General features: G+C 48.1%; 52 protein-coding genes, 1 tRNA gene and 4 pseudogenes (1 of these 57 only partly in view). 8 read left to right on the top strand and 49 right to left on the bottom strand.

Annotated elements, in window-relative coordinates:
- Positions 1 to 82: 82 nt before the first annotated feature.
- The 4 genes from I8U21_RS12350 to I8U21_RS12335 all read right to left on the bottom strand — a co-directional run bounded on the left by I8U21_RS12350 (position 83) and on the right by I8U21_RS12335 (position 2,462).
- A complete protein-coding gene (locus I8U21_RS12350) occupies positions 83 to 409 on the bottom strand; it encodes an SMI1/KNR4 family protein (RefSeq protein WP_181731830.1) in 327 nt (108 codons plus the stop codon).
- Positions 410 to 575: 166 nt separating this feature from the next.
- The gene (locus I8U21_RS12345; RefSeq protein WP_198054011.1) at positions 576 to 1,094 is read right to left on the bottom strand and encodes an Imm6 family immunity protein; all 519 of its coding nucleotides are present in this window, start codon (positions 1,092 to 1,094) and stop codon (positions 576 to 578) included.
- Between the two features lie 181 nt (positions 1,095 to 1,275).
- Positions 1,276 to 1,776 carry an SMI1/KNR4 family protein gene (locus tag I8U21_RS12340; protein WP_181821644.1) on the bottom strand — a complete coding sequence of 167 codons (501 nt, stop codon included), beginning with the start codon at positions 1,774 to 1,776 and terminating at the stop codon, positions 1,276 to 1,278.
- A gap of 161 nt (positions 1,777 to 1,937) precedes the next feature.
- Positions 1,938 to 2,462, bottom strand: a complete 525-nt coding sequence (locus I8U21_RS12335; protein ID WP_198054010.1) for an Imm6 family immunity protein — start codon at positions 2,460 to 2,462, stop codon at positions 1,938 to 1,940.
- Positions 2,463 to 2,657: 195 nt separating this feature from the next.
- Between I8U21_RS12335 and I8U21_RS12330 the strand changes: the two genes are divergently transcribed.
- A complete protein-coding gene (locus tag I8U21_RS12330) occupies positions 2,658 to 2,852 on the top strand; it encodes a hypothetical protein (protein WP_181731855.1) in 195 nt (64 codons plus the stop codon).
- 84 nt (positions 2,853 to 2,936) lie between these two features.
- Here the strand turns inward: I8U21_RS12330 and I8U21_RS12325 are convergent, their stop codons facing one another.
- The 12 genes and pseudogenes from I8U21_RS12325 to I8U21_RS12270 form a co-directional block, all read right to left on the bottom strand.
- Positions 2,937 to 3,359, bottom strand: a complete 423-nt coding sequence (locus I8U21_RS12325; protein ID WP_181731856.1) for an SMI1/KNR4 family protein — start codon at positions 3,357 to 3,359, stop codon at positions 2,937 to 2,939.
- Positions 3,356 to 3,487 (bottom strand): annotated as a pseudogene (locus tag I8U21_RS12320) (HNH endonuclease); the annotation flags it as partial. The pseudogene I8U21_RS12320 and the gene I8U21_RS12325, both read right to left, overlap by 4 nt.
- A 245-nt stretch (positions 3,488 to 3,732) precedes the next feature.
- Positions 3,733 to 4,290 (bottom strand): P-loop NTPase family protein, encoded by a 558-nt coding sequence (locus I8U21_RS12315; RefSeq protein ID WP_370527088.1) that lies wholly within the window; start codon positions 4,288 to 4,290, stop codon positions 3,733 to 3,735.
- A gap of 168 nt (positions 4,291 to 4,458) precedes the next feature.
- Positions 4,459 to 5,043, bottom strand: a complete 585-nt coding sequence (locus tag I8U21_RS12310) for a hypothetical protein (protein ID WP_198054009.1) — start codon at positions 5,041 to 5,043, stop codon at positions 4,459 to 4,461.
- Between the two features lie 354 nt (positions 5,044 to 5,397).
- Positions 5,398 to 5,880 carry an NUDIX hydrolase gene (locus tag I8U21_RS12305; protein WP_181731859.1) on the bottom strand — a complete coding sequence of 161 codons (483 nt, stop codon included), beginning with the start codon at positions 5,878 to 5,880 and terminating at the stop codon, positions 5,398 to 5,400.
- A gap of 415 nt (positions 5,881 to 6,295) precedes the next feature.
- A tRNA-Arg gene (locus tag I8U21_RS12300) sits at positions 6,296 to 6,372 on the bottom strand.
- A gap of 112 nt (positions 6,373 to 6,484) precedes the next feature.
- Positions 6,485 to 6,988: a metallophosphoesterase family protein gene (locus I8U21_RS12295; protein WP_181731860.1), complete on the bottom strand. Its 504-nt coding sequence runs from the start codon at positions 6,986 to 6,988 to the stop codon at positions 6,485 to 6,487.
- Positions 6,989 to 7,002: 14 nt separating this feature from the next.
- Positions 7,003 to 7,626, bottom strand: coding sequence for an XTP/dITP diphosphatase (locus I8U21_RS12290; RefSeq protein ID WP_181731861.1), 624 nt, complete (start codon positions 7,624 to 7,626; stop codon positions 7,003 to 7,005).
- Positions 7,627 to 7,701: 75 nt separating this feature from the next.
- On the bottom strand, positions 7,702 to 8,472 hold the full coding sequence (rph, locus tag I8U21_RS12285; RefSeq protein WP_181731862.1) for a ribonuclease PH: 771 nt from the start codon (positions 8,470 to 8,472) through the stop codon (positions 7,702 to 7,704).
- A 112-nt stretch (positions 8,473 to 8,584) separates the two neighbouring features.
- Positions 8,585 to 9,631 (bottom strand): GerMN domain-containing protein, encoded by a 1,047-nt coding sequence (locus tag I8U21_RS12280; protein ID WP_181731863.1) that lies wholly within the window; start codon positions 9,629 to 9,631, stop codon positions 8,585 to 8,587.
- A gap of 81 nt (positions 9,632 to 9,712) precedes the next feature.
- Positions 9,713 to 10,534 (bottom strand): glutamate racemase, encoded by an 822-nt coding sequence (gene racE, locus I8U21_RS12275; RefSeq protein ID WP_232335506.1) that lies wholly within the window; start codon positions 10,532 to 10,534, stop codon positions 9,713 to 9,715.
- A gap of 117 nt (positions 10,535 to 10,651) precedes the next feature.
- Entirely contained in the window at positions 10,652 to 11,101 is a 450-nt protein-coding gene (locus tag I8U21_RS12270) for a MarR family winged helix-turn-helix transcriptional regulator (protein ID WP_181731865.1), read from the bottom strand.
- A gap of 143 nt (positions 11,102 to 11,244) precedes the next feature.
- On the opposite strand from I8U21_RS12270, the gene speE reads away from it, so the two are divergent.
- On the top strand, positions 11,245 to 12,111 hold the full coding sequence (gene speE / locus I8U21_RS12265; protein WP_181731866.1) for a polyamine aminopropyltransferase: 867 nt from the start codon (positions 11,245 to 11,247) through the stop codon (positions 12,109 to 12,111).
- A 59-nt stretch (positions 12,112 to 12,170) separates the two neighbouring features.
- On the opposite strand, the gene I8U21_RS12260 is transcribed toward speE, so the two are convergent.
- The 7 genes and pseudogenes from I8U21_RS12260 to I8U21_RS12230 form a co-directional block, all read right to left on the bottom strand.
- Entirely contained in the window at positions 12,171 to 13,172 is a 1,002-nt protein-coding gene (locus tag I8U21_RS12260) for a hypothetical protein (RefSeq protein WP_181731867.1), read from the bottom strand.
- A gap of 171 nt (positions 13,173 to 13,343) precedes the next feature.
- Complete coding sequence (locus I8U21_RS12255) at positions 13,344 to 13,796, bottom strand: MarR family winged helix-turn-helix transcriptional regulator (RefSeq protein WP_181731868.1); 453 nt, start codon at positions 13,794 to 13,796, stop codon at positions 13,344 to 13,346.
- A 113-nt stretch (positions 13,797 to 13,909) separates the two neighbouring features.
- The gene (gene fni, locus I8U21_RS12250) at positions 13,910 to 14,953 is read right to left on the bottom strand and encodes a type 2 isopentenyl-diphosphate Delta-isomerase (RefSeq protein WP_181731869.1); all 1,044 of its coding nucleotides are present in this window, start codon (positions 14,951 to 14,953) and stop codon (positions 13,910 to 13,912) included.
- Between the two features lie 80 nt (positions 14,954 to 15,033).
- Positions 15,034 to 15,864: a YitT family protein gene (locus I8U21_RS12245; RefSeq protein WP_181731870.1), complete on the bottom strand. Its 831-nt coding sequence runs from the start codon at positions 15,862 to 15,864 to the stop codon at positions 15,034 to 15,036.
- 133 nt (positions 15,865 to 15,997) lie between these two features.
- Entirely contained in the window at positions 15,998 to 17,743 is a 1,746-nt protein-coding gene (locus I8U21_RS12240; protein WP_181731871.1) for a B12-binding domain-containing radical SAM protein, read from the bottom strand.
- Positions 17,744 to 18,191: 448 nt separating this feature from the next.
- Positions 18,192 to 18,284: pseudogene (locus I8U21_RS12235) on the bottom strand (zinc ribbon domain-containing protein); the annotation flags it as partial.
- A gap of 116 nt (positions 18,285 to 18,400) precedes the next feature.
- Positions 18,401 to 19,399, bottom strand: a complete 999-nt coding sequence (locus tag I8U21_RS12230) for a protein-L-isoaspartate O-methyltransferase family protein (protein ID WP_198054008.1) — start codon at positions 19,397 to 19,399, stop codon at positions 18,401 to 18,403.
- A gap of 113 nt (positions 19,400 to 19,512) precedes the next feature.
- Between I8U21_RS12230 and I8U21_RS12225 the strand changes: the two genes are divergently transcribed.
- Positions 19,513 to 19,905: a hypothetical protein gene (locus I8U21_RS12225; RefSeq protein WP_037993644.1), complete on the top strand. Its 393-nt coding sequence runs from the start codon at positions 19,513 to 19,515 to the stop codon at positions 19,903 to 19,905.
- A gap of 462 nt (positions 19,906 to 20,367) precedes the next feature.
- Positions 20,368 to 20,583: a hypothetical protein gene (locus I8U21_RS12220; protein WP_181731873.1), complete on the top strand. Its 216-nt coding sequence runs from the start codon at positions 20,368 to 20,370 to the stop codon at positions 20,581 to 20,583.
- A gap of 130 nt (positions 20,584 to 20,713) precedes the next feature.
- Here the strand turns inward: I8U21_RS12220 and I8U21_RS12215 are convergent, their stop codons facing one another.
- Together I8U21_RS12215 and rraA are read right to left on the bottom strand one after the other, a co-directional pair.
- Positions 20,714 to 21,076 (bottom strand): hypothetical protein, encoded by a 363-nt coding sequence (locus tag I8U21_RS12215; RefSeq protein WP_198054007.1) that lies wholly within the window; start codon positions 21,074 to 21,076, stop codon positions 20,714 to 20,716.
- 212 nt (positions 21,077 to 21,288) lie between these two features.
- On the bottom strand, positions 21,289 to 21,765 hold the full coding sequence (gene rraA / locus I8U21_RS12210; protein ID WP_037993650.1) for a ribonuclease E activity regulator RraA: 477 nt from the start codon (positions 21,763 to 21,765) through the stop codon (positions 21,289 to 21,291).
- A 144-nt stretch (positions 21,766 to 21,909) separates the two neighbouring features.
- Between rraA and I8U21_RS12205 the strand changes: the two genes are divergently transcribed.
- Complete coding sequence (locus I8U21_RS12205; RefSeq protein ID WP_181731875.1) at positions 21,910 to 22,500, top strand: superoxide dismutase family protein; 591 nt, start codon at positions 21,910 to 21,912, stop codon at positions 22,498 to 22,500.
- Positions 22,501 to 22,534: 34 nt separating this feature from the next.
- Here I8U21_RS12205 and I8U21_RS12200 read toward each other — a convergent pair whose 3' ends face one another.
- The 3 genes from I8U21_RS12200 to I8U21_RS12190 form a co-directional block, all read right to left on the bottom strand.
- Positions 22,535 to 23,539 (bottom strand): LLM class flavin-dependent oxidoreductase, encoded by a 1,005-nt coding sequence (locus I8U21_RS12200; RefSeq protein WP_181731876.1) that lies wholly within the window; start codon positions 23,537 to 23,539, stop codon positions 22,535 to 22,537.
- Positions 23,540 to 23,602: 63 nt separating this feature from the next.
- Positions 23,603 to 24,424: a hydroxyethylthiazole kinase gene (thiM, locus tag I8U21_RS12195; protein WP_181731877.1), complete on the bottom strand. Its 822-nt coding sequence runs from the start codon at positions 24,422 to 24,424 to the stop codon at positions 23,603 to 23,605.
- A 59-nt stretch (positions 24,425 to 24,483) separates the two neighbouring features.
- A complete protein-coding gene (locus tag I8U21_RS12190; protein ID WP_181731878.1) occupies positions 24,484 to 25,170 on the bottom strand; it encodes a class I SAM-dependent methyltransferase in 687 nt (228 codons plus the stop codon).
- 224 nt (positions 25,171 to 25,394) lie between these two features.
- Between I8U21_RS12190 and I8U21_RS12185 the strand changes: the two genes are divergently transcribed.
- The gene (locus tag I8U21_RS12185; protein ID WP_181731879.1) at positions 25,395 to 26,240 is read left to right on the top strand and encodes a DUF6612 family protein; all 846 of its coding nucleotides are present in this window, start codon (positions 25,395 to 25,397) and stop codon (positions 26,238 to 26,240) included.
- Between the two features lie 125 nt (positions 26,241 to 26,365).
- Positions 26,366 to 27,100 (top strand): arginase family protein, encoded by a 735-nt coding sequence (locus I8U21_RS12180; protein WP_181731880.1) that lies wholly within the window; start codon positions 26,366 to 26,368, stop codon positions 27,098 to 27,100.
- Positions 27,101 to 27,425: 325 nt separating this feature from the next.
- Here I8U21_RS12180 and I8U21_RS12175 read toward each other — a convergent pair whose 3' ends face one another.
- On the bottom strand, positions 27,426 to 28,853 hold the full coding sequence (locus I8U21_RS12175) for a sigma-54 interaction domain-containing protein (protein WP_181731881.1): 1,428 nt from the start codon (positions 28,851 to 28,853) through the stop codon (positions 27,426 to 27,428).
- A 265-nt stretch (positions 28,854 to 29,118) separates the two neighbouring features.
- On the opposite strand from I8U21_RS12175, the gene I8U21_RS12170 reads away from it, so the two are divergent.
- Positions 29,119 to 30,321, top strand: a complete 1,203-nt coding sequence (locus tag I8U21_RS12170; RefSeq protein ID WP_181731882.1) for an ornithine--oxo-acid transaminase — start codon at positions 29,119 to 29,121, stop codon at positions 30,319 to 30,321.
- Positions 30,322 to 30,379: 58 nt separating this feature from the next.
- Here I8U21_RS12170 and I8U21_RS12165 read toward each other — a convergent pair whose 3' ends face one another.
- From I8U21_RS12165 to I8U21_RS12075, 20 genes and pseudogenes are all read right to left on the bottom strand, one after another.
- Positions 30,380 to 32,065, bottom strand: a complete 1,686-nt coding sequence (locus I8U21_RS12165; RefSeq protein ID WP_181731883.1) for a sigma-54 interaction domain-containing protein — start codon at positions 32,063 to 32,065, stop codon at positions 30,380 to 30,382.
- 115 nt (positions 32,066 to 32,180) lie between these two features.
- Entirely contained in the window at positions 32,181 to 33,323 is a 1,143-nt protein-coding gene (locus I8U21_RS12160; RefSeq protein ID WP_181732010.1) for an acyl-CoA dehydrogenase family protein, read from the bottom strand.
- An 18-nt stretch (positions 33,324 to 33,341) separates the two neighbouring features.
- Positions 33,342 to 34,534, bottom strand: a pseudogene (locus tag I8U21_RS12155) (acyl-CoA dehydrogenase family protein).
- Positions 34,534 to 36,159: a long-chain-fatty-acid--CoA ligase gene (locus I8U21_RS12150; RefSeq protein WP_198054006.1), complete on the bottom strand. Its 1,626-nt coding sequence runs from the start codon at positions 36,157 to 36,159 to the stop codon at positions 34,534 to 34,536. Before I8U21_RS12150 ends, I8U21_RS12155 begins: the two are co-directional and overlap by 1 nt.
- A 22-nt stretch (positions 36,160 to 36,181) precedes the next feature.
- Positions 36,182 to 36,661 carry a PaaI family thioesterase gene (locus tag I8U21_RS12145; protein ID WP_138615058.1) on the bottom strand — a complete coding sequence of 160 codons (480 nt, stop codon included), beginning with the start codon at positions 36,659 to 36,661 and terminating at the stop codon, positions 36,182 to 36,184.
- Positions 36,662 to 37,414 (bottom strand): SDR family NAD(P)-dependent oxidoreductase, encoded by a 753-nt coding sequence (locus I8U21_RS12140; protein WP_138615059.1) that lies wholly within the window; start codon positions 37,412 to 37,414, stop codon positions 36,662 to 36,664.
- 26 nt (positions 37,415 to 37,440) lie between these two features.
- Complete coding sequence (locus I8U21_RS12135) at positions 37,441 to 37,860, bottom strand: MaoC family dehydratase (protein WP_198054005.1); 420 nt, start codon at positions 37,858 to 37,860, stop codon at positions 37,441 to 37,443.
- A complete protein-coding gene (locus I8U21_RS12130; RefSeq protein WP_138615061.1) occupies positions 37,857 to 38,303 on the bottom strand; it encodes a MaoC family dehydratase N-terminal domain-containing protein in 447 nt (148 codons plus the stop codon). Before I8U21_RS12130 ends, I8U21_RS12135 begins: the two co-directional genes overlap by 4 nt.
- A 21-nt stretch (positions 38,304 to 38,324) precedes the next feature.
- Entirely contained in the window at positions 38,325 to 39,437 is a 1,113-nt protein-coding gene (locus I8U21_RS12125) for an acyl-CoA dehydrogenase family protein (protein WP_198054004.1), read from the bottom strand.
- 9 nt (positions 39,438 to 39,446) lie between these two features.
- Positions 39,447 to 40,190: an SDR family NAD(P)-dependent oxidoreductase gene (locus tag I8U21_RS12120; protein WP_138615216.1), complete on the bottom strand. Its 744-nt coding sequence runs from the start codon at positions 40,188 to 40,190 to the stop codon at positions 39,447 to 39,449.
- Between the two features lie 247 nt (positions 40,191 to 40,437).
- Positions 40,438 to 40,863: a DUF2935 domain-containing protein gene (locus tag I8U21_RS12115; RefSeq protein ID WP_181731888.1), complete on the bottom strand. Its 426-nt coding sequence runs from the start codon at positions 40,861 to 40,863 to the stop codon at positions 40,438 to 40,440.
- A gap of 145 nt (positions 40,864 to 41,008) precedes the next feature.
- Positions 41,009 to 41,512 (bottom strand): Imm6 family immunity protein, encoded by a 504-nt coding sequence (locus I8U21_RS12110; RefSeq protein WP_138615062.1) that lies wholly within the window; start codon positions 41,510 to 41,512, stop codon positions 41,009 to 41,011.
- 216 nt (positions 41,513 to 41,728) lie between these two features.
- Complete coding sequence (locus I8U21_RS12105; protein ID WP_232333878.1) at positions 41,729 to 42,967, bottom strand: MFS transporter; 1,239 nt, start codon at positions 42,965 to 42,967, stop codon at positions 41,729 to 41,731.
- Between the two features lie 215 nt (positions 42,968 to 43,182).
- A complete protein-coding gene (locus I8U21_RS15345) occupies positions 43,183 to 43,344 on the bottom strand; it encodes an Imm6 family immunity protein (RefSeq protein WP_370527087.1) in 162 nt (53 codons plus the stop codon).
- Positions 43,345 to 43,427: 83 nt separating this feature from the next.
- Positions 43,428 to 43,649, bottom strand: a pseudogene (locus I8U21_RS15340) (Imm6 family immunity protein); the annotation flags it as partial.
- A gap of 147 nt (positions 43,650 to 43,796) precedes the next feature.
- Positions 43,797 to 44,336 (bottom strand): SUKH-4 family immunity protein, encoded by a 540-nt coding sequence (locus I8U21_RS12095; protein WP_198054002.1) that lies wholly within the window; start codon positions 44,334 to 44,336, stop codon positions 43,797 to 43,799.
- Between the two features lie 60 nt (positions 44,337 to 44,396).
- Positions 44,397 to 45,878: a nucleic acid/nucleotide deaminase domain-containing protein gene (locus I8U21_RS12090; protein WP_198054001.1), complete on the bottom strand. Its 1,482-nt coding sequence runs from the start codon at positions 45,876 to 45,878 to the stop codon at positions 44,397 to 44,399.
- A gap of 169 nt (positions 45,879 to 46,047) precedes the next feature.
- Positions 46,048 to 46,830 carry a CoA-transferase subunit beta gene (locus I8U21_RS12085; protein ID WP_049719851.1) on the bottom strand — a complete coding sequence of 261 codons (783 nt, stop codon included), beginning with the start codon at positions 46,828 to 46,830 and terminating at the stop codon, positions 46,048 to 46,050.
- Positions 46,831 to 46,851: 21 nt separating this feature from the next.
- On the bottom strand, positions 46,852 to 47,772 hold the full coding sequence (locus I8U21_RS12080; protein ID WP_198054000.1) for a CoA transferase subunit A: 921 nt from the start codon (positions 47,770 to 47,772) through the stop codon (positions 46,852 to 46,854).
- Between the two features lie 210 nt (positions 47,773 to 47,982).
- Positions 47,983 to 48,235, bottom strand: the 3' end of a protein-coding gene (locus tag I8U21_RS12075; RefSeq protein ID WP_198053999.1) for a class I SAM-dependent methyltransferase. Its footprint extends 401 nt past the window's final position; 253 of the gene's 654 nt are visible here — the last part of the coding sequence; its start codon lies beyond the right edge, outside the window; its stop codon occupies positions 47,983 to 47,985.

Genomic DNA, 48,235 nt, shown 5'->3' with positions numbered 1-48,235 from the left:
CGCAATGATCACCCCTGCATAATCAACCGGATGAATTCCTTCTCTTGTCTCTTGACTCAAATCGAAAAAAATCAAGTCATCATTACCCAAGAAAAAAAACGGGAACAAATGTGGATCCTCTGCGATCTCTTCCACCAGATAGTAATCTTCCCACACCCAAGATCAAATCTGCGATGGAATGGGGACCCATAATCAGGTTATCAAAAGTCCTCTGATGAAAACACATAAAGCCATATCCAATTTGTAAATAAAATTCCCTTAACTCTTTTGGAAACGTTCGATTGAGTCTTTTTTCTGCTTCTTCAACTTCACCTGTATCCAGAGGATAAAATACATGTTTATACTCTGGTGGTGCTTGAACGTTTACGGATGGAAGAACATATTTTTTTAAAAAAGAAAAGTCACTCATTGCTGTGATCACCTCCTAAGATATGATATCGGTCATTCATGATTTCACTTCCACGTCATTAAGTGACAACTCATTGAAACATGGTATGCTGTCATCTTTAACAAAACCAAAGCCCGCTCCTGTTTCACCAGAGCGGGCTTCCAAACAACATCCATGGAACCATTTTTTATGCAATCAAGTTCAACAATTCTTCTCTCTTCATCTTCTTGTCACTTCCTGCCGGATAATGTTTCAGCAGGTATTTCTGTAACCGCTCGGACCATTCTTCTTGGTAGCCGTTTATTTTTTTAATTTCTTCCAAAAATTCATCTGGCGTATTTTCATCATTGACCGGTTCAACAGGTTGCGGAACTTTATTTTGCTCACCAGCAAAGATATATGCTTGTTTTATGGTGTATGATACGGCATCCAGAACACACCAAAAAGCTGACTCTGCTTGAGAATTTCCTGAAAACGGATCTGTTAAAGTCGTGACAACAAACAATCCCTCGTCTTCATCGTCTATCTCCAAATACATGTCGAGTCCACTTAACTTTTTTTCCTCGATCCATTCCCAACACAAATCCATGGACTTTCTTATTGCAGGAAACCAATCAAATTTAGTTAATTTATCTAAAACTTTCTCAGATAAAGCTAAAAAATAAGCCGCTCTCGCATCCATATTTACTTTTTTGTACCACTCCACACTCTATTGCCTCCCAAGTTCGTTACATTGTTCCATAATGGTTTTTAATGTTTGTTGAAGCTGTTATCTCACAATCATTTTCGTAAAATATCAGCCGCAAAATCGGAATCAATTTTTCAGCATTTGATATTCTATCGTTCAATCAGGTGCCACTATATTTTTTATAGTGGGGGAAAATCTTTCAAAAACCCGATTCATCATCAACAACATAGATATAATAATTTTCTTTAGCATCCAGCTTTCGTAAAAAATCTTCGAGGGATTCCGCAATGATCACCCCTGCATAATCAACCGGATGAATTCCTTCTCTTGTCTCTTGACTCAAATCGAAAAAAATCAAGTCATCATTACCCAAGAAAAAAAATGGGAACAAATGTGGGTCCTCTGCAATCTCTTCCACCAGATCGTAATCCTCCCAGATATCTTCACCCAAGATCAAATCTGCGATGGAATGGGGACCCATAATCAGGTTATCAAAAGTCTTCTGATGAAAACACATAAAGCCATATCCAATTTGCAAATAAAATTCCCTTAACTCTTTTGGAAACGTTCGATTGAGCCTTTGTTCCGCTTCTTCCACTTCACGTTTGCCAACCGGATAAAATTTATGCTTAAAATCCGGAGGTGCTTGGATGTGTCTAGATGGAAGAACATATTTTTTCAAAAAAGAAAAGTCACTCATTGCTCTGATCACCTTTCAAGATATGAGATCAATCATGATTTCACCGCATCATTCAGTAATAACCCATGGAAACATGGCACTTTTGCTTTCACCTTTAACAAAACCAAAACCCGCTCCTTTTGACCGGGCGGGCTTTCAACGAACATCCATGGAACCAATTTTTACGAAATCAAGCTCAACAATTCTTCTCTTTGGATCTTCTTGTCACTGCCTGCCAAATGGTTTTTCATCAGGTATTGTTTTAATCGCTCAGCCCATTCTTCTTGGTAATCATGAATCTGGCAAATTTTTCTCATAAATTCACCGTCTGTAAATTCATCATTTACAACTTCAATTGCTTGCGGAACATAGCCTTTCTCTTCATACTTACAGGCTTGCCAAACCGTGTATGCCACTGCATCGATTACACAGAAAAAAGCAAGTTCATCTTCATCGTCATCTAAACCAGCATCGACTTCATTCATGTGAATTGAAAATAACCCTGTTTCTGATTCTTCATCATCAAGCCTTTCATAAAGATCATGTCCACTCCATCCTCTTTCCTCAATCCAATTCCAACACATGTTCATGGTTTCTTTTACATGATGAAACCATTCATAATGACTGATTTTATCCAATACTTTTTCTGTTAAAGATAAATAAAAAGCCGCCTTTGCATCTTCACTAACATGATCATACCATTGCATAACGACCCCTCTATCCAATCCGGATGATATTCAAAGGATTAGGAATATATATACTATCCTCAGGATAATCTATCTTTCGTTGTAAAGAAATATCTCATAGTCATCCTTTGTCTTTCTTTCATTACTGATGATACAATCATCAAAAGATATTTTTATAACGTTTACTGACATCCCACTTTAACGGAGTGAGAAATTTTGAATAAAACAATTCGTGAGGTTCGTTTTTCTGTTTGGTTTGAAGAAGATAATTTTAGTCGTGATAGCACGATCGATTTTTCCTCTGCTTTTGAACAACCAAAGTTTTCAAGGGAAAAACTTCATCAATTACTTGATGAATTTTTAAATGATATTGAAGAAGATGTCAGAGATGAACATCATTCATCTTCTTGAGTTGAAATCAGCGATAAACCAGCCCAAAATGAAAAAACATCAGCCTGTTCACGCTATATCCCGCTGAACAGGCTGTTTGTAACTTTAATCCTGGTCGGGTTCGTATAGCATTTTCTCGATATCTGAGAAATTGTCACATACTTTTGTGACATTTGAAGATTCATGGTACCAATATACAATGATAGGATCTTCACTGTCTCTATAATCAAAACAATACAAGTTGCCAAAAGGATCTTTTGCAAAAGGAAAAACTTTGTCAGGAAGATCGTCTTTTACCCAACGATATACTCTTTCAATATAGATCGGGGAGTTTTTTTCAAATGAAAGTAAACAACCAAATACCATTTGTTTTAGATCTCCAAAGTCAATCGTATCAGGACTTGGTTGGGTTCCATGAGAAGTAATTGCAATCTGTCGGAAATCGGAAGGGAATTGAATCCCAAAATTTTTTTCTACCTGATAAATTGATTGCTTATCAGCAGGTACCTTGCTTTTTCTCCATTTCATAATATCCCCCCACTTATTTGCCGGAATCTAATTTCCCAAATCTTGCGTCCACCAGTATGTTTAGTTGGGCCATGAACTTCAGTTAAAACAAGCTGCCTCTTAGCAGGATTCTGATGATGATGCAAGGTAAGCGTGGAAGATCTTTTGCATCTCTAAGCTTTCAAATTTGGATCAGAGAAGGTTCTACAGAAATCTGGATAGCCAGTTGTTTACCACTGTTTTGTTAAAATAACTGTTTGACCTTTCTTTGGCCCTTTTTTCAGCTCGGGTTTCCCGTGCAATTTTTTCTTACTTATTTCTCTCTTCCTGCCTTTTGATATTTTCCAGAAAACGATGAATCTCTTGTCTGCTCTTTAAGATGACAACCGTTTTGTCAGAGCCGGACTTTTGAAAGTTTTCTAATCGCTCCATCATTTTTCTCTGGCGGGAATCGTAAGTGGTCCGGGCATCCTTCTCCCATATCCGGTCGTGTTTTCCCCATGTTCACCAAAATGCGCTTGATCACACGCAACAGGCACAAATATCGGGGCAGTTCCAAATAGATCATGGTATCCGCATGTTCTGCCCGCATCTCAAACGTACGACTGTAATTCCCTTCCATAATCCATTGGCGTTGGTTCACAATTTCTTGCTGAGCTGTGACGAACTCTTCCGGTGAAGACTCCACCCAGCCCGGTTTCCAATAGAAAGCATCCAAATGGTAAACACGGATCTTTAAGATTTGCCCTAATTTCCGCGCAAACGTCGATTTGCCCCCACCGGATGAAACCCCGATCACCATAATGCGGTTCACCACATGCCAACCCTTTTCCCCGTTTCCGGCCACAGAACCGACCACTTCGTTCCAAGACCAAACTTTGCAAAATACACGATAGCGCCTTTTAATCGGTAAAAAAGCTCTCTCCCCAAAATGATTTGCTCTCTTCGGCATCACATTTCATTTTTTATGCACATAAAAGGTTACAAAACGCACATTTTGTAACGATGAAACAGCAAACAACGCTGTTTTACGCACAGAACATCTAAATCCGGCTGACAGAACCGCAGCCGGGCTTTTGTTCTGCCTCCACAAAAAAATAACAAGCCTGAAAAAGGCTGGTTATACCGGTACCGCACCCCGTCTTTGCCGTATGGATTCGTGAAACTCCGCCAATTGGCGATAGCTTTCGATAGGCACCCTAATTCTCTCTCCGTCCAACCGTATGTACATTCCATCTTCTTTCGCTTCTTCGTACGGATATTTGTCCAGCAACCAGAGTGCATTGATTTCGAGGTCCTCGATATCGGTTGCAAAGCTGCATCCGCAGTAAATCAACCCGATTTTCTGGCCTCTCAACCGGTGATATTCTTCGATGTTTCCTTTTCTCTCTTCTTCCATCATCCGTACGTAAAAATCCACGGCTTTCGGCGGAAAACCCAAAATCGTCCCCAAAATCCGGTCGGCTTCTTTGGCGGATAACGTTCCGCTGCGTTTCACTTCCGCATGGAATAAAGATTGGATGAGCTCGTTTTGAAAGAACAAATAAAAAGGCCGCCCGCTCAGCAAATCATAATCGTTCTGCCCGACATACGGGTAAGTTTCCAGCAAATACTCCATGTGCTCCGTTTTCCATCTTTCAAGGGGAATATCCAAGAAGGCCGGTTTGTACCCTTTTAAGAACGCATCCACCGTACGCAAGTTCATCGCTCCCTCGCTTCAAACTGTGCGGATATTTATTCGTTATAGCCACAATGATTCCTGCATGAAAAAACGCCCGTAACGGGCGCATCCGTTCAACCGTCGTCTTCCCCGCAGCCGTCGTATTCCTCGTATCCGCAGTTGCTGCAGTACACATAGCCGTCCCGGGACTTTCCCAACGTTTGCTCACCACAGCGAAGGCAAAGGGATGCCATCTTCAAGCCTCCTTCCGTTTGTGGCGGGTCTCGGATCGGCATCACAAATAAAATTGATAATTTTCTTTATATTTTTATTATAGACTTTTGACCAAACAATGCCCATACCAGAGCGGTTAATTGACGTTTGCCAAGATTGCCGTTTTTAAATACCCCTGTGCAGTTTAATTTCAAATTCGGGTTTCGTGATATATTCCATATATCGGATATTTCTGTCAAAATCCATATAAGCTTGATAACGGGTACGTATTGCGGGGGCTGTAATCTTATCAAGCACTTTATCCTTTGCAACCCAGCGGCTTTCCAATGTTTCCTCCGAAGTGCATAATGCTCCGCCCACAGGAGTGCACACAAAGTCTAACATGATTTTGGTCGGAATCTCCGTGACACCGTCATACCATTTGTAAATCCCTGTATTTGAATAAACGCCAATCAAATGCGATACAATTACGTCTATCCCGCTTTCCTCTTTGACTTCTCTGATTAATGCATCCATCAGATTTTCCCCGACTTCCACTTGTCCACCGGGAAATACCCATCCGCCATGTTTCGTCTTCACCAAAAGGATATTCCCTTGTTCATCTTCGACGATGCCACCCACTGCCACAATATGTTTTGGCATTTCCATTCTTATGACCTCCAAGCAATCTGAAAAGAAAGAGAAACTTTACCGTCTCTTTTATTTTTAATTCTTTAAATTGAAGATATTTTCCTGTTTCAGCCAACTTGCTGCTGATCGCGCGAATCAGCGGCAAACCGGGCAAAAAATGCGGCTCCTGCAAAGGGACACCAACCGGAACCGCCGGGAATCTCCCACGGCACCTTCAGCTTCGCCACTTAACAGCCTTCTTCCACCCAAAAGCGCGCCCGTTCCTTAATGAGGTTTTTGCCAATACGCTCTCTTACCGGGAGTTTACGTGGAGTCGGGTTTCAGACAAAATAATAAGACGTCCGCCTTTCGCCTGTACAGACGAAAAAGGCGAACGCCTTCACGCGTTCAACCGGTTCACTACCGGTTTCCGATGTCACATTTCAAAACGGCTTGGCGTCCCAGGAGAGATTCGAACTCCCGACCGACGGCTTAGAAGGCCGCTGCTCTATCCAGCTGAGCTACTGGGACATTTTTCTAATTCGCCGTGACGACACAACATATTCTACAACAGATTATTCTTTCCGTCAACCACTTTTTTTATTCCAGCAAAAAAAACGGGCAAAAGGAAAAGGAATTATCATTACGACAATTCCCCTTCAAATCCCCGCTCGGTAATCGGGGTTCCATCGATTTGGTAGAACACCACTTTGATTTTCCCGTCTTTTGTCTCCAAAACGGCATAGGTCGGTACAGTAAAGCCACGGGGTTGCGTGATGCTTCCCGGATTGATCAGCAAAACGCCGTCTTCTTTTTCGCACACCGGAAAATGGGAGTGGCCGAAACAAGCAATTTGCGCTCCCGCTTCCTGCGCCCGGTATTTGATGGGAAGCAAAGACTCTTTCACCCGGTACAGGTGGCCATGCGTGACAAAAAAACAAAGGGAATCCGCTTCAAAGATCTCTTCCTCGGAAACCTCTTCCCAATCGCAATTGCCTCTCACCACAGTCAACGGCACGGAGGGAAGTTCAGACCGGCCGGTGCAAAAATCGCCGCAATGGATCACATGATCGGCTTTCACCCGGTCCACAATTTCATTCAACCGCTTCGCCCGGCCGTGTGAATCGCTGATGATCAACACTTTCATCATCATTCCTCCTCTTATGAAAAATGATACATGTTCTTCATCTCTTCGATCAACAGACGGGTGGCTTTCCCGCGGTGACTGATGGCGAATTTTTCTTGATTGCTCAGCTCCGCCATCGTTTTGTGAAGCGAAGGCACGTAAAAAAGCGGATCATAACCGAAACCCTGATCCCCCCGCGGCTCCCGCGTGATTTCGCCGTGGCACGTTCCTTCCACGGTTTTGGTCGGTTCACCGGGCACAGCCAGCGCCATAACGCAAACATAGTAAGCCTGGCGTTTCTCTTGCGGGACGGATTCCATTTGCTTCAGCAATTTTTGGTTGTTCTCTTCATCCGTGGCATTTTCCCCCGCATAGCGGGCCGAATAAACGCCGGGCTCCCCGTTTAACGCCGGCACCACCAGACCGGAATCATCCGAAACCACCGGCGCATTCAAATGCCGGGCAATCGTTTCCGCTTTTTTGACGGCATTGCCTTCAAACGTGTCCTGATCCTCTACAATGCCGGGCAAATCTTGAAAGTCTTTCAACCCTTTGACATCCAGGTTCAAATGCTCCAAAAACAGTTCCCGGAATTGTTCCAATTTGTTTCGGTTTCCCGTCGCAATGATGATATACGGAAAAGGCCAGTTTCTTTTCATGTTTCTCTTCCTTTCCCTTTCAATGGTTCATGGGAAAGCCCATGAACAATAAAAAAGCTCATGGGCCCGATTGGTTTATTTCGTTGCCGAAGAACTTTCCTCCGAAACGGTTTTCCCCACCAGTTCGGCGTCACTTCCCAAGATTTCTTTTTGCATGAGAATCAATTCAGACGTTCCCTTTTTGGCCAGCTCCAAAAGTTGGAAAAGCTGATCGCCCGAAAAAGGAGATTCTTCGCCCGTTCCTTGGATTTCCACATATTTTCCGAGACCTGTCATGACAATGTTCATATCCACAATGGCGGAGGAGTCTTCTTCATAACAAAGATCCAAGAGCACTTCTTCCCCGACGATCCCCACACTGGTCGCAGCCAAAAAGTCTTTGACCGGCATCTCTTTTAAAACGCCGTTTTTCACCATGGGAGCCAGCGCATCCACCATGGCGACAAATGCTCCGGTAATCGCCGCGGTACGGGTTCCGCCGTCGGCTTGGATCACATCGCAGTCGATCCACAGGGTTCTTTCCCCGATGGCGGATAAATCCACAACGGAACGGAGTGCCCTTCCAATCAGGCGCTGGATCTCCATCGTCCGGCCGCTGACTTTCCCCCGGCTGGATTCACGAACGGTCCGTTGATGGGTCGCTCTCGGCAACATCGAATATTCCGCGGTAATCCACCCTTTACCGGAATTTCGCAAAAAAGGGGGGACTCTTTCTTCCACCGTCGCCGTACAAATGACCCGGGTATCCCCCACGGTTATGTAAACGGAACCTTCCGCCGTCTTGATAAAGCCTCGCTGCATTTCCACTTTTCTTAGTTCATGATTTGCGCGTCCATCGGTTCTCAATGATGCTTCCCTCCTGTGCCAAGTTCCTTTAGTATAGCATACCCTTATCCCAAATACCGAATGAGAAAAGAAAAAAAGGAATGAAATTTGACTCATTCCTTTTGCACCTGCATCAGGATTTATTTGGATTGACAAAGACGGGGCGGGCCACGGGATTGCTGACGGTTCCTTCCCCTTCCACGGCAACGCTTTGTTTCCCGTTCACGGTCAATTGCACTTTATCCGCATCGGTGTTTTCCGTCAAGGACAACACGATCGTTTGGATGGCGTCTTTGGAAGCGCTGTTCTTTCCGTACTGTAACAGTTGCTCTCCCAGATCCGCCGACACCACCTTGTCTTTGACCTGAACTTTATTCACCGCCAAGGTGTTGTCCAGCGCCGCACTCAAACCGGAATCGTATTGCGGCCCTTTGATCAGCTCTTTCATCACCGTTTCGCCGATTTGGTCCGATGAATTGACCATCCGGGTCACCGGCACATAGTAAATTTCGTTATTGGGCAATTGCCCCATGAAATACAGGATGACCGGCATGCTCCGCGTCAGGTCCGTTCCTTCGGCCACCTCCAGATTGATCCCGTCTTTACGGGTCAAACCTTGAGCCGGTGTCTTTTTCTTCGGCATGACCGCAAGCGGTTTCCCATCGACCCAGATATTCACCTGGTCAATGGTGGGAAAACCCGTCAACGTCCAAGTCACGGCACTTAACAAATCCTCTTCTTCATCCTCTTTGTAGTTCAAAAATTCTTTTGAAAAGTCAATGGTTGCAACCCCGTCTGAAATATTTAACGCCTTCACCTGCGTTCCTTTGGGCAGAATCGGAGTCATCCCTTCCGGCAGCATGGACGCTCCCGGTCCTTCCTTCACCATGAACTTTAACACTTCTTTGGCAATCCCTGTGGAAGCCGGAAGATTCAAGGTATAAGGAGCGACGTGGCCGTTATTCGTTTTGAAATAAAGTTCGACCCCGGTCGTCTTTTCCTGTTTGTCATCCTTTTTTTCTTGGCCGGCCCCCACCGGCGTTGCGTTGTCCAAATTGGCATTGGCCGGGGGCGGGTCAATGGGCTTGGTGGATTCTTTTCCCGGTCCGAACATGCATCCGGTCACCAGCAAAGGAATGAATAATAGAAAAACGGCTGAGCGTATGAATCTTTGATCCATGAACAATCTCCCCCCAAGGACAAGTCATTTATTACATGTATACGGGCATGGGGGGAATTTAGCACTTTCCGGAACAAAATTTTATCCCACCGAAGGGAAATAAAGCTCCACCTGTTCCACCTTGACCGGAAAACCAAACCAGTCTTCGGCAATCTTCGAAAAGCTTTCCGTCGACCCCGTCGTAAAGAAGCGGTGTTTGGGCGAATGCTGATCCGAAAGCAATTGTTGGTGCTGCAAAATCGTGCTTAACTCCACCGCGGTTTCTTCCGCCGAGCTGATGATGGACACCGATTCGCTCACCGCTTTTCGGATGGAATCCGCCAAAAGGGGATAATGCGTGCATCCGAGAATCAAGGTGTCCATGGAAGTGTTCCGGAGCGGGGACAACGTGTCGGCAACTATGTCATCGGCCAAAGCGGTATGGCGATACCCGCTTTCCACCAGCGGCACAAAGGCCGGACAGGCCAGACTGTGAATGGTCAAGTCGGGATGGATTTTGCGGAGAGCCTGTTCATAAGCCCCGCTTTGAATCGTTCCCTGCGTGCCGATCACGCCAATCGTTTTGTTTTTCGTCGCTTTAATGGCCGCCCGCGCTCCGGGATCAATCACTCCCAGGACCGGAATGTCCACCTGTTCTCTCACCAAATCCAGCGCTGCGGCGGTTGCGGTATTGCACGCGATCAAAATCGCTTTGATCGGATGATTCATCAAAAACCGGACAATGCCCATGGTGAATTTCCGGACTTCTTCTTTGCTGCGGGGGCCATACGGACAGCGTTTGGTATCCCCCACATAATAAATGGTCTCCCGGGGCAACTGCCGCATCACTTCACGGGCAACGGTCAACCCGCCGACCCCGGAATCAAGGATGCCGATCGCCCGGTCTCTGGTTTGCTGCATCATACAAAAATCCAACTCCTATCCCTCTGTCTCAACCGGATATGATATCATATTGGTTTCCCCAAGAATTGGAACACAGGCAACAAAAACCTCCATTCGGTGCATGAATGGAGGAAAACCTCAATCTTTTTTCATTTCATGATACAAAACGGATAAATGTTTTTGGATTTGCTCCGTCTCTTCAGATGACAAATGCGAGAGAATGTCGGACAAATACTGCCGACGGGCTGCCAAAACTTCATCGATGATTTTCCGCCCTTTATCCAATAAACGGATCCGCACCACGCGCCGGTCACGTTCATCCCTTATCCGTTCCACCACTTCGTTTTTCTCCATCCGGTCAATCAAATCGGTCATCGTACTGCAAGCCAAAAACATTTTTTGACTCAATTCCCCGATGGTTAAATCCCCGTTTTCCTGAAGCAACAACAAAGCTGAAAACTGGGGCGGGGTCACCGGAAACCGGTCCAGGATTTCCCTTCCTTTTCTTTTGACAATCACACTGATTTCCCGCAATAAAAATTCGATTTCAGCAAATCGCTCGTAAGAGACCGGCTTTTTCTTTTCCATAAGCCTCTCCTTTATTTCAAACTTTCATCATATCCTTATCAAGAAAGTATATATAAAATTATACACCTTGACAAACTAAATCCAGTAAACAAAAAACTGCAAAACGGTGACACATCTGATAAAATGGTGTCTCGGTAACATATATGAAGGAGGTTGGACGGTTGAACCAAACACCTGAATTTCTGCAAGAAAAAAACGGGGATTTATGGCTGATCGAAGATGAACGGGAAAACATGAAGGTGAGTTACCGGATCAAAGAAGTGGTGTTTTCGGAAAAATCCCCTTTTCAACATGTCATGATTTTGGATTCATATGATTTCGGCCGCATGCTCGTTTTGGACGGCGTGGTGCAAACCACTTCCCTGGACGGCCACATCTACAATGAAATGATCACCCACATCCCGCTTTCCATCCACCCGAATCCCGAGCGCGTGCTGATCATCGGGGGCGGGGACTGCGGAGCCGCCCGGGAAGTATGCAAATATGAGAATGTCAAAGAAATCGACATGGTGGAAATTGACGAGCTGGTGGTCGACGCCTGCAAAAAATACCTGCCGGCGGTTTCCGGAAATCTTTCCGATCCCCGGGTGAACTTTATTTTTAATGACGGGATCAAACATGTGGAAAACATTCGGGATCACTACGATGTGATCATCGTGGACTCCTCCGATCCCGTGGGCCCTGCCAGAGCGCTTTTTGAAAAAAGCTTCTATGAAAACATCCACCGGGCTTTAAAAGAAGACGGATTAATGGTGTGCCAAAGCCAGTCCCCGCTGTTTCACCGATCCGTCATGAACCAAACCATCCGCCACATCCGCGATCTGTATCCGGCCGTCAAAGTATACACGGCAACGGTTCCCACCTATCCGGGCGGCTTCTGGAGCTTCACCCTGGGCTCCAAAAATTATGATCAAGTGTATGTGGACCGCTTCGAAAAAGACACCAAATACGTCAACCATTCCATCCTGACCACCTGTTTTGACGTGCCGGCCTTTTTGAAACATGATTAAATTAAAATACACTTCTTCAGAAACAAAAAAATCCCTCCTGTTTGAAGGAGGGATTTTGCTTAATCGTTTTCCTGCAATTGATTCAATAAATTTCGCCAACCGTGAAGGTGCGCCAGCGTCGTCACTTCACGCCGGATTTTTTCGTGGCGGCAATCGGCAAAATCGGCAAACACTTGCTCCAGATCCCCGATTTCCCGTTTGACCAAGGGACAATCCAAATATCCGAGCAAATGAATAAACCATTCATAATTGCCGTTTAATGCCTCTTCTTTTAACTCTTCTATGGTAAAGAGCTGATAAAAAGGGAATTGATCCAAGGCCAGAACCACATCAAAGGGAGCATCCACCGGCAATTTTCCGGCAGGTTTCTCCTCTGACGCCAGTTTATTTAAGGTTTGCCTCTTCCCTTCCAGGTAAGGGCACGGCCTGTAGTGGACAAACAGATAAAAAATGCCCCATTGATCCTCCATCGGGATGCGGTACAAGGAGAAAATGGAACCGGAGTAATTCGTGTACCATTGTGACCACTGCCCTCCGTCCGCAGTGGCCGTCACCATCCGGTCGGTGCGCAAAAAAGGATTGAACGCCGCGCTGTTTTCCAAGTCAACCATTTCATGTTCATAATGGCCGACGCCTATGTAAAAGGAAGACCATTTCAAGCGCTCTTCTGTCAGCGGTGTCAACTGCCGCTGGCTCGTTCCTCTCCAAACCTGCGGGATCGTGTGGTGAGGCAAGCGCATTTGCTCCATTTGCCAACCCGGCGACAAATAATAATCCGAAAAGCGCCGGACTTCATCCAAATCGGCCGGAATGGCCAACGGATATGAAACACATCCTTGAAAGATTGCAAAAATTTGATGTTCCACCAAAGGTTGATAAGCAAGCACAATACCGCGGGGAATGCTCAGATCCCTCGCTTCGGCAAAAACGATCAAATCAGCTTCCCGATCCATAAACTGTGCCAGCTCATCCAAAAAAGCAGCTTCATCCAAAAACTCAAATCCCGTTTCCTGCCAACGCTGATCCCATTTCCAGCTTTGCAACCAGCCGGGTAGCTGCATAAAGATCATCCTTTTTATCAATATCCTTGAATTGTATTGAATACACAACTTTCGTTATTTGACAAATCCGCCCTCCATTTCTGATCTTTTTTAAGGGGGATTTTTCTCTGTTTTTACTGGCATTTTGACGTCTTTTTGCAGTGATAGACCCTTAAACATTTTCCGAAAAATTTATTCCGTCCGTTTTTCGTCGTTTACGATCCGCTCCAATTTTTCATAAATTTCCAGCAAGCGGATCAAATCTTCTTGGGACAAATTGGACAAATAGCGTTTCACCACTTCTTCACTGATTTTTTTCGCTTTGGCCAATATATTTTTTCCTTCTTCCGTCAGCTCAATGACAACCACGCGACGGTCAAAAACATCCTGGGAGCGCCTTACCCACTGGTGGGCTTCCAAACGGTCTATCATCAACGTCACCGCACTGGGCTTGACTTCCATCATGTTGGCAATGTCGGTCGCCCGGCATCGGTCGCTCGACCCGATATAACTCAAAATATGAAACTGTGCCCGGGTCAAACCGATTTCGGATAACGCCGTGGTAATATGCTGTCCGATTCTCCGGGTAATGGCATATTGTTTCATTTGAATGTTGGTAATAATGTTCTCGTGATCAAATGTCATCCGTCTCCCCGCTTTCCATCTCATTCCCATTGGTTAGGAAGGTTAATATTTAATTTTATTAAATATTAACCACCGGTCCGTTGTCAACCAAAACGGAAGCGATTACACCGCGGTCACTGCCATGCATGAAACACCAACCGGTCGGTCTGGAACAGTTCCTTGACGGAACCGATGCCCGCTCCAAACATGGCAATTTTCATTTCCATCATCACCTGCCGGAGCCGGTCGATCAACATATCCTGCCGGTCATCAGCCGCATAGGGCAAAAGCGAACGTCCAAATCCGGCCAGATCTGCTCCCAACGCAATCGCCTTCGCGGCATCCACCCCGTTTTTCAATCCGCCGCTGGCAAGGATCGTTCCGGAAGGGACCGCACTCCGCGCTTCGATCACACATTCCGCCGTCGGAATCCCCCAATTTTCAAAAGCTTGTGCCGCTTTTTTCAGCAAGGGGGTGGTCCGGTGCTTTTCCACCTGACTCCACGAAGTGCCGCCCGCTCCGGCCACATCCACAAATTGCACACCGCAATCAAACAGGGTTTTGACCAATTCGCCGTTGATTCCCCAACCCACTTCTTTGACGCCGACGGGAAAAGAAACGCGCCGGCACAGCTTTTCAATTTTCCGGAGGATGCCTTTGAAATTGACATCCCCCTCCGGCTGAAACACTTCTTGCATCGAATTCAGATGCAAAACCAGCGCATCGGCTTCCGCCGTCTCCACGAAGCGGTAACACTCTTCTTCCCCGATCCCGTGATTCAGTTGCACGGCTCCGATATTGGCGATCAACGGAATATCCGGGGCATGGCGCCGGACTTGAAAGGTGTGTTCCACCGCCGGGCGGTCCAGAATCACACGCATCGATCCGAGCGCCATCCCCCACCCGCACTCTTGGGCCGCAATGGCCAACATGCGGTTGATCTCCCCCGTTTCTTCGGTCCCGCCGGTCATCGAGCTGATGAAAAGCGGTGCTTTCAAAGGTTTCCCCAAAAAGGAACAGGAAAGATCAATTTCACGAAAATCCAGCTCCGGCAACGCCTGATGAACAAAGCGGTAATGTTCCAATCCGGTGGTCACTTGCCGGCTGGTCACATTTTCATTCAGCACGATTTCGATATGTTCGTCCTTTCGTTTCTGCACCCGAGACTTCGACTTCATAACGCAATCCTTTCTTCACAGGCAATTCCAACTATAGTTTAACGCAAGTCTGACCCGCTTCATGCAAAGTTCAACGTTTTTTAACCATTTTCTTCGTTGAAATCCCGGTGAAAATATCCCATCACTTCCACAGTTTCCATGATATTGACAAACGCTTTGGGATCGTTTTCCATGATCACCCTTTTCACTTCCGCCAATTGGTAGCGGGAAATAATCATGAACAGGACTTTTCGTTTTTCCCGGGTGTAAGCTCCCTCCCCGTCGACAATCGTGATTCCCCGCACCAGCCGGGAAATCAGGCTTTTCCGGATTTCCTCCCCTTTGCTGGTGATGATCATCAAAGTGACTTTCAAATGTTTGGTATGAATCATGTCAATCACTTTGCCGGTGGCAAAAATGGACAACATGGTGTAAAGGGCCGTGTCCCAGTCAAACAAAAACCCTGAAACAAACACGATCACCGCATTCAGGGTAAAGGTGAGCGTCCCCAGGGAAAACTCTTTTTTTCGGGTCAGCAAAAAGACAATGATATCCAATCCCCCGGTGGAACCGGATGAACGAAAGATAAATCCGGTACCGATGCCGGCGAGCACGCCCCCGAACAGCGAGGACATGATCGGGTCGCTGGAAATTGGTTCAACGGGAATCAACCACAAGGCCACCGAGGTGACGACAACCGAAAGAATCGTATTGATGATGAACTTTTTCCCCAGCTTCATGTATCCGAGCAGAAGCAAAGGAAGATTCAACGCAAAGTTGATGACCCCGGTGTTGATCGGCGTCAACAAACTGATAATCATGGCGATCCCGGAAACGCCGCTGCTTAAAATCTTATGCGGCAACAAAAACACATTCCATGCAAAGGCAATCAAGATGGAAGAAAGGACAATAATCACCATTCGCAAAACCATTTCGCATCACTTTCACTTTCTGTTTTCTGATATTCACAGCCATCTAGTATAACATCATCTTTCTCCGGAAGATATCCTATTCTTCAATTTTCCTGATAAAAACAAACCCTTTTCTCCAAAGAGGAGAAAGGGCTTAGTCATTGTCCGGATCCATGGTATAAATCTTCACCGGTTTTCCCGGTTCATAATAAGCGATCATCAATTGTTTTTTCAAGAGGATTTCGCCGGTCTTACGGTATCTTTCCAAATCAAACGGCACCGACTCGATCACCGCATGCTTGAACAACTGCCTTTCGCTCACCGGTTGCTCCCCGAAATCTCCCGAGACTTTCTCCGGCGATTTCAACGCCATTTTCAAATAAGCGGCTTGTTCCTCCTTGCTCAGTGTCCAGTCCCACCATACTTTGCGCGGACGGTGACGATGATTGAGATAATAGTCATACTTCATCAACCCCAAAATCACATCCGGCTGTGAAGTGCCCCTGCTTTTCAGAAAGGAAACCAGACGCAAAAAGAGATCTTCCAACTGATGCCCGATTCGTTGCCATCCCTGCTCCTCCCAGTAGTCGCCAAACTCCTGGAAAAAGTCAAAGGCAGAAGGAAACTCGTGCTCAATCAAATAGTTCAAGGTGTGGTCCATGCGATGCGCATTCCAATACTTTTCCAACACATCCTCCACGCGCTTGATGCGGACAATGTCGGCAAAGGAAAGGTCCTTGTTGCCCAAGATCTCATAAGGTGCCCGCTCCATGTAAACATACTCATACTGATCAGCCTGGATGCGAAGTCCCGTTCCCCTCAACATTTTCAAAAAGCCCAGTTGCAATTCTTCCGGCCGCAGGGCAAATACATCATTAAATGTCTTTTTAAACGTGTCATAATCTTCATGGGGCAATCCGGCGATCAAATCCAGGTGCTGGGCAATCTTGCCGCTTTCTTTGATCATGTTCACCGTGCGCGACAGTTTGGAGAAGTTTTGTCTCCGTTTCACCGCCAAGTTGGTCGGGTCGTTCGTCGATTGAACCCCGATTTCAAAGCGGAAAATCCCCGGAGGCGCATTTTCCGTCAAAAATTGCAACACTTCCGGCCGCATGATATCTGCCGTGATCTCGAACTGGAACACACACCCTTGGTGATGGTCAATGAGAAACCGGAAAATCTCCAGCGCATAATCCCGCTTGATATTAAACGTCCGGTCCACAAATTTGATCAGCTTTGCCCCGTTTTCAATCAAGTACATGAGGTCCGCCTTCGTCCGTTCGATATCAAAATACCGGACCCCCACTTCAATGCTGGACAAGCAAAACTGGCAATTAAACGGACATCCCCGGCTCGTCTCGAAATAAATCACCCGCTTGGACAAGTCGGGCAAATCTTCCGGAAAGCGGTGCGGAGTCGGAATCTCATTCAAGTGCAACTTGGGCCGCGGTGGATTGAGGATCACTTCTTCCCCCTGGCGGTAAGCCACTCCCAACACCTGATCATACCGCTCTTCTGTGCTGATCTCCTTCAGCAAGTGATGAAACGTCGCTTCCCCTTCCCCCATCACAATGAAATCCACTTGCGGCAACCGTTCCATCCATTCACGGGTGTCATACGACACTTCCGGCCCGCCCAGCACAATCTTTGTCTGAGGCATGATTTTTTTTATCATATCCAAAATCGGAATGGTCTCTTCAATATTCCATATGTAACAAGAAAAACCGATCACATCGGGCCGGCGTTGATACAGATCCGAAACCACATTCATCGCCGGATCCTTGATCGTGTACTCCGCAATCTCCACATCAAATTCCCGGCTGCTGTATGCTTTTAAATACCGCAACGCCAAAGAAGTATGAATGTACTTTGCATTCAACGTCGCCAAAACCACTTTCATCTTCATCAACCTCTTCTGAATCATATCCTGTTTTCCATTTCCTCTTATCTATCCTAAACAGAATACCACAGAAACGGACAAAAAGCTCTCCCCGCCGCATTCCTTTCCCCGCCAAACAAAAATCCGCCAACCGTTTAATGTCCGGAAGCGGATTGTATGACCAAACCCCGATTCCGCAAATCTTCCATTTTCTCAAATCAATGCCCTTTCCCCAAACAACCAGCCCATCCAAGGGTTTTTTCTATATCAATATACCGTTTTCGTCCAAGTCCAACAAATGATTCTCCCATATTGACACTCCACACGGCTGAAGCCGTGGGATTCTTGGGTCGTTAGCATCCGTAGTCCGTTTCCGTTTTGGACAACGCCCAAGTTCAGGGGTGTGTCATCACCCCGTCCCATGTGGTTAGAGTGTACCCACATGGGCGGCGTACCTGTTACCAGTACGCTAGGCTACTAACCCAGAAAGGGCTTTAGCTATATTGATTGCTCCATTCAGATCAGCATGGCAGGTATAACCACACTTTTTGCATCTGAAATGGTTATGACATCAATTATTTTTGTTAGTTCATAAGGCTTTATGACTCCATGGAAAAAACAGTATTTTAATGTTTGGTTTACACGTTCAGAAGCACAAGAACGGTAAAATTGAATAGCCTAAATTTCCTTTGGCTCCGGTTCCTTTTTCAGTTCAACCCGGACTCGTTTTCCAACCACCCGGGCTTTGATCCGGCTGTAGGATGGACGTTTTTTCCGGATCCACGATTCCCTCCAACGGATTAGAACATGTGCATGCCTTTCGTCCGTTGTGATCCATTGAGAATCCCGGAGGGAAAGCAATGCAAATCCTTCCGGACTGCTGTATCCGATATAGCTTCCATCCGATCGCTCTGCCGTTGTCAGACCATCGGGATTTACTGCCAGCAAGAATGCCCGAAGCTCGTCGCCAACTTCCGGAAAAGGAGGAGTTGTTGGATTGAGATAGAGGAAGTGACAGACCCAGTCAGAATCAACCGGTCTTTCCATCCAAGAGGAACTGACCCACCACGGATTCTCTCCTTCTCCCGACCAATGGGCATGAATCCAAGGTCCGAAAAACTCTTCCGGTGTTCTTTCCGTCATGGCAATGTACGAACCCGGAATGACATTTTCCCCTTTCAGTTTCCCGTTTCTTTTGATCAGTCGAACCACAACATTGGTGTCCGCAATTGGAAGCACTTTAAATGGCGTTACCACCCAACCGCCTTCTTTCAATTGATGTTTCCACGCTTCAGGAAGAAGATCCGGGGTTGTCCAAGCCACAATCCGGTCATATGGGGAACCCGCTTCCCAACCTTTGCGCCCGTCCCGGGTTTCAAATTGCACCTGATGCAAATTTTGGTCTTCAAACATCCGGCGTGCACGTCGGGTGAGTTTCGGCTCAATATCCAAAGAGACAACCTTGCCGTCGGGCCCGGCAAGTAAGGCGATCAATGCCGTGCTGTACGCGGAACCCGTACCGATCTCCAGCACCCGCTGTCCTTTTTGGACATCCAATAATTCAAGACTGCCACGGATCGCGCCATCAGATGAAATCTGCGGGATCAGGCTCCCGTCCTCCTTGCGTATAAACTTTTCACGATTTACGCGCTGAAACACTTCCGGGATCGTCGGCATAATCTTCTTCTTCCTCCTTTTCACGTCCAAGATCAGGAAGAGCCTTTTCATTTATATTGTTAATATTATATATTTTTAATATAATTTTTGTATAAAATACAAAGGAGATTCCCATGATCAGTTTCGGAAAAAGGTTGCTGGCATTATTTTTTGCCACTTTGTTATTTGCCATATATTATATGTTTCTCGGTATCATCGATGATCCTGCTTTAGACAGTTCGACGGTTGAAACAATGTTCGTTTTCTCTTTTATATATGGCGGTTGCGGAATCTTTACTTACGGACTGGCAGTCTCTTATGTAACCGACCGGCTTTTGCATTCAGTTCAGAACCCGTGGAAACACGGGATTGCATTGCTCTGCTACAGTTTGTTTGGATGGATGGCTGACCGGTGGATTTTACAAATCGATACAACCCATTGGATTGGATATTTCTCAACAACCGCTGCTTTATTTGTATTTGTTTGTGTGAAACTCTTTGAATTTCAAGAGAATCGGAAAAGTTGATTTGTCATTCAAACACTTCCACACCTTAATCTATGTGGATAGTACTTAGAAAGCAACAATCCATCATAAATATCCAGAAAATAATTTCTTATTGGTAAAATAGAATATAGGAAAAGGTGAAAATACAATGCAAGCGACAATTATACAGCGGGGGATCCTCCGGCTGGAAGGCCGATTGAATAATCCATGATTGACTTTGCTCTTTTTCGATCCCGGTTGAACCTGAGCCAGTGTTAGAAGAAAACCACGGTCCAGAAACGATCTCCCGGGGAGATCACTGAAGAATTGGCGAGTGAAAAGGAAAGACTTACTGCGACAAAAAGAACCCAAGGAAATCTGTTTTTTTAGGTTATGAAATATTGAGCATCCCCTTTTCGCTTATGTACACTCTTTAAAATCTTTTCTTTGTTAATATTCTCTATATTCTATATAATATTTATACCAAAAACAAAGAGGATTCTTATGATCGGTTTCGGAAAAAGGTTGTTGGCATTATTTTTTGCCGCTTTGTCATTTGCTGTTTACTATAAGTTTTTATATATCATCATTTTTTCTGATGCCTCTTATCCTTTAGACAACGATGATGTTGAAATGTTATTTGTTCTTTCCTTTCTTTACAGCTCATGTGGTTTCTTTACTTACGGGCTGGCGGTCTCTTATGTAACAGACCGTCTTTGAGGACAGCCCGGATAACTCAACGATATCCTCTTTACTGGTCTACATTTTCGTCAAACTATTTGAATTTAAAGAACACAGGAAAAGAAAATCCGATGGATTTCAGAATTGAATCACAGGTATCTTTGCCATCTCATTCATTTAAGCGGCTGTACACAACCAGACACAAAGGATAAGAAATCATAAAAATGGACAAAGCAATCAAAACACCGGATTCGGTATCAATAAGATTCGCTCTTGAAGAAGCATATACAACCCCGACACTGATCAGACCGATTGCATAAGCCAAAAATCCACTCTTGCCTTTGATCAACTGAGTTCTTTCATCATTCTTTCTGATATCCAGATTAGAAAATACATAAAGAACAACAGACACCCCCAATGACAAGGGCAAAAGAGCATCCATCCCGTTGTTCATTGCTTCCAAAACACCTGAAAAGATAATGATGACAGCGCAAATTCCCAGCCAAAGACGATCGGATCGTTTCCCTTGCATGATTTCGCCCTCCTCTGAGACCATTTTTCCGCAATCAAAAACTGAAAGGAAGCCCCAAGGCAACCGGATCCTTTGTTTTTTTGCGGTCAATCCTTCTGAAATGACAAGGAAGACATATTAAGTTTTTTCAATCACCTTGAGAATATTGCAGGAATATTCCGTATCATTTGACCCCCGGGATTTCTTTTCCGCCGGGGGTCGACGACCATTTTTCAGTCCAAGGTCAAGGGCTTGTCCGAGAGCACAATGCCATCTTCATCGGCGTAAGCATACCAGCCTGGTTTCCAGTGAACGCCGGCGAAGGAGACGGTGATGTCCCGCTTGCCTTTTCCTTCTTTCTTGCTTTTGACGGGGCAGGTGCCAAGGGCCCGAACGCCGAGATCCATTTCATTGATTTCGGCTGAATCGCGAATGCAACCGTTGATGATGACGCCGGCCAGGTTCCGCTCCACGGCGATTGTAGCCAGCCGGTCCCCCATCAAAGCGCAGCGGTTGGAACCGCCTCCGTCGACGACCAACACGGCACCGGAGGGAACGGTTTGTAAAGCTTCTTTGACCAGTACATTGTCTTCAAACACTTTCACCGTATGAATCGGGCCGTTAAACCGCTTTTTCTTTCCAAAATTCAAAAAAATGTTTTCACACACACCCAGTGACGAATAATGATCACATAAATCCGCTGTTTTCACCACTTATCCGCTCCTTTCAGTTCTATTATATAAAAATATCCAATCCCAATGAGTCCCCTTCCCCCCTTCTCCCCGGGAATCCTTGACAAATCATTGAATTATTTGAATAATGAGGGAAATCCTTCTTTCAGGAGGAATGCCACCATGCGCTTCTTGTCTCTTTTTTCCATGCTCGTGTTGCTGACGGCGGGAAGCTTGGGATGCTCCCCGAGCGAAGATGCCACGGCTCCCGGGGATCCCCATGCAACGAAAGAAAAAACGCCGGAAGGAACCCCTCTGCTTAAAGCGGTGGCCAATCTGACCAATGGTGAGGGCCATTCCGTGGGACAAGCGAGAATCACAGAGGATGAACATGGCGTGCGAATTCATCTCACGGCAAATCACCTGGCTCCCGGCGAACATGGCTTCCATATCCATGAAACCGGCCAATGCGAAGCGCCGGATTTCGAATCGGCCGGCGGACATTTTAATCCGAAAGGCAAAAAACACGGAAAAGAAAACCCGGAAGGAGCCCATGCCGGGGATTTGGACAACATCACCGTGAATCCGGACGGAAAAGTGGATGTCACCTTGACTGTGGACGGCGTGACGCTGAATCCGGAAGCATCCCATTCGCTGCTGAAAAGCGGGGGAACCGCCCTGGTGATTCATGAAAAAGCCGATGACCTGAAGTCGGATCCTGCCGGAAATGCCGGGGACCGGATCGCTTGTGGTGTCATCGAAGAAACAAAATAACAGGCAGGGCGGTGAGTGCCCTGCCTTCTGTTTTTCAGATCATGTCAAACGCTTCGGCGATCAACCGGTAAGATTTCAGCTTGGCTTCAAAGTCATGCATGATGGAAACCAGCATCACCTCATCGGCTTGATACGCTTCGCTCAGCCGGAGAATTTTTTCCTTGACATGAGCGGGATCGCCAACAACCACCCGTTTGCGGTTTTCTTTGATGCGGAACCGGTCAAACGCGTCATAGGGATAATTTAATGCCGTTTCCACAGAAGGAATTCCGCCCCGGGCTTCTCCTTTCTCAATCAAGAGCAAGGACAAATCGAGCGAGCTAGCCAGTTTTTCCGCTTCTTCCTCCGTTTCGCCGCACACCGCAAAAATGGAGACCATTGTCCGCGGTTTTTGGTTGATCCGGGAAGGTCGGAAATGCTCGCGGTAATAGCGGGTCACTTCTTCCCCGCCGGCTCCGTTGATAAACTGGGCAAACGAATAACCTGCCCCGTATTCGGCAGCCAGCGACGCACTACCTCCGCTGGAGCCCAACAACCACAGTTCCGGAGCCGTTTCGATTTGCGGGGTGGCCAACAGGCCGGGGAACTTTTCATTTTCCTCCGCCAAATCATACAGATAAATGATCAGGTCTTTCAATTGCTCCGGATATGTGTCATGTCCCAACGTTTCCTTGCCTTCCTGCAGGGCGCGGGTCGCCAGCGGCATGCCACCCGGTGCTCTTCCCACCCCCAAGTCAATCCGGTTGGGATAAAGTGCCTCCAACACCTTGAAATTTTCTGCCACTTTATACGGGCTGTAGTGCGGAAGCATCACGCCTCCGGAACCGATCCGCATGCGGGAAGTTTTGGCCGCCAAATGGCTGATCAAAACTTCCGGGCTCGATCCGGCCAAGCTTTGGGTAAAGTGGTGTTCGGACACCCAAAAGCGATGATAACCCATTTTTTCGGTTTCTTGGGCAAACCGGGTCGTATCCGCCAAAGCTTCCACGGCATTTTTCCCCTCAGGGATCGGGGATTGGTCCAAAACACTTAATAACATAAACGGACATCCTTTCCATTGGTGGTTCATCTCCGGACGGAGACTGTTGCAGGGTGTGTTCTGCTACGGATTGACCTTTTGCACCCGGGCCATTGATTGCAAATCTTTGTCAGTAACCCAATGCAGTTGATCCAAAAAGGCCGTTTGGAAAGATCCGGGGCCCTTTTCTCCTGTTTCTTCAGCCGCCAATTCGCCTGCCACCCCATAGGCGGCGACACCGGTGACGACGGCCTGTAAATGGTTTGCCCCCACTGCGGTAAAGGCTCCCAATACAGAAGAAAGCAGGCAACCCGTGCCGGTTACTTTCATCAATAAAGGATGGCCGTTTTGCACCAAATAATGAGTGGATCCGTCCGTGATGAGATCTTCCTTGCCGGTCATTGCCACCACCGCTTTGAAGGATTTTGCGCATGCGTCTGCATTTTCCACCAAACCGGCGGTTTCTTCCTCCTGCGCATCCACGCCTTTGGTCAATCCGGTCTGACCGGTCAATCCGGAAATCTCCCCGGCGTTTCCCCGGATCACCGAAACGTTTACTTCCGACAAAATTTTTTGCGCCATTTCCAGCCGGTAGGGGGTGCTGCCCACGCCAACGGGGTCAAAGATGACCGGAACCCCGTGCCGGTTGGCTGATTTGCCGGCAATGATCATGGCTTCCACCACGTCGGTTTGAAGCGTGCCGATATTTAAAACGAGCGCTTGCGAGAGCTTGGCCATGTCAGCCACCTCTTCCTTGGCATAAGCCATGACAGGGGATGCTCCCAATGCAAGCAACCCGTTAGCTGTAAATGCCGTCACCACCACGTTGGTGATATTGTGAATCAAGGGTTTTTGGCTGCGGATCCTGTTTAACAGATCTGCGTCGATCATTTCCATGCAACTCATCCCTTCATGAACAGACTATGTTTATTTTATCACGAAACCCTTGATTCCGTATCACCGGCTCACCATGACCGCCACCATACGCCCGCCCATTCGGGCACTTGCACACAGCCGTTTTTTCTCACTTTGTCCGCCACTTCATCGCCAAAGAAAAAGCGTGTCAATTCTTCCGCTTCGTCCAGATCCCGGAATGTGTAATCAGTGCGGATGACCGAATGGGAAAAACCGTATTCTTCTTCCAGAGCCCGGTAATACCGGCGTAAAAAATCCGGAGGATCCGGTTCTTCGGTGGCGGTTCCCATCGTTTCAAAAATGACGACGGTCCCCCCCGGTTTCAAGACACGCCGGATCTCCCCGATGATTTGGCTTAAATTTTTTCTCCATGTCGGATGATTGGAACTGGCCAGATAACAGATGCTCCATCCGGCCACCACCAAATCGGCTTGGTCATCTTCCACCGGAAGGCGGCGATGATCGGCCACCTGCACCTGCCAATGATCCAGTCCCTCCGCTTTCAGCTTTTCTGCCGTCACAGCCAGCATCCCGGCTGATTCATCCAAGGCCACGATACTGCGGGCAACTTTTGCCAGCGGCACGGTCAGCCTTCCGGTCCCGGCCCCTATGTCCACAATATCGGCTCCTTTTCCTGAATGGATTTTTTCAAGAAAAGGGATCACGCTTTTTTGTTTGGAAATCAACCGGTCATACATGGAAGCTTGTTCTTGATAAATCACGTCATGATCCGGCATCTTCATTCCCCTTTCTTCGCAAACGAACAATTGTTTGCAATTTTCGCCTTATCCGGGTAAAATAAAAAATGCGTCAATTTTTGCTTCTTTTTCCATCACGAAATATTTCATTTTATGGCAAATATTTTTTAAATTTTACGTTTCAGACATAATTATTATATATAAAAAATTTAATTTATGCTAAAATATTACATAGATTACGGAAGCAAAGGAGTCAAAGTGTTATGCGAAGTTTGTGGAAATTATTTTCAGTCATGACCCTTTCGGGGGCCCTTCTCTTGACGGGTTGCGGCGGCAAAGAAAACGAAACGGCCGCAGATCAACCCAAACTCACTCCCACCCAAGTGATTGATAAATCCATGCAAACCATGGAAAAAGGCGGGCATACATACGATGTCAAAACGAATCAAACCATTACGGTAGCCTCCGGCGATGTGTCGCAAGCCATCAAAACCCGCACCACTTCCACCATTGATGTCACCATGAATCCGGTGGCCTTACACTTAAAAGGAAAAACCGAATCCAGCGGTGCGTCGGAAGAAATTGAGATGTTCCTTGCCGACAACGCCCTTTACAACAAAATCCCGCAAATGGGTTGGGTGAAAACCACCGTGGACACCTCCGCCATGGATGCCTCCCAGGATCCAATGTCAGGCATCAAACAGGTGGAGCAACTGTTTGAAAAATTGGGTGGAAATGCTCTTCCCGCCGGCGTTTCCTTAAATGAAGAAGGCAACCAATACGTTCTGTCCATTGATTTTACGGCCTTGAAACAAGACGGCCAATCATTTGAGAGCATGATGAAAGATCAAGTCATTCGAGGCCTGCAAAGCTCGGGCTTCGACCCGTCCAAATTGCAAAATATGAAGTTTGAGAAATTGAATCAAAAGATTTATATCGACAAAAACAACTTCAAACAAACCAAGACCCTGCAAGAAATGCATATCCTGGTTACCAATGACCAAGATACCTTCAAACTGGAACAACAAATGGAAATGAATTTAAAAGGTGAATACAACGGTAAAATCGAAGTGCCCGCTGATATAAAAAACAGCGCCAGACAAATTTAAAAAACCAACCGCTTTGCGGTTGGTTTTTTCGTCATTGATGTTTGGATCCCCGTCCGGAAGGGTATACAACTTTCACTTGGTTCTGTACTTCATTTCTTTTTTTATTCAGAAAGGAAATGATATTGATGGAACTGAGAGAAGTCACACTTTTAAATTTTGACAATACGTATCGGGAGCAACCTCAACTTTCCCGTGTCGCCAATCAATGGATTGAACTTCAAGATATCCCCGGAACCAACCTCTATTGTTCCGGACAAGCATGGCAAAAGTTAACGGAACGGATTCCTGAAAAAACCGGCCGGGGCATCACCTTTATCGGAAACGGGAATCACCATTATGTCACTTATCTGTTTTTGCAAAAATTCCACCAACCGTTTACTCTTGTCTTGTTTGACAACCATACCGACAGTCAGCCGCTTATGGGAAGCAAGTTGCTTTCTTGTGGTTCCTGGGTCGCGGAAGCGCTCGGAAATTTACCTTTTCTCCAAAAGGTTTTTTTGGTAGGGACCTGTTCAAAGTCCAAAGCGTTTCCGTCCCGGTTGAAAAACAAAATCGTGCTGTGGCTGAACCGGCAATGGGATCAACTCGTATCGGCCATTCCAACCGAGGACATCTATATCAGTATTGACAAAGATGTCCTGGACCGTGCCGACGCAATTACGAACTGGGACCAGGGAAACATGCGGTTGGCGGATTTGCTGGCAGCCCTTGGCCGACTCGCCTGCCGGAAAAAAGTTCTCGGCGTGGACGTCTGTGGTGAACTTCCCGTTTCCCCGGCTGAAGTTTGGTCTCACCGAAACGAACTGAAACGAAATGAAACAGCCAATTTATCCATCCTTCAGCAAATCTTGTCCTCTTAAAGCTGAAAAGCGCCCAGACCAAATGATGGCCGGGCGCTTTTTTTATTGATTCCTCATCATCCCCGCTCAAGCCGCTTTCTGCATTTTGGCCAACGGTTGCGGCAACGGCCAATCAGAAGGCGTGATCAGTGGTTGTTTCTTGTGGTCATGGGGACAAGTGGAATTCCATTTATTCCATCACTTTGGCTGATCCTCCTTCACACGTGTCAATCACAAATCTTTTATACTTGTCAAATAAATTTTTCCAGTTTGAACAAACAAAAAACCTTGCAACCGGACGATGACCCGTCTGCCTGCAAGGTTTGGGATGGTTCCGTTTAACGCGTTAAACGGTTGTAAGATGGTACTTTTTCATCCGGTACTGCAAACTCTGCCGGGAGATGCCAAGAGATTTTGCAGTCCGGGTGATATTTCCGTCATTTTCTTTCAGGGCTTCTTGAATCAGCCTTTTTTCCGCCTCTTCCATTTTTTCCTGCAAGGTTTGGCCGCGGAACCACTCCGGAACCCAACCGTGGGAATGTTCCGGAACCGGTCGGTTCGCTTCGGGGACATGCTCGTATTTTTTTCTCAACCGCAACGGAAGATGGCAGACATCCATCACCGTTTCATCCACAATCCGGTTCATCGCTCCTTCAATCACATGTTCCAATTCCCGCACATTTCCCGGCCAGTCATGCTGAACAAAAATCTTCCAGGCTTCCGGGCTGACCGCCCGGACATTTAAATGGAACCATTTATTGTATTTGTCGATAAAATGATGTGCCAACGGTTCCAGGTCTTCTTTTCGTTCACGCAAGGGCGGAATGTACAGCGTCACCACACTGAGACGGTAATACAGGTCTTTTCGCAACCGGTTGTGGTGCACTGCATCGACCGGATCTTCATTGATGGTGGCAAGAATGCGCACATCCACCTTTTTATCCCGGGTATCCCCAACCCTGCGGATCGTTTTTTCCTGTATGGCCCGGAGCAATTTGGCCTGCACCAAAGGATCCAACGCATGGATCTCATCCAGCAGCAGGGTTCCGCCATCGGCCTGTTCAAACAAACCAGGCTGATCCACCGCCCCGGTAAACGCTCCTTTTTTGGTGCCAAACAGGATGCTTTCCGCCAGGCTGTGCGGGATCGCCGCGCAATTTTGTGCAATGAACGGCCCTTTCATGCGAGGACTGCCATTGTGGATGCTTTGCGCAAACAGTTCCTTTCCGGTTCCGGTTTCCCCCGCCAACAGCACCGAAGAAGAAGTGCGGGTCGCCCTTTTGGCTTCTTCGATGACAAAGCGGATAGCTTCGCTTTGGCCGATAATTTGGTCAAACGTGTAGGTGGTGTTTTTGTTTCGCCATGCATTGTCTTTCATGACATGTTCCAGTTTGGTGATGTCTTTGGCCATTTCCACTGCCGCGATGATTTCACCGTCAACCCGGATCGGATACGTATCATTGATAGTGGTGATCTCTTTTCCCTTGTTGTTGTAATATGTCTGTTTCACTCGCCGGGTTTCTTTGCCCGTCCGGACTGCTTCCAGCAAGGTGCTTCCCTGATCACGGGAAAAGGAAAACACCTCCAAAACATTTTTATGGAGAACGTCTCCGCGCTTCATCGATTCAATTTCCGCCATTTTTTGATTGTAAATGATGGTCTTTCCACTGCGGTCGATCACATGAATGCCAATCTCCACGTCATCGATCAATTGCTGAAAGATTGCATCCATCTGTCTGGGAGACAGACCTTTCTTTCCTTGCGAACCGTTCATCTTCCTTGCCTCCCGCATCCGTCGTACTGGAGTATGTACTTTGATTATAAACGGATTTTCGCCAATGCAAAATATCTTGGCGCACTTTGGGGTAAAATGCCTGTCACACGCAAACTTTGTTTGCACCCGATCTTACGGAAAACTGCGGCATCCGGCCGGCGAACTGACTGGCATGAAATTTGCTCTGTTCTCTTACCGAACGTTTTTATCCCATCAAACTTTCCTCACCCATGAAAAATCAAGTCAAAAAACTGGAGGGATCATCATGACCACGACAAACCGGTCCGGTCAAATCATTGACCAAACCAACCGCTATGGAGCACGCAACTATCATCCGCTTCCGGTCGTTGTCTCCGAAGCGGAAGGCGTTTGGGTAAAAGATCCGGATGGAAATAAATATTTGGATATGCTCAGTGCTTACTCCGCCGTCAATCAGGGACACCGGCATCCGAAAATCATTCAGGCTTTGATAGAACAGGCAGACCGGGTTACCCTGACTTCCCGTGCGTTTCACAATGACCAGCTGGGACCGTGGCTGGAAAAAATCTGCAAGCTGACGGGAAAAGACATGGCCCTGCCCATGAACACCGGAGCCGAAGCAGTGGAAACTGCCTTTAAAGCCGCCCGGAGATGGGCTTATGAGAAAAAAGGCGTGGAACCGGACAAAGCGGAAGTGATTGCCTGCACCGGAAACTTCCACGGGCGGACCATGCTCGCCGTTTCGTTGTCCTCCGAAGCGGATTATCAACGTGGTTTCGGCCCGATGTTGCCCGGAATCCGGCTCATCCCCTACGGCGACATCGATGCGTTAAAAGAAGCAATCCATGAAAACACGGCGGCCTTCCTGTTTGAACCGATCCAAGGAGAAGCCGGCATCAACATCCCGCCGGATGGATTTTTAAAGGAAGCGTATGAAGTTTGTAAAGCACATCGTGTTTTATTTATGGCCGATGAAATCCAAACCGGGCTCGGACGGACCGGCAAAATGTTCGCCTGCGATTGGGAAGACGTGGTTCCGGATGTTTACATCCTTGGGAAAGCCTTGGGCGGCGGCGTGATGCCCATTTCTTGCGTGGTTGCCAACGAGGAGATTCTGGGAGTCTTTGAACCGGGTTCGCATGGTTCCACATTTGGCGGAAACCCACTTGCCTGCGCCGTATCGATCGCTTCCCTCAATGTGATCACAGAGGAAAAATTGGCCGATCGTTCATTGGAACTCGGCGACTATTTCCAATCCAAATTAAAAGAAATTGACCATCCGGCGATCAAAGAAGTCCGGGGCAGAGGCCTTTTCATCGGTGTTGAACTGCATGAAGCGGCCCGTCCTTATTGTGAAAAATTAAAAGAAGAAGGATTGCTCTGCAAAGAAACCCATGAAAATGTGATTCGCTTCGCCCCACCGCTGGTGATCAAAAAAGAGGAGCTGGACTGGGCGATCGAAAAAATCAAATCGGTATTTGCCCGCTGATCATTTTTTCCAACACAAAAACTGCATGGAACCGGTTTTCTTCCATGCAGTTTTTTCATTATAAACGTTTCTTCCCGATGTTTTTGTTTTTGCTTCGGATCCCGTATTGGTACGCTTTGCGGATCGCGGTGGACTGGCTGATTTTCAGTGCTTTTGCCACTTCATAAGAACTGTTGTATTTCTGAAAGGCAGAAGAAATGATCTGCCGTTCCATCTGTTTCATGACCTTTTTCAATCCGCCGAGTTTTTCAGCATCCAAGCATTCCACAGCTTCCGCGAACTCGTTTTGGCCCGTCCGCTTGCCGCCGGATGAAAAAGGCAAATGTTCCGGAAGGATCACATCCGATGGTGTGGTCACCAGCAACCGCTCAATCAAATTGGCCAATTCCCGGATATTTCCCGGCCAATGATAATTTTGCAACACTTGCATGGTCTCCCCGGCCATTTGCTTATGGGTTTGGTATTTCCGGTTGTATTTCTCCATGTAAAAACGGATCATCGGCACAATATCCTGCAGCCGTTTCCTGAGCGGCGGAATCTCAATCGGCACCACGCACAAGCGGTAATACAAATCTTCCCGGAATTTCCCCTCTGCCACCATTTTTCTCAAATCACGATTGGTGGCGGCGATGATTCTTGTATTCACTTTGATCGTTTTCAACCCGCCCAGCCGGCGGTATTCCTGATCTTGCAAAACCCGGAGCAGTTTGACCTGCAACCGGACCGGCATTTCCCCGATCTCGTCCAAAAAAAGAGTTCCCTCATGGGCCAGTTCAAACAAACCGGCTTTCCCTTCTTTTTTCGCTCCCGTAAACGCACCGGATTCATAACCGAAAAGCTCCGATTCCAAAAGCTCTTCCGGGATAGCCCCGCAATTGACTTTAATAAACGCGCCTTTTTCATAGCGTTTGCTGTTTTTGTGAATCATGCGGGCGATCACTTCTTTCCCCACGCCGGATTCCCCGAGCAATAACACCGTCGTGTCGGTTTCGGCGACGCGTCCGGCCAGCTCCATCACTTGCTTCATCTCCGGGCTTTCGACGACCACCGGTTCATCGCCGGCGTGAAACTTGCGAAGTCGCGACAACTCTTCTTTCAACCGGTTTAATTCGGAGATATCGCGGAGATTGGTCACCACCCGGATCACTTCGCCTTCCTCATTAAACACCGGGCTTCCGGTCATCAACAACACTTTTCCCGTGGCCGTTTCCTGAACCATGGTGACCGGCTTTTTCTTTTTCATCACCTCAAAGGAAACCGATTTTTTCACAATCCCCCGTTTCTCCAGATAGCGCATATCCTTGCCGATGTAATACTCCTTCGGAATGCCGGTCAACCGTTCGATCGCATCGTTGGTTTTCCGGGTAATGCCGTTGGCATCCACAATATAAATGGCATCATAGGAATTTTGAATCGTGGCATCCAATTCATCCCGCACGGCTTTGGCTTCCTCCAATTGTTCCTCCATCTCTTTGAGCGCAGTCAGATTGACCACAACCAGGATGACCATCCCCCGGCAGGAATACAGATTCATTTGCAAATACCGGTCTTGGTGCTTGATGATCCGGCTGGCGGGCAAAGACGTGTTTTTCCCAAAAACCCATTGTTTCAGCTCCGTTTGTCCGGCCCCCTCCAACCACCGCAAAATCTTTTTGTCCGTATACAAAGCTTTTCCCTCACGGTCAAAGACGGCGATCCCCGTTTCCAACTTCTTCATTCCTTGAATCTCCCCGACTTTTTCCATCTTGACTCCCCTTCCCAAAAAAGGTCATCTATTAATAATTATTTGTTAAATTTGAATATTCCTCTGTAAAAAAGACTTACCGGCCCGAACATCCGGACGGTAAGCCCAAACGAATCTACTTCCCAAGCAGTTGGGAGGCAATAATATTCTTTTGGATTTCATTGGTCCCTTCATAAATTTTGGTGATTCTCGCATCCCGGTAATACCGTTCCACAGCGGTTTCCTTCATGTAACCGGCGCCGCCGAAAATTTGCAGGGCACGATCCGCCACCCGGTTATAGGTCTCGGTGGCATAATACTTGGTCATGGCTGCTTCCTTGATCGCTTTTTCCCCGTTTTCCAGCTTCTTTGCAACGTGGAAGTTGAATGCCCGCCCCACTTCGGTTTCCGTGGCCATTTCGGCCAGCATCCACTGCAGCCCCTGGTTTTCGGCGATGGGCCTGCCGAATTGCACCCTTTGTTTCATATACTCCGTGGCCAACTCAATCAATTTTTGGCAGGAGCCGTAAGCCCGTGCCGCCAAGGTGCACCGCCCTTCCGTCAAAATCTTCAAGGCGGAAACATACCCGGTTCCCACTTCGCCAATCACATTTTCCTCCGGCACCTCACAATCTTCAAAGAAGATTTGTGCCGTGTGCGAACCCCGGAGTCCCATTTTTTTGTCGACTGCTCCGATTTTCAAGCCGGGGAAACTTTTTTCCACCGCAAAAGCGGTAAAACCTCCCTTCACTCCTTTGCCGGGATCGGTCACCGCAATCACCGTGAAAAGATCGGCATCGGGCCCGTTGGTGATAAAATGTTTCATCCCGTTTAAGATCCACCGGTCTCCTTTTTTCTCCGCCCGGGTTTTGATGGCCGCGGCATCCGATCCGGCTTCCGGTTCAGTCAGGGCAAAGGCGGCCAACTTATTACCGGCGGCCAGATCCGGCAAATATTTTTCTTTTAAATACCGGCTGCCCAACCGGACAATGCCGGTACTGCCAATTCCGGTGTGGGCACCGATGATGGAAACAAATCCGTTATGGGTGCGCCCCAGATTTTCCAACACCAGGCATTTGCCAGTCACCCCGAGCCCCAACCCGCCGTACTCCTCGGGAATTCCCAGCCCGAACAGCCCCAACTGTTTGGCTTTTTCCAGCAAATGGCCGGGAACCTGATCCTCTTCTTCAATCCGGTTGGCATACGGCTCCACTTCATTTTCCACAAAATCCTTCACCGTTTTCGCAATCTGTTTCAATTCATCCGGAAAGGTGATCATGGGAACCATCTCTCCTCCTCAGTCTTCAAAAGGCCAAGCCGGCAAATTCCGGTTTAACGGCCGGTCCACCCGGTACCCAAGCGCATATTCCCCTTGCATGATGGTGTGGATTTCACGGGTTCCTTCATAAATCACCGGCGCTTTGGCATTGCGGAGATAACGTTCGACCGGATATTCATTGGAATAACCATATGCCCCGTGAATTTGGACCGCATCATTGGCCGCCTCAAAAGCGGCATCACAGGCGAACCACTTGGCCATTGAAGTTTCCCTTGTGTTCCGTTTTCCTTCGTTTTTCAGCCATCCGGCCCGGTAAACCAGCAAGCGGGAAATGTCCAGGTTCCGGGACATTTTGGCAATCATTGCTGGACCAATTGATGGCGGCCGATTTCCTTGCCAAAGGTTTTACGTTCATGGCAGTACTTGACGCTGGCTTCCAGGCACGCCCGGATCAACCCGCAGGCTCCGGCGGCCACCGTGAAACGTCCGTTGTCCAGGGCCGACATGGCAATCTTAAATCCTTCTCCCTCTTCCCCCACGCGATTTTCCACCGGAACCCGGACATCATCCAGAAACACTTCTCCGGTATTGCCGGCGCGAATTCCCAACTTCCCTTGAATGGCCCGGGTCGTGACGCCCTCAAAATCGCGTTCCACGATAAAACAACTGATGCCCTTGTGCTTTTTTGAAGGATCCGTTTTGGCAAAAATCAGAAAATGATCCGCCACATCGCATAAGGAAATCCAGGTCTTTTGCCCGTTCAACCGGTAAACATCCCCGTCTCTCACGGCCGTCGTGGAAATTGCCGCCACATCGGATCCGGCATCCGGCTCGGTGAGACCGAAAGCGCCGATCTTCCCGCCACGGGCTTGGGGCGTCAAATACTTTTCTTTTTGCTCCTCATTGCCCCATTGCAACAGCGTCAGGCTGTTTAAGCCGGTGTGAACCGAAACCGCGGTGCGAAAAGCAATGTCCCCCCGTTCCAACTCTTCACACACGATGGCCAGCGTATTGTAATCCATTCCGGCACCGCCGTACTTTTCCGGGATGCATACCCCCATGAGTTGCAATTCAGCCAGCCGTTGCAAAATCTTTGGCTCAAAATGCCCTTCGGCATCCCACTTCCGGATATACGGCCGGATTTCCCGGTCCACAAAGCGCCGGACCAAATCGGCAACCGCCTTTTGTTCCGCGGACAAAGCAAAGTTCATCACGGGTTGTCCCCTCCTTTTTTCGCTTCATCCCTCAACACCCGGCGTAATATTTTCCCGACGGCATTTTTGGGAAGGGAGGAACGGATTTCAAACTGTTTCGGCACTTTAAACGGTGCCAGATGTTTGCGGCAAAACACTTCCAACTCTTGAATCGTTGCTTTGGCCCCCGGTTTGAACACCAAATACGCTTTAACCGTCTCGCCGCGGTACGGATCCGGCACCCCGACCACCGCCGCTTCCAGTACGGCCGGATGGGTGTACAACACTTCTTCCACTTCCCGCGGATAAATGTTGTATCCGCCGGCAATGATCAAATCTTTTTTCCGGTCCACGATGTAAAAATAGCCGTCTTCGTCCATGCGGGCGATATCCCCGGTATAAAGCCAGCCGTTCCGAAGGGTTTGTTTGGTTTCATCCGGCATGTTCCAATACCCTTTCATCACTTGCGGCCCGCGGATCACAAGTTCCCCGGTTTCCCCGATCTTTACCGTCCGGGTTCCGGTTTCCAGATCCACAATTTTGGCTTCCGTTCCCGGAAGGGGAATGCCCACACTTCCCGGCTTTCTCTGCCCGGATCGAGGGTTGCTGTGCGTGGTGGGGGAGGCTTCCGACAAACCGTAACCTTCATACATCACGGCACCGGTCTTTTTCTCAAACGACTGAATCAATTCAACCGGCAGGGATGCCGATCCGCTGTTGATGATCCGGATGGCATCCACACCGTATTTTTCCGCTCCCGGATATGCGTTTAAAGCGACATACATCGTGGGCACCCCGGGAAAATAAGCGGGGCGGTGCTTTTGAATGGTTTTCAGCACTTCCAGCGGTTCGAACCGGGGCAGCAAAATCAGGGAACTGCCGAGAAAAAAGCCTAAATTCATGGCGCAAGTCATACCGTACACATGAAAGAGCGGGATCACGGTCAAAATTTTGTCCTGCTCCGTCAAGGGGTTTTCTCTGGCATGCGCATGAATTTGCTGGACGTTCGCCACCAGATTTTGATGGGTCAGCATGGCGCCTTTCGAACGTCCCGTGGTTCCGCCGGTATATTGAAACACCGCCACGTCCCGCTCCGGTTCCACCGGTTCATCGGTAACCGGTGCCGACGCATGAAGAAACGCTGTCCAAGAAACTTCGTGGGACAGCGGATTTTCCAACCGGAACGAATCCGTTTCCACGATGATCACTTTTCTCAACCGGGAGAAAGAATTTATGTTTTGGACACGCGGATACAAATCCCCGGAAACAATCAACACGTCCGCTCCGGAATCGGTTAAAATGGCTTCCAACTCCCGCCGGGTATACATCGGGTTGATCTGAACCACGACCGCTCCCCTCCGCAGGACACCAAAAAAAGAAATCACATAAGGCGGACAGTTTGGCAACATGATCCCGACCCGGTCCCCTTTTTTCACCCCGCAGGCCCGCAAAGCTCCGGAAACCCGCTTGGACATGTCTTGTAACATTTTGTAGGAAATCTCCCGGTCATAAAAATAAACGGCGGTCCGGTCCGGGTGTCGTTCCACTGTGCGGTCAAACATTTGCGGCAGAGACAGCTTTTCGTATGCAAACGGTTGTCCTTTGGCATGACTCACCCCGCCCACCACGGTTACCTTGGCCACCAAAGTCTCCCCCTTTTTCGCATCAGATTTTCTGATCCAGGATGGCAAAAGAGGCGCTGGCGACGGCGACCAGCTGATCATCCCCGTCATAAATCCTGCACTCTGCCACCGCCGTCCGCTTGCCCAGATGCAACAACTCCGCCTGTGTTTTCAATCTCCCTTTGTGCACGGCACGGATGTAATTGATTTTCATTTCAGAAGTCACCGACATTTTCCCCGGCGGCAGCCGGGAGTAGACCAACGATCCCATCGTCGTATCCGCAATGTAGGCAATCACGCCGCCATGGACGGCTTGATTCAGGTTCCACAAAAACGGAGTCACTTCGGTTTCAAATTGAAGCGTTTTTTCGGATGTCCACTCCCCTTTGAACCCAATCATTTCATGAAGATGTGTCGAGACATTTTCCCGGACGTTTAAGATCGCCTGTTTCACCCGCTCAAGCAGCAGCTTTTCCATCCCGGTGCCGTTTTTTTGCACCTCTTCCCAAATGGACGGTTTCAATCAAACCCCACCCCGGACATAAAGCACTTGCCCTGTGATGAAACTGGCTTCATCCGACACCAGGAACAAGACCGCATTGGCCACGTCAATGGGTTTGCCTGTTCGCCCCAGCGGAATGGTTTGTGCTGCCGCTTTTTTAAAATCTTCAAAGGGAACCCCGATCCTTTCCGCCGTTTGCCGGGTCATGTCCGTTTCGATAAAACCGGGGGCCACGGCATTGACATTGATGTTAAATTTGCCAAGTTCAATGGCCAGCGTTTTGGTGAACCCTTGAATCCCCGCTTTTGCTGTCGAGTAATTCAATTGTCCCCGGTTGCCGAGCGCCGAAGTGGAACTGAAATTGACAATTTTCCCGTAGCGGTTTGGCACCATGAACCGTTGGGCCGCCCTGGATGCATAAAAGGTTCCTTTCAGATGCACATCCATGACGATATCCCAATCTTCGTCGGTCATTTTATGGACCAGATTATCGCGGATCACCCCGGCATTATTCACCAGGATGTCCAACCGGCCAAACGTGTCCACGGTTTTTTGCACCATGTCTTCCACTTCTTGCCGTTTCGTGATGTCGCAAGGGACCGCAATGGCTTCTCCTCCGGCTTCGCGAATTTTTTGCGCCGTTTCTTCACAGGTTTCGGCATTCACATCCGTCACGGTGATCTTGGCTCCTTCTTCCGCCAGGCATATCGCCGTTGCAGCACCAATTCCTCTTCCCGATCCGGTGACAATCCCCACACGGTCTTTCAATCTCATATTTCATCCACTCCTTATTGAAAAAATCACGCTGCCGGGACGGAAAATTCCGCCTTGCCGGTGACAACCCGGTCCCCATTTTGCGTCGATGCCCAAATGTCGCATAAAACCACTTGTTTTCCTTCTTCCCATCTCGTTTCTTTCACCCGTCCTTCACAGGTGATCTCATCGCCCGGACGAACCATTCCCGTAAACCGGACCCCGAATGTTCTCAAATCCCCGTCCGTCCCGATCAGGTTGGTCAGCATTTGCCCGACAAAGGCCATGGTCAGCATGCCGTGGGCAATCACTCCGCCCAATCCGGATTTTCGGGCATAATCGTCATCATAATGAATGGGGTTGAAATCTCCCGACGCTCCCGCATACATCACCAACTGGGTACGGGTGACCGGCGGTTTTTTGAACGGGCCGATCGGATCCCCCAGTTGAAATGTCCGCAACTTCATCCCTCCTGTCCCCGGTAAATCACATTGGACCGGGCAATAAAGACCGTCTCTCCCGCTTCATCCACGCCTTTTTGCTCATACAGCAAAAAGATCATCTTCCCCAATTTCCCTTGCTTTTCATAAACATCCGCCAATTTCGTCGAGCAGTAAATCACATCCCCTGCATAAACAGGACGGAAGTATTCAAACTGTTGTTCCCCGTGAATGAGACCGTCCGTCTTGAGAGAAAACCCCGGAATCATGCCATAATCAAACGTCCGGCAAAACGTCGGCGGTGCGACGATCCGGCCGTGGCGTGTGGTTTGGGCATACGCCTCATCATGATACAGCGGGTTGGGATCCCCGATTGCTTCGGCAAATTTGCGGATGGCGCCTTTTTCCACTTCATTTTTGACCGGGGCGGATTCTTTGCCCACCCATTTCCGGAATGCATTCACATCCACTTTTCGTTTCCTCCCTTACCGTCATTTCCCGTGTTTGGCAATGGCCCGGGAGATCACGAGTCTTTGGATTTCGGCCGTTCCTTCCCAAATTTGATAGATCTTGGCGTCCCGGGCCCATTTTTCCACCGGATACTCCTTGATGTATCCATAGCCGCCGAGGATTTGAATGGCATCCATCGTGGTTTGCACGGCGACATCCCCGGCAAACAACTTCGCCATACTACCTTCGCCCCGGTGAAAAGGAATCTTTCGATGCCGCATCCAACCGGCCCTCCAGGTCAAAAGCCGGGCGGCATCAATCCGGGTCGCCATGTCAGCCAGTTTAAAGGCAACGGCTTGATGCTCAATAATCGGTTTTTTAAATTGGATTCGCTCCTTGGCGTACTGCAGGGCATATTCATAGGCCGCCCGGGCAATGCCGATGGCGGAGGCAGCCACTCCCGGCCGGGTGTGCTCCAACATTTTCAAAGCCCCGACATACCCCGGGACATATTCCGGATCCCCCGGTTCCCCGCCCAGCCGGTTTTCAACCGGAACCCGCACATCTTCCAGGATGATCTGGGCGGTATGCGACGCCCGGACCCCCATCTTCTTTTCTTTGCGTCCCATGGAAAAACCCGGCGTGTTTTTGTCATCAATGAGAAACGCCGCGATGCCCTTCCAGCCTTTGCTCCGGTCCAAAGTGGCAAACACCACGTGGATGTCCGCGATGCCCCCGTTGGTGATAAACTGTTTGGTCCCGTTTAATACATACACATCGCCTTCCCGCCGGGCCGTGGTTTGAATGGAAGAAACATCCGAACCGGCTCCGGGTTCCGTCAGCCCCATGGCGCCGATCAAGCAACGATCGGGATCACACAGCATCGGGATCCATTTTTTCTTCTGTTCGGTGGTTCCCATGGCCATGATGGCGGCAGCGGGCAGATGCGACCCGTTGATGGCCACCGCGATGCCGGCGCATCCCCAAGCCAGTTCTTCGGAAACCAGCAGGCTGGTCACCGGATCATCGATGCCTCCGCCGCCGTATTCCTCGGGATACGAAAAGGTCGTCAATCCCAGCTTGTGTGCCTTTTTGACAATCTCCCAGGGAAACTCCTCGGTCTCATAAAATCGATCATGTTCCGCCTCCTTCAAATCAACCGCTTATTTAATCAGCCAGCCGCCGTCGACCACAATGTCCGCCCCGGTGATGTACGAAGCATCATCGGAAACCAAAAAGGCGACGGTCCCCGCCACTTCCTCCGGTTTCCCAACCCGTTTCAAAACAGTGTGGCGCTCAATGGTTTTGACAAAACCAGGGTTATTCAAACTGTCTTCGATCAGCGGGGTTTCAATAAATCCGGGGCTGACCGAGTTGACACGAATGCCGTATGAGGAAAGCTCATAAGCAAACGCACGGGTCAGATTGATCACTCCGGCTTTGGCCGCGGAGTAATGGGCAAACAGCGTCCCCGGTTTCATTCCCGAAATGGAGGCAATATTGACAATGGCCCGGTTTTGTCCGCCCTTCATCCGTTTGGACAATTCTTTGGTGACCAGAAACACACTGCGCAGGTTGGCTGCCTGCACTTCTTCCCATTCTTCAACCGAAATATTTTCCAACAAATTCAGTTTTGAACTGCCGGCGTTATTGACGAGTATATCGATCTGGCCAAACTTTTCTTCAATAAAATCCGAAAGCCGCTTCACTTCCTGTTCACTTGTCACATCAGCCGAGTACGTGGTCGCATGCGACTCCCCGATTTCGCCGGCAACCCTTTCCAACTTGCTCAATGTCCGGCCGACCAGAACCACGTATGCTTCTTCCTGTGCCAACCGTTTGGCAATCGCTTCGCCTATCCCGCTTCCTGCACCGGTGACAACCGCCACTTTTCCGGCAAAGCGCAAAAAAACCCCCTCCTTGTCCCATGTCTCGTTATTTTTTAAATTGCAAATTTTATGCCAAATATAAATGTACAATCCGCCGGCATGAAACCGCTTGTTGACAGGGAGTTTGGGAATCATGTGGATCCACCCGGTTCATGTCGTAAGTCGTTTTTGCATTGGTTCAGTCATTTATGCATGAGCAAAAATGACTTATTTTCCGCGACAAAAAAACCCCTGTTCCCCCACCGGGACAGGAGTCTTCAACCGTTTAACACCGCCAGAGGATCGTTTGCGCGATCCCGATAAAATATTCCGATTCCCGAATAATATGATTCATCACCACTTGCGCTGTCCTGTTCCCTTGAAAAGCCGCGCTTTGGTCGCGAATCATCCTGCACAATTTGATAAACTGCTCACTTTGGTGGAGGCAAAACCGGACCAAATGCTTCACCCGGTATTCCAACTCCGGATTTTTTTTGCAGGGCAACCGGATCTTCGTCTCAATCCAGCGAACAACGAGCTGATGGGTGTCCGTCAAAGCTTTTTCCCACTCATTCAATGCCTCCACATACCGGGATTCCAAATTTTTGACCAGTTCCTTGATCACAACGGTGTGTTCCGCCTCCTGCTGCTTCCAAAATTCGGCTTCATCCAGAATGCGAAGCGGCATTTTTTCCCCGTAATAAAATTGCACAAAACCTCCTCCTTTTTTCCTCCCCGTCGCAAGTAAATATATATGCCGAAAAAAGAAAGATATGCTTTGAAACCACTCACAAACCCGGACCCGTTCAAATCAATAAAGCCTTCCCGTTATCCGGAAAGACTGTCCCGGTTTCGTATTAATCGATGTGCTTCAATAGTTCATTTCTCTTGATTTTCTTGTTACTTCCCGCCGGATGGTTGTGAAGCAGATATTGTTGCAAACGCTCAGTCCATTTCGCTTGGTATCCGTCGATTTGTCTGATCTGCTTCATAAATTCATCAATCGTGTCATGATCAACCATTTCAATGGGTTGGGGAATGTATTTTTCATTTGCGTGATCATATGCCCGCCATATGGTATAACAAATGGCGTACATTGCACACACCCAAATCTGCTCTTCTTGCGGATCATCGGTCAGCTCAAGATAGATCGACACCCCCGTGTCATTTTCATTGTCAAACTCGAAATAAATATCATCCGCACTGTGTTTTTTCTTCTCCACCCATTCCCAACACATGCCAATCGTCTTTTTCAACTGCGGATAACCCTTTGTTCCTTTCAACCGGTTGATCAGTTTTTCTGTTAAAGCCAATAAATAAGCCGGCCCGGCGTCATCATGAACGTTTGAAATCCATTTCATGGGTATCACCTGTTTATCTTTTCATTTCTGATTTATGCAAAAACCTGCGGGCAGGAATCAATATATCAAAAATCAATTCATCAACTTCACTCAGTGCTTCCCTTTTGATTCTTCCTGCTTCCCGCCGGATGGTTGTGAAGCAGATATTGTTGCAAACGATCCCTCTCCACTTATGGTCATAAAAAAGCCGCTTTGATCTGAGTGGCATGCACCAAATTATCCTTCAAATGTCCTTTTCTTTAAAAGTAACAATCCATTACCGATCAGCAACAAATCCATGAGCAACCAAGCCACGGAATAAGATTGCATATCCACGATAAACCCGAAAACAGCCGGAGCCAGGATGATGGCCACTTGGTTGAGTGTGAGCGCATAGCTGACCATCAACCCGTCTGCTTGGGGCGGGGCGTGCTCAGCCACTGCGAGGAGAAAGGAACTGAACCAACCGATTCCAAAAAAGCCCAACCATGCCGACAAGAGAAAGAGAACCCACACAGGCAATGACGCGGGAAGGAAAATCAAAACAGAGACGCCCAACACGGATGCCCAGATGGAAAGATGAAGCGGGTATTCCCTGTTTCCGCCCCACCACTTGTCACTGATGTAAGCCAGCACGATCCTCCCTGCCATTCCGCTCAGCAAAGCCGCGGATAACAGCTGTCCCGCGTGAACCAGTTCGACATTGGTCTCATTGCTGAAGAAGATCATCAAATGTCCCACCAAAACCATCTGAAGAGAAACCATGATGATCCCGGTGCATAAAACCGGAAACGTTTTTTTATTTTTGGCAATCTCTTTGATCTTTTCTTTGAATTGTGCATTGCGGTTGTTTTGGCTTTGGCGCGGAAGAGGCGGATCCCGGTATAAAACCAGGAACAACAAACCACCGAAAATGGCAAGGGCCGCCTGGGTATATACCGCCGCTTTCCATCCGAAATGAAAAGACAAGTACGGAAGCAACATTCCGCCGATGGCCCCTCCGATGGGAATGCCGGCCTGCCGGATGCCCATGGCCAAGCCTCTTTCCCTTTCTGAGAACCAGCGCAAAATCACTTTGCTTCCCCCGGGTTGGGCCGTTCCATACCAAATCCCGACAATCCCGAGTAATCCCAACAACAAGAAGTAATTCTCCGTGAACGATACAAAGAAAAACGAAAGCCCCAACAAAACGGAACCCAAACTGATCAGCCAGCGTTCCCCGTATTGATCCAATGCATGGCCAATAAAGAGCATCGACAATAAAGGGCCGATTTGGACGGCAGAAACCAACAACCCCGCCTGGGAAGTGGTCCATCCCCATTGTTCCTGCCAAATCGCGGCCAGCGGCCCGACTCCGTAAGTGACCAACGTTGCAGAAGCTTGAGACCAAGTTGCAATCGTCAAAATCAACCACCGATAATAAGCCGGTTGTTGAGATCCCATCGTTTCCCGTTGCAAAGGCAAACGGGTGTTCATTTTGGTTCGCCCCCTTGTTTTTTGATGAGACAAAAATAAAAGATTCACATCGGACCCACCGCAAGAAAGAAAGTCCGGTACATCCCGAAAGTCCCGTTTTCCGCCTCAGATCTTCCTAGCTCCGTGTGTTTTTCATCAGGTCAGATCTGGCGCATAATTTCTTCCCGCCGGATCTTGTTGTTACTTCCGGACGGATAATTTTGCAAAAGATATTGTTACAAACGTTCCGCCCATTGCTCTTGGTATCCGTTAATTTTCGTCACTTTGTCCGTAAACTGATCAATCGTTTCATCACTTTCCAACTCCAATGTTTGGGGAAGACTCTTTTTCCGTTCATAAAGAAAAGCCCGCCAAGTCGTATAACAAATGGCATCCAAGAGACTAAACCAAACCAACCCGGTTTGTGCATCATGGACGATTTCTTCATATATTGCTTCAAAAACAAACCATTTTCTCCATCTTCCCCATCCCGGTCCAATGTCTCATAAAGCCCGAGACCGGTATGCTTCTTCTCCTCCACCCATTCCCAACACCTGTCCATCGCTTCCCTTGCTTCTTGAAACCATTCACAGCCGGATATTTTGTACACGATCATTTCGGACAAAGCCAATAAATAAGCCGCTTTTGCATCGGTGTTTACTTTTTTATACCACTTCACTTTCTGCTCCCCTCCCTGTGTCATCCAACCGGCCGCCACCTTTAAAAACAAAAAATTTATATTTATATTTTAAATCAGATAAGTCGACAAATCATCCTCTCTCCGATTTTCACGCTCAACAAAAATCGAGAGCTGAATTTCTCAGCTCCCGGCTTTCCGATGATATGCATATCAGCAAATCAAACCATCTTCCACTTGCTCAAGAATCACCGACCAATAGGTTTCTTCCTCTTCCAAAGCTTTTGGATCGAATTGATGAAATTGTCGTTTAATCTCCCCCACGATTCCCCGAATCCTTTCTTCATCCCCCGTCTCCATCGAATCGATCAGTTGCGGCTGGTGACGCAGATAGATTTTGAGAAACATCAGGAATGTAGCAATATTTGCGTTCATCCACCTTTTTCCTTTGGCAAAGAAGGAATCCAAATAATACAAACAATCCGTCTGGCAATGGATCCCGATTTCATTTCCTTCATTCTCAGCGATCATCAAATAGTCCTCACCTTCATGATCCTGTTTCATTTTGGGCTGATCATAAAAATGAAGATAAAAAGGGCTTCCTTTCACCTTCTCAGAATCCAGCGGCAACCCGACCGATGATAAGAACGTCAGAGTTGAATCGGACAAACCGGATTGAGGCAGCTGTTCATGATGAAACGGAACCAGTTGGTCTTTCCAAAACGCTTTTAATTCTTTAGTCAACTCAGCCATGGATCCAGCCTCCCTTTTTATGCATTCCAACACTTTTGAACATCTGGATGTCCCAGTCTGTTATTTCATTATTTCTTTGACTGATTTTTTAAGTTCATTGACTCCTTTCCTCCTTGACTCTCTGGTGTTTCCGTATTCAAAACTATAAGTAACTTTGGCATTTGGAAAATTTTTATCGATAAACGGTTGGCACATTCCACCCGGGATCACGCAAGGCTCCAGTTCCGAATAGATTCGGGTTACCTGCTCAGGATGTATTCCTTCTTGTTCCAATTCTCTGGCGATTTTTCTCTCAGAATGTCCATAACCACTTTCTTTTATGATGATTTTGTATTCGCCATTTTGGATATATTCAAAGACGGCTACGTTTCTTCCTGAGCTTAGATTGTTCTTTTTCCGGTAAGCTTGGACAATTTGACTTAAATCGGATTCTCCGTACTGTATTTTTCCAGTGAGATTGACATGAGGACTCCGCATCTCATCCGGAATGGTTTTGGAATCCAATACTTTTAAACATGAACCGGGGATTTCAATAGAGGCAAGATAACCTGCCGATGTACGGTTTCCCACACACCCGTCCACTTTCATGATGATGTTTTTGACAATCGGGGTTTTGCCCAGAATCGGTTCCAGTGAAGTGAAAGCTTTATTGACCGCCGGAGTGGCAAAATGAACCACTGCAACGGCACCAGCTCCAAAAACGCCGGCCATAATGGCATTAAGCACATTGATATTCCGGTTATGAAGGATATCATCTGCCACACTGGTTCCGGCACCCTCGACGGCTCCGATAAGCCCGGTTCTGGAAAACATTTTTTGAAACGGACCAGGCAACTTAGGAAGCAGTTGTTGTCCTCCCCGGAGAACAGCACCCAAGCCCGGGGTATTTTTCAAACCCATGATCAACTTTTGACCAATGCCGGATGCCAGTCCTTTGGCAAGACCTCCGGCAATGCCAAATCCCAAAACCCCAAGCACTCCACCGATGGCCGCCTCCATGAAAGTGTCCTTATTAATTCCGCCATTCAGACCGGCACTAACCAGAAAGGAAATCCCCATTCCCCACAGAATGGAAGCTCCCAATCCGGACGTGAGCGGAAAAAAACATAAGACAATGCCAATGACCAAAACAACAGCACAAGCAATATATTCTTTATATTTTTTCACCCATTCCCAAACTGTTGACAGCGCATCCACAACAACTTCCGCCATTTTGGAACAAATCTCAGTTAACCAATCCCAAAAGGCAGCGGCTTTCGCTTTGAGCCATTCCCATGATCCGGAAATTTTGTCCCCCAACCAGTCCACGATCTCTGACAATGGTTCGGTAATCTGATCCACAATTCCTTTCTGTTCATCGACCGGAGGGGACGAAACAGGCTGTTCCTGTTGAATCGGTTCTTTCTGTTCAAATTGGTCAAACTCGTCATTGACAGTGGGAACTTGAATGCCGTCTGCCAGCACCACACCTTGATGCCAAAAACCAATACCTGACAATGCCATCAAACTAATTAAAAGATATTGAATCAGTCTCTTCGCCATTGTCCTTTGGTTACGAAAACCCGTAACCCCATTCCTCCTTTTCCTTTCAACCGAAGAAATGGATGATTATTAATTTTATGAAATTTCTGTCCTTATTACAAGATTATTTCATTATCCCCCATACAAAAGCACCTGCAACAAGCAGGTGCTTTAATCCACAAACTGTTTATCAACCACCTGTCCGAATACCCCGGCGTCCTGTCCAAAAACCTTCCGGATCGATCGAGCGGAGGGTTTTCAGTTCTTTTCCGGAAGGTGGCGGGGTTTCGGTAAGCGAGTCAAACCGCTTTAACGGCCAGTCGGTGTTTTCTTGCACTTGTTCAAAAGCGACGCCGGGATGAATGGTTGCAAGCATCAATTCTTTGGTTTCAGGATCCGGCTTTAAGACCCCCAAATTGGTGATTAAAGCGGATAATCCTCCCCAGGGCAATCCCACGGATTCCCGCCATCCGCTCCCATTGCCGAACCCGGGGGAAGTGATGTAGTCCACACGGTCGGTGAGTCTCCGCTTTTCATGGTTCATGATGGCCAACAACCGGTTGGAAAGCGAGGCGATATCCGCCGCTCCCCCGCTTCCGGGCAGTTTCACCTTGGGAGTTGTGGTCCCTCCGAGATAGGAGGTATTGATATTTCCGTAACGGTCGATTTGCGCCCCGCCGATGAACCCGACATCGACACATCCTTGTTGCATGAGAAACATCAAGTGATTGGTGGAGGTACACCACTGGGCTCCTGTCACATTGGGAGGATCCCCCATCGTGTATAACAGTTCATCGGAAGGCTCGTCCCGGACGATACCGCATTCGAAAAATCCGATGGCGTCGGGAGCATGCAGTTTTTTGGCCACGGCAAAAGCCAGCATCGGGAGCCTCATCCCGACAAAGACGACATCTTTGTCCCGGATTTCCCTCGCTGCGGCAATCACCATCAGTTCTTCGGTGGTATAATCCATTTCCCCACTCCCTCTCCGGCATTATTCGTAAGCATAGTTCACTTCTGCCGCCAACGCTTTTTTCGTTATCTTCAGCCTCTCCCAACGGCTTCCGAGCAACCGGAGGTATTCCTCATGGGAAGAAACCGACAAGACCCATTGGTTCAGCCACTTCCGAAAACCTTCTTCATCCCTGCTCTCTTGATGGTAATCGTGAAAGAAGGAATGATCCCGTTGATAATATCCCGGCATGGGGGAGGGATGGAAAAATCCCGGACAATGCACCACGGCCGACACTTTGAAGCCGGGAACCAGCAATCGGTTGGGGTCGCTGGTAATCACGTCGCCCGGCACGATTTCTTCCGCCAGCAAAATCACTTTTTTGCTCGCCAGGGCGGCTTCTTGCGCCACGCCGAGATTTCCCCAGAGGTGCGCATTCCCAAATTCATCCGCGCGCTGTACGCCCAAAATGGCGACATCCGGCGTCAGGGCGGGTACATACACCAGTTTTTCCTCCCCGAGCGGAGAAGTGCCGACCTGAAGCTTCGGATTGGTTTTGAGAAGATCCGATCCCAGCAACGACCGGGTCGGCAAAAACGGAACTCCCATTGCTCCGGCCAACAGGGCCAAACCGATGGTAAAATTGCTGTGATCCTCCACTTTGAGGGGGCGGGGAATCCCTTTTTCCATCGCCCGGCGGTAATTGTAACCAAGGCCCGCACTCACATTGCCGGACCACGCGGCAATCAGGCGGTCCACCACACCGGCGCCAATCATCACATCAAACAAAATATCGGAGATGGGCGCAATTAACGTTAAATTTTCTTTTTTCTGACGAATCAACTCATAAGCGGCCGCAAACGGAATCATCGCCTCCAGACAGGCGCCCATCACAACCGATTCGCCATCTTTCACCAAGTCTGCCATGGCTTGTTCCAAACTCATGCGTTTGGTCTGACGCATTCATCTTTCACCACCCGTCACCTGAGTCATCCGTTTCAAACGTAAACTCTTGCCGTTTGCTTCACCACATCAACGGCTGAATCCGCGCATCCAACGGATCCCGCCCAACTTTAAGCATATCATCAGATTGTCCGTAAGACCAGAACACAAAAAAGCGATCAGGATTTCTCTCCCGATCGCTTGCAACCGTCTGAAAAACCGGTTTTCTCTTCAGGCTTTTTGCGCCGTCATCAGCCATACAAAACGGTTCAGCTGTTTGAAGGCCACGGTCAACCCAGCCTGTTGGAAAGCGTTTTCCAAACGGCTCACCACCGGATAAAACTCCCGTTTCAAATCCGATGCCAGCTCGTGGAAACCGCGTTCTTCCGCTTCTTGTTGCATGTTTCGCTTCGCTTCTTCATCCCGGAAAACAGTATCGGCAAACACGATTTTGCCTCCCGGATTCAACCGGCCGGCCAACTCG

Source organism: Thermoactinomyces sp. CICC 23799, assembly GCF_016055145.1.
Taxonomy (GTDB): domain Bacteria; phylum Bacillota; class Bacilli; order Thermoactinomycetales; family Thermoactinomycetaceae; genus Thermoactinomyces; species Thermoactinomyces intermedius.
Note: the sequence above shows the minus strand (reverse complement) of the source record. Positions and strands in the feature narration are given on the sequence as shown.

What these genes read in the sequence shown, in the direction of transcription:
- I8U21_RS12180 (WP_181731880.1), top strand. Translation starts at nt 26,366, where the DNA reads ATGGAACTGAGAGAAGTCACACTTTTAAATTTTGACAATACGTATCGG.
- I8U21_RS12290 (WP_181731861.1), bottom strand. Translation starts at nt 7,626, where the DNA reads ATGAAAAGAAACTGGCCTTTTCCGTATATCATCATTGCGACGGGAAAC.
- I8U21_RS12280 (WP_181731863.1), bottom strand. Translation starts at nt 9,631, where the DNA reads ATGGATCAAAGATTCATACGCTCAGCCGTTTTTCTATTATTCATTCCT.
- I8U21_RS12220 (WP_181731873.1), top strand. Translation starts at nt 20,368, where the DNA reads ATGATCGGTTTCGGAAAAAGGTTGTTGGCATTATTTTTTGCCGCTTTG.
- I8U21_RS12335 (WP_198054010.1), bottom strand. Translation starts at nt 2,462, where the DNA reads ATGCAATGGTATGATCATGTTAGTGAAGATGCAAAGGCGGCTTTTTAT.
- I8U21_RS12315 (WP_370527088.1), bottom strand. Translation starts at nt 4,290, where the DNA reads ATGCCGAAGAGAGCAAATCATTTTGGGGAGAGAGCTTTTTTACCGATT.
- I8U21_RS12105 (WP_232333878.1), bottom strand. Translation starts at nt 42,967, where the DNA reads ATGAACACCCGTTTGCCTTTGCAACGGGAAACGATGGGATCTCAACAA.
- I8U21_RS12200 (WP_181731876.1), bottom strand. Translation starts at nt 23,539, where the DNA reads ATGTTATTAAGTGTTTTGGACCAATCCCCGATCCCTGAGGGGAAAAAT.
- I8U21_RS12170 (WP_181731882.1), top strand. Translation starts at nt 29,119, where the DNA reads ATGACCACGACAAACCGGTCCGGTCAAATCATTGACCAAACCAACCGC.
- I8U21_RS12295 (WP_181731860.1), bottom strand. Translation starts at nt 6,988, where the DNA reads ATGAAAGTGTTGATCATCAGCGATTCACACGGCCGGGCGAAGCGGTTG.
- I8U21_RS12310 (WP_198054009.1), bottom strand. Translation starts at nt 5,043, where the DNA reads ATGAACTTGCGTACGGTGGATGCGTTCTTAAAAGGGTACAAACCGGCC.
- I8U21_RS12225 (WP_037993644.1), top strand. Translation starts at nt 19,513, where the DNA reads ATGATCAGTTTCGGAAAAAGGTTGCTGGCATTATTTTTTGCCACTTTG.
- I8U21_RS12305 (WP_181731859.1), bottom strand. Translation starts at nt 5,880, where the DNA reads ATGGAAATGCCAAAACATATTGTGGCAGTGGGTGGCATCGTCGAAGAT.
- I8U21_RS12325 (WP_181731856.1), bottom strand. Translation starts at nt 3,359, where the DNA reads ATGAAATGGAGAAAAAGCAAGGTACCTGCTGATAAGCAATCAATTTAT.
- I8U21_RS12190 (WP_181731878.1), bottom strand. Translation starts at nt 25,170, where the DNA reads ATGCCGGATCATGACGTGATTTATCAAGAACAAGCTTCCATGTATGAC.
- thiM (WP_181731877.1), bottom strand. Translation starts at nt 24,424, where the DNA reads ATGAGTTGCATGGAAATGATCGACGCAGATCTGTTAAACAGGATCCGC.
- I8U21_RS12205 (WP_181731875.1), top strand. Translation starts at nt 21,910, where the DNA reads ATGCGCTTCTTGTCTCTTTTTTCCATGCTCGTGTTGCTGACGGCGGGA.
- I8U21_RS12175 (WP_181731881.1), bottom strand. Translation starts at nt 28,853, where the DNA reads ATGAACGGTTCGCAAGGAAAGAAAGGTCTGTCTCCCAGACAGATGGAT.
- I8U21_RS12185 (WP_181731879.1), top strand. Translation starts at nt 25,395, where the DNA reads ATGCGAAGTTTGTGGAAATTATTTTCAGTCATGACCCTTTCGGGGGCC.
- racE (WP_232335506.1), bottom strand. Translation starts at nt 10,534, where the DNA reads ATGATGCAGCAAACCAGAGACCGGGCGATCGGCATCCTTGATTCCGGG.
- I8U21_RS12110 (WP_138615062.1), bottom strand. Translation starts at nt 41,512, where the DNA reads ATGAAATGGATTTCAAACGTTCATGATGACGCCGGGCCGGCTTATTTA.
- I8U21_RS12260 (WP_181731867.1), bottom strand. Translation starts at nt 13,172, where the DNA reads ATGCAGCTACCCGGCTGGTTGCAAAGCTGGAAATGGGATCAGCGTTGG.
- I8U21_RS12140 (WP_138615059.1), bottom strand. Translation starts at nt 37,414, where the DNA reads ATGAGATTGAAAGACCGTGTGGGGATTGTCACCGGATCGGGAAGAGGA.
- I8U21_RS12350 (WP_181731830.1), bottom strand. Translation starts at nt 409, where the DNA reads ATGAGTGACTTTTCTTTTTTAAAAAAATATGTTCTTCCATCCGTAAAC.
- I8U21_RS12215 (WP_198054007.1), bottom strand. Translation starts at nt 21,076, where the DNA reads ATGCAAGGGAAACGATCCGATCGTCTTTGGCTGGGAATTTGCGCTGTC.
- I8U21_RS12080 (WP_198054000.1), bottom strand. Translation starts at nt 47,772, where the DNA reads ATGCGTCAGACCAAACGCATGAGTTTGGAACAAGCCATGGCAGACTTG.
- speE (WP_181731866.1), top strand. Translation starts at nt 11,245, where the DNA reads ATGAAGGAGGTTGGACGGTTGAACCAAACACCTGAATTTCTGCAAGAA.
- I8U21_RS12165 (WP_181731883.1), bottom strand. Translation starts at nt 32,065, where the DNA reads ATGGAAAAAGTCGGGGAGATTCAAGGAATGAAGAAGTTGGAAACGGGG.
- I8U21_RS12240 (WP_181731871.1), bottom strand. Translation starts at nt 17,743, where the DNA reads ATGAAAGTGGTTTTGGCGACGTTGAATGCAAAGTACATTCATACTTCT.
- I8U21_RS12255 (WP_181731868.1), bottom strand. Translation starts at nt 13,796, where the DNA reads ATGACATTTGATCACGAGAACATTATTACCAACATTCAAATGAAACAA.
- I8U21_RS12085 (WP_049719851.1), bottom strand. Translation starts at nt 46,830, where the DNA reads ATGGATTATACCACCGAAGAACTGATGGTGATTGCCGCAGCGAGGGAA.
- I8U21_RS12160 (WP_181732010.1), bottom strand. Translation starts at nt 33,323, where the DNA reads ATGATCACCTTTCCGGATGAATTGAAACAGATTGCGAAAACGGTGAAG.
- I8U21_RS12135 (WP_198054005.1), bottom strand. Translation starts at nt 37,860, where the DNA reads ATGAAGTTGCGGACATTTCAACTGGGGGATCCGATCGGCCCGTTCAAA.
- I8U21_RS12095 (WP_198054002.1), bottom strand. Translation starts at nt 44,336, where the DNA reads ATGGCTGAGTTGACTAAAGAATTAAAAGCGTTTTGGAAAGACCAACTG.
- I8U21_RS12230 (WP_198054008.1), bottom strand. Translation starts at nt 19,399, where the DNA reads ATGCCGACGATCCCGGAAGTGTTTCAGCGCGTAAATCGTGAAAAGTTT.
- I8U21_RS12340 (WP_181821644.1), bottom strand. Translation starts at nt 1,776, where the DNA reads ATGAGTGACTTTTCTTTTTTGAAAAAATATGTTCTTCCATCTAGACAC.
- fni (WP_181731869.1), bottom strand. Translation starts at nt 14,953, where the DNA reads ATGAAGTCGAAGTCTCGGGTGCAGAAACGAAAGGACGAACATATCGAA.
- I8U21_RS12245 (WP_181731870.1), bottom strand. Translation starts at nt 15,864, where the DNA reads ATGGTTTTGCGAATGGTGATTATTGTCCTTTCTTCCATCTTGATTGCC.
- I8U21_RS12270 (WP_181731865.1), bottom strand. Translation starts at nt 11,101, where the DNA reads ATGGAAAAGAAAAAGCCGGTCTCTTACGAGCGATTTGCTGAAATCGAA.
- I8U21_RS12090 (WP_198054001.1), bottom strand. Translation starts at nt 45,878, where the DNA reads ATGGCGAAGAGACTGATTCAATATCTTTTAATTAGTTTGATGGCATTG.